This window comes from Corallococcus sp. BB11-1, assembly GCF_026626625.1.
Taxonomy (GTDB): Bacteria; Myxococcota; Myxococcia; order Myxococcales; family Myxococcaceae; genus Corallococcus; species Corallococcus soli.
The window spans coordinates 344,468-393,303 of the sequence record NZ_JAPNJY010000044.1 but is presented as its reverse complement, the minus strand read 5'-3'; the positions used below and the strand labels follow the sequence as shown (position 1 = coordinate 393,303).

Below are 48,836 nucleotides of genomic sequence, written 5' to 3'. Positions count from 1 at the left end.
CCGGTTGTCGGCCGTGGAGCACGTGCTCCTGTTGTCGGTGCACCACATCGTCTCCGACGGTTGGTCGCGTGGGGTGCTGGTGCGGGAGGTGGCGGCCCTCTACGGCGCGTACAGCACCGGGCAGCCCTCGCCGTTGCCGGAGCTGGCGGTGCAGTACGCGGACTACGCGGCCTGGCAGCGCGACTGGTTGCAGGGCGACGTGCTGGAGGCGCAGCTCGCCTACTGGAGGCGGCAGCTGGGCGGCGCACCGCACGCGCTGGAGCTGCCGACGGATCGGCCGCGTCCGGCGGTGCAGACGTTCCGGGGCAGCAGCTGCTCCGTGACGATGCCCCTGTCGCTGCGCGATACCCTGTGGGCGTTGAGCCGCGAGGAGGGCGCGACGCCCTTCATGACGTTGCTCGCCGCATGGCAGGTGCTGCTCTCCCGCTACAGCGGGCAGGACGACATCAGCGTGGGTACGCCCATCGCGGGCCGCAACCGCACGGAGCTGGAAGGCCTCATCGGCTTCTTCATCAACACGCTGGTCCTGCGCACTCAGGTCGCGGGGGATGCCACCTTCCGTCAGGTGCTGCGGCAGGTGCGGGAGGTGGCGCTGGGCGCCTACGCGCACCAGGAGGTGCCGTTCGAGAAGCTGGTGGAGGAGCTGAAGCCCGAGCGCGACATGAGCCGCTCGTCGCTCTTCCAGGTGATGTTCTCGCTCCAGAACGCGCCCCTGCCCACGGCGCAGCTCCCGACCGGACTGCGCTTGCAGCCGGTGGATGCCGAAGGCGACACCGCCAAGTTCGAGCTGTCGCTGGACATGGGAGACCGGGGCCAGGGCCTGTCGGCGTCGCTCGAATACAACACCGACCTCTTCGACGCGGCGACGGCCCAGCGACTGCTGGCGCACTTCAGCGTGCTGCTGGAGGGCATCGCGTCGAGCCCGGATGCGCGGGTGCTGGACCTGCCGATGCTGGGCGAGGCGGAGCGGCGCAAGGTGCTCGTCGAGTGGAACGACACCGACGTGGCGCTGCCTGAGGGGCAGGGGATTCCGGAGCGCTTCGCGGAGCAGGCGAAGCGGACGCCGGGAGCGCAGGCGGTGGTGGCGCCAGGAGAAGCGGCGCTGACGTACGGGGAGCTGGAGGCGCAGGCGAACCAGTTGGCGCACCACCTGCGAAGCCTCGGGGTGGGCCCCGAGGTGCTGGTGGGCGTGTGCCTGGAGCGCACGCCGAGGCTGCTGGTGGCGCTGCTGGGCATCCTCAAGGCAGGGGGCGCGTACGTGCCGTTGGACCCGTCGTACCCGGCGGACCGACTGGCGCTGATGGTGTCCGAGTCGAGGATGTCGCTGCTGCTGACGCAGCAGTCGCTGGAGGGCACGGTGGAGGCGCCGGGCCTGCCGCGCTACCTGCTGGAGGTGGAGGCCGCCGCCCGCGCGGGCCTGCCCACAGACGCGCCCGTACGCACGGCTTCGTCGGAGAACCTGGCGTACGTCGTCTTCACGTCGGGGAGCACGGGAACGCCGAAGGGCGTGATGGTGTCGCACCGCAGCTGGGCGAACGCGTACCTGGGGTGGGAGCGAAGCTACGGGCTGAAGGAGACGTGCCGCAGCCACCTGCAGATGGCGAGCTTCTCCTTCGACGTCTTCGGCGGGGACTTGTCCCGAGCGCTGTGCTCGGGAGGCAAGCTGGTGCTGAGCCCGCGCGAGTGGCTGCTGGAGCCTGGGAAGCTGCACGGGTTGATGGAGGCGGAGGGCGTCGACTGCGCGGAGTTCGTGCCAGCGGTGCTGCGAGGGCTGTTGCAGCACCTGGAGGAGACGGGGCAGCGGCTGGAGGCGATGAAGGTGCTCATCGCGGGCTCGGACGCCTGGTACGTGAATGAGTACCGGCGCATCCGAGGGGTGATTGGAGCCAGCACGCGCCTCATCAACTCGTACGGCATCAGCGAGACGACGATTGACAGCACGTGGTTCGAGAGCGACGCGCTGGCAGCGGGAGACAACCGGCTGGTGCCGATTGGGAAGCCCTTCGCGAACGTGCGGATGTACGTGCTGGACGGTGCGCTGAAGCCGGTGCCGTCAGGGGTGGCGAGCGAGCTGTACATTGGCGGAGAGGGCGTGACGCGCGGGTACTGCCACCGTCCGGAGCTGACGGCGGAGCGCTTCGTGCCCAACCCGTACGGGGCACCGGGCTCACGGCTGTACCGCTCCGGGGACAGGGCGCGGCACCTGTCGGACGGGAACATCGAGTTCCTGGGCCGGGCGGACACGCAGGTGAAGCTGCGTGGCTTCCGGGTGGAGCTGGGCGAAATCGAGTCGGTGCTGGGCAAGCACCCGGCGGTGCGCACGGCGGTGGTGCTGCTGCGGGAGGAGCCGCGTCGGCTCATCGCGTACGTGGTGGCGCCGGAGGGGACGGAGGCCGTGGGGCTGCGCGACTTCCTGCGCGAGCGGCTGCCGGAGTACATGGTGCCGGCGGCGTTCGTGGTGCTGGAGGCGCTGCCGCTGACGCCGAACGGGAAGGTGGACCGCAAGGCGCTGCCGACGCCGGACGGTGCGCAGGAGGCGGGGCAGCACGTGGCGCCGCGCACGCCGACGGAGGAGTTGCTGGCGCAGGTGTGGGCGCAGGTGCTGGGCGTGGCGAGGGTGGGGGCGGAGGACAACTTCTTCGACTTGGGCGGGCACTCGCTGCTGGCGACGCAGGCGATGTCGCGGGTGCGCAGCGCCTTCGGCGTGGAGCTGCCGCTCCGGGCCCTCTTCGAGGCGTCCACCGTCGCCAAGCTCGCGCTGCGGGTGGAGGCCGCGCAACGGGCCGGGCAGGAAGCCCAGGTCCCGAAGCTCGTGGCGGTGGACCGCGCCGCCAGCGACCTGCCGCTGTCGTTCGCGCAGCAGCGCTTGTGGTTCCTGGATCAGCTCCAGCCCGGCAGTGCCTCCTACAACATGGCCACCGCGGTGAAGCTGTCGGGGCGCCTGGATGTGCCGGCCCTGCAGCGCACGTTCGCGGAGCTGGTGCGTCGGCACGAGGCCTTGCGGACGACCTTCGAGACCCGGGACAGCCAGCCGGTCCAGGTCATCGCTCCTCACGTCGTATCCGCGCTTGAGGTGATCTCGCTCGCGGGAAGGACTGCCTCCGAGCAGGCCGCCGAAGTGAACCGGTTCGCGAGGGAGGAGACCACCCGTCCGTTCGATCTGAGCCGGGGGCCGCTCTTCCGCGTGAAGCTGGCGCGGCTGTCGGACACGGAACACGTCCTGGTGCTGGTGATGCACCACATCGTGTCCGACGGCTGGTCCATGGATGTGCTGGTGCGCGAAGTGGGCGCGCTCTACAGCGCCTATGCCGCGGGTCGCGCGTCGCCGCTGCCGGAGCTGGAAGTGCAGTACGCGGACTACGCGGCCTGGCAGCGCGGCTGGTTGCGAGGAGACGTCCTGCAGGGACAGCTCGGTTGGTGGCGCCAGCAGTTGGAGGGAGCCCCGCACGCGCTGGAGCTGCCGACGGATCGGCCGCGCCCCGCGACGCAGAGCTTCCGGGGCGCGAGGACCGGGATCCAGTTGCCGCGAGCCATCGAGGAGGGAGTGGCGGCCCTGGCCCGTCAGGAGGGCGCGACGTCCTTCATGGTGCTGCTGACCGCATGGCAGGTGTTGCTCGCCCGGTACAGCGGGCAGCAGGACATCAGCGTGGGAACGCCCATCGCGGGCCGCAACCGCACGGAGCTGGAGGGCCTCATCGGCTTCTTCGTGAACACGCTGGTGTTGCGCACGAAGCTGGAGGACGGCGCGAGCTTCCGTCAGGCACTCCGACAGGTTCGCGAGACGACGCTGGGCGCGTACGCGCACCAGGAAGTGCCCTTCGAGAAGCTGGTGGAGGAGCTGAAGCCGGAGCGCGACCTGAGCCGCTCGCCGCTCTTCCAGGTGATGTTCACGCTCCAGAATACGCCGGGCGGCGCAGGGGAAGCGTTGCCGGGTGGGCTCGTGCTGAGCCCGGTGGAGACGGAAGGAACGACCGCGAAGTTCGACCTGTCCCTGGGAATGGCGGAGACGGGTCGAGGCCTCGCTGCATCGCTCGAATACAACACGGACCTGTACGACGCGGAGACGGCCCAGCGGCTGCTGGGGCATCTCGGGACGTTGCTGGGCGCGATCACGAAGAACGCGGATGCGAGCGTCTGGGCGCTGCCGCTGCTGGAGGCGGAAGAGCGCCAGCAGGTGCTGAAGGGCTTCGCGGGTACGCCGGCCCGGAAGCATGAGGGGCCGGAAACCCTCCATGCTCTCTTCGCGGCCCAGGCTGCGAAGACGCCGGGTGCGGTGGCGGTGGTGCACGAGGGTGCGGCGCTGAGCTACGCGCAGGTGGAGGCGCGAGCGAATCAGTTGGCGCGTCACCTGCGGACGCTGGGGGTGGGAGAAGAGAGCCGGGTGGGCGTGTGCGTGGAGCGCTCGGCGGAGATGGTGGTGGCGCTGCTGGGCGTGCTGAAGGCGGGAGCGGCCTACGTCCCGCTGGACGCGACGTACCCGAAGGACCGACTGGCCTACATGCTGGAGGGCACGAGCGCTTCGGTGGTGGTGACGCAGGCGGGCCTGGAAGACGTGCTGCCGGAGTTCACGGGTCAGCGCGTGCGTCTGGACGCGGACGCGAGCGTGCTGGCCGCGTACTCGGAAGCGACGGTGGCGCTCACGAGCGCTGCGGAGCAGTTGGCGTATGTGCTGTACACGTCGGGAAGCACGGGTCGTCCGAAGGGCGTGGCGGTGACGCACGCGAGCGCGGTGGCGTTCCTGAAGTGGGCGACGGGGACGTTCAAGGCTGAGCAGTTGAAGGGCGTGCTTGCGGCGACGTCGCTGAACTTCGACCTGTCGGTGTTTGAAGTCTTCGCGCCGCTGGTGAGTGGCGGCACGGTGGTGGTGGCGGAGAACGCGCTGGCGCTGGCGGGGCTGAAGGAAGCCGGGCGTGTCACGTTGCTGAACACGGTGCCGTCGGCGGTGGCGGAGCTGGTGCGAAGCGGAGGCATTCCGGCCACGGTGCAGACGGTGAACCTGGCGGGCGAAGCGCTGCCGAACCGGCTGGTGCAGGCGCTGTACGGGCTGGGGCAGGTGAAGGAGGTCAACAACCTCTACGGCCCGACGGAGGACACGACGTACTCGACGCACGCGCGAGTGGAGCGCGGGGCGAAGACGGAGCCGCGGATTGGGCGTCCGCTGGAAGGTACGCAGGCGTACGTGCTGGACGCGAAGGGTCAGCCGGTGCCGGTGGGCGTGCCGGGCGAGCTGTACCTGGGCGGAGAAGGCCTTGCGCGCGGCTACCTGGGCCAGCCCGGGCTGACGGCGGAGCGCTTCGTGCCGGACGGCTTCAGCGAGGAGCCGGGAGCGCGGCTGTATCGCACGGGAGACAAGGTGCGGTGGGGCCGGGACGGGGCGCTGGAGTACCTGGGCCGGATGGACTTCCAGGTGAAGGTGCGAGGCTTCCGCATCGAGCTGGGAGAAGTCGAGGCGGCGTTGGGCGAGCAGGCGCAGGTGCGGGACGTGGTGGTGGTGGTGCGGGAGGACGCACCGGGCGACAAGCGACTGGTGGCGTACGTGGTGGCGCAGGCGGGCCAGACGGCGGACGCGGCGACGCTGCGCGGTGCGCTGAAGGGGCGGCTGCCGGAGTACATGGTGCCGTCGGCCTTCGTGGTGCTGGAGGCGCTGCCGCTCAACGCCAACGGCAAGGTGGACCGCAAGGCCCTGCCGAAGCCGGAGGCAGGCGCGGAGCGCACGCAGAAGTACGTGGCCCCGCGCACGAAGACCGAGGAGGTGCTGACGAACCTCTGGGCCCAGGTGCTGGGCGTGAAGCAGGTGGGCATCCAGGACAGCTTCTTCGAACTGGGAGGCCATTCGCTGCTGGCGACGCAAGCGGTGTCGCGCATCCGCACGGCCTTCAACGTCGAACTGCCGTTGCGAGCCCTCTTCGAAGCCCCCACGGTCGAGGAGCTGACCCTCAAGGTGGAGACGGCCCGAAGCGCGGGGCTCGCACTGACGGCCCCGCAGCTGGAGGCCCAGCCGAGGACGGGCCGTGAGCCGCTGTCCTTCGCTCAGCAGCGCCTGTGGTTGCTCGATCAACTCCAGCCGGGAGGCGCGTCGTACAACCTCCCCCTGGCGGTGCGGCTGACCGGCACCGTGGACGTGGAAGCCCTGCGTCGGACCTTCCAGGAACTGGTGCGGCGTCACGAGTCCCTGCGCACGACGTTCCAGGTGCATGACGGCCAGCCCTTCCAGGTCGTCGCTCCGTCGCAGGAAGTGGCCTGGGCCTTCAAGGCGCTGGAGGGCCTGCCCGAAGCACAGCGTGAGCTGGAGTTGCGGAAGCAGGTGAGCACGGACGCGCTGCGTCCGTTCGATCTGAGCCAAGGGCCGCTCTTCCGCGCGACGTTGGTGCGGTTGACGGAGACGGATCACGCACTGGTGCTGGTGATGCACCACATCGTGTCAGACGGCTGGTCGATGGACGTGCTGGTGCGCGAAGTGTCGGCGCTCTACGGCGCGTATGCAGCGGGCCGCCCGTCGCCGCTGCCGGAGCTGGCGGTGCAGTACGCGGACTACGCAGCCTGGCAGCGCGGCTGGCTGAAGGACGAGGTGCTGGAGGCGCAGCTCGGTTGGTGGCGTCAGCAGTTGGCCGGAGCCCCGCATGCGCTGGAGGTGCCGACGGACCGGTCGCGTCCGGCGGTGCAGCGCTTCCATGGCGCCAATGCCTCGGTGCTCCTGCCGAAGTCATTGAATGAGTCGCTGAAGACGTTGGCCCGCCAGGAGGGCGCAACGTCCTTCATGGTGCTGCTGGCGGCGTGGCAGGTGCTGCTGGCGCGCTACAGCGGGCAGCAGGACATCAGCGTGGGAACGCCCATCGCGGGCCGCAACCGCACGGAGCTGGAAGGGCTCATCGGCTTCTTCGTCAACACGCTGGTGCTGCGCACGAAGCTGGAGGAGCGCGCGAGCTTCCGTCAGGTGCTGCGTCAGGTGAAGGAGACGACGCTGGGTGCGTACGCGCACCAGGAAGTGCCGTTCGAGAAGCTGGTGGAGGAGCTGCGTCCGGAGCGCGACCTGAGCCGCACGCCGCTGTTCCAGGTGATGTTCACGTTGCAGACGGTGTCGCCAAACACGGGAGAGGTGCGTCCGAGCGAAGGGCTCACGCTGCGCTCGCTGGACACCGAAGGGGCAACGGCGAAGTTCGACCTGACGCTGGGGATGGCGGAGACGGAGCAGGGCCTCGCGGCGTCGCTCGAATACAACACGGACCTGTACGACGCGGAGACGGTCCAGCGGATGCTGGGCCACCTCGGGACGTTGCTGGGCGGCATCGCGAGGGACTCGGATGCGGGTGTCTGGGACTTGCCGTTGCTGGAGGCGGAGGAGCGCCAGCAGGTGCTGAAGGGTTTCGCGGGCGTATCCAACCGCGAACATGAACCAATGGCGGAGGGTGTTCAGACGATCCACGGCCTCTTCGCGGCGCAGTCTGCGAAGACGCCGGCTGCGGTGGCGGTGGTGCACGAGGGTGCACGGCTGACGTACGCGCAGGTGGAAGCGCGAGCGAATCAGTTGGCGCGCCACCTGCGGACGCTGGGCGTGGGAGAAGAGAGCCGGGTGGGCGTGTGCGTGGAGCGCACGACCGAGATGGTGGTGGCGCTGCTGGGAGTGCTGAAGGCGGGCGCGGCCTACGTGCCGTTGGACGCGACGTACCCGAAGGAGCGACTGGCCTACATGCTGGAGGGCACGGGCGCGCCGGTGGTGGTGACGCAGGCGGGCCTGGAGGACGTGCTGCCGGAGTACACGGGCCAGCGCGTGCGTCTGGACGCGGATGCGAAGGTGCTGGACGGCTACGCCTCCTCGGCCCTGAGCGAGAGCAGCGTCCCGAGCCAGTTGGCGTACGTGCTGTACACGTCGGGAAGCACGGGTCGTCCGAAGGGCGTGGCGGTGACGCACGCGAGCGCGGCGGCGTTCCTGAAGTGGGCGACGGGGACCTTCAAGGCTGAGCAGTTGAAGGGCGTGCTGGCGGCGACGTCGTTGAACTTCGACCTGTCGGTGTTCGAAGTCTTCGCGCCGCTGGTGAGCGGCGGCACGGTGGTGGTGGCGGAGAATGCGCTGGCGCTGGCGGGGCTGAAGGAAGCCGGACGCGTCACGTTGCTGAACACGGTGCCGTCGGCGGTGGCGGAGCTGGTGCGAAGCGGAGGCATCCCGGCCACGGTGCAGACGGTGAACCTGGCGGGCGAAGCGCTGCCGAACCGGCTGGTGCAGGCGCTGTACGGGCTTGGGCAGGTGAAGGAGGTCAACAACCTCTACGGCCCGACGGAGGACACGACGTACTCGACGCACGCGCGAGTGGAGCGCGGAGCGAAGACGGAGCCGCGGATTGGACGCCCGCTGGAAGGCACGCAGGCGTACGTGCTGGACGCGAAGGGGCAGCCGGTGCCGGTGGGAGTGCCGGGCGAACTGTACCTGGGCGGCGAAGGGCTGGCGCGCGGCTACCTGGGCCAGCCTGGGCTGACGGCGGAGCGCTTCGTGCCGGACGGCTTCAGCGAGAGGCCGGGAGCGCGGCTGTACCGCACGGGAGACAAGGTGCGGTGGGGCCGGGATGGGGCACTGGAATACCTGGGCCGGATGGACTTCCAGGTGAAGGTGCGAGGCTTCCGCATCGAACTGGGAGAGGTGGAGTCCGCGCTGGGCGAGCAGCCGCAGGTGCGAGACGTGGTGGTGGTGGTGCGGGAGGACGCACCGGGAGACAAGCGGCTGGTGGCGTACGTGGTGGCGCAGGCGGGCCAGACGGCGGACGCGGCGACGCTGCGGAGCGCGCTGAAGGGCCGGCTGCCGGAGTACATGGTGCCGTCGGCCTTCGTGGTGCTGGAGGCGCTTCCGCTCAACGCCAACGGCAAGGTGGACCGCAAGGCCCTGCCGAAGCCGGAAGCAGGCGCGGAGCGCACCCACGTCTACGTCGCACCGAATACCCAGACGGAAAGCGTTCTCGCTTCGGTGTGGGAGGCGGTCCTGGGCGCGAAGCAGGTAGGCGTCCACGACAACTTCTTTGAAATGGGAGGCCACTCGCTGCTGGCGACGCAGGCGGTGTCGCGCATCCGCACGGCCTTCAACGTCGAACTGCCGTTGCGAGCCCTCTTCGAGGCCCCCACGGTCGCGGAGTTGGCCCTCAAGGTGGAGGCGGCCCGAAGCACGGGGCTCGCACTGACGGCCCCGCGGCTGGAGGCCCAGCCGAGGACGGGTCGGGAGCCGCTGTCCTTCGCTCAGCAGCGCCTGTGGTTGCTCGAACAGCTCCAGCCGGGAGGCGCGTCGTACAACCTCCCCATGGCGGTGCGGTTGACGGGGGCGCTGGACGTCGACTCCTTGCAGCGCACCTTCAATGAGCTGGTGCGGCGTCACGAGTCCCTGCGCACGACGTTCCAGGTGCATGACGGTCAGCCCTTCCAGGTGATCGCCTCGTCCCAGGACATGGCTTGGGGCCTCACGGCACTGGACGGCCTGCCTGATTCGCAACGTGAAGTGGAGCTGCGGAAGCAGGTGAGGGCGGAAGCGCTGCGCCCGTTCGATCTGAGCCAGGGTCCGCTCTTCCGCGCGAAGTTGCTGCGGTTGAGCTCCACCGAACATGTGTTGGTGCTGGTGATGCACCACATCGTGTCTGACGGCTGGTCGATGGACGTGCTGGTGCGCGAAGTGTCGGCGCTCTACGGCGCGTATGCAGCGGGCCGCCCGTCGCCGCTGCCGGAGCTGGCGGTGCAGTACGCGGACTACGCGGCGTGGCAGCGCGGCTGGCTGAAGGACGAGGTGCTGGAGGCGCAGCTCGGTTGGTGGCGTCAGAAGTTGGCCGGAGCCCCGCACGCGCTGGAGTTGCCGACGGACCGGTCGCGTCCGGCGGTGCAGCGCTTCCACGGCGCCAATGCTTCGGTGCTCCTGCCCAAGTCGTTGAATGAGTCGCTGAAGACGTTGGCCCGCCAGGAGGGCGCGACGTCCTTCATGGTGCTGCTGGCGGCGTGGCAGGTGCTGCTGGCGCGCTACAGCGGGCAGCAGGACATCAGCGTGGGCACGCCCATCGCGGGCCGCAACCGCACGGAGCTGGAAGGGCTCATCGGCTTCTTCGTCAACACGCTGGTGCTGCGCACGAAGCTGGAGGACGGCGCGTCCTTCCGTCAGGTGCTGCGCCAGGTGAAGGAGACGACGCTGGGTGCGTACGCGCACCAGGAAGTGCCGTTCGAGAAGCTGGTGGAGGAGCTGCGTCCGGAGCGCGACCTGAGCCGTACGCCGCTGTTCCAGGTGATGTTCACGTTGCAGACGGTCTCGCCAAACACGGGAGAGGTGCGTCCGAGCGAAGGGCTCACGCTGCGCTCGCTGGACACCGAAGGGGCAACGGCGAAGTTCGACCTGACGCTGGGGATGGCGGAGACGGAGCAGGGCCTCGCGGCGTCGCTCGAATACAACACGGACCTGTACGACGCGGAGACGGTCCAGCGGATGCTGGGGCACCTCGGGACGTTGCTGACGGCGATCGCGCAGGATGCCGACGTCAATGTCTGGGCCCATTCGCTGCTGAAGACGGAGGAGCGTCAGCAGGTGCTGAAGCACTTCGCGGGCACCCTCGCCCATGAGCGTGCGGTCACGGGGACGATCCACGGCCGCTTCGCGGTGCAGGCTGCGAAGACGCCGGAAGCGATGGCGGTGGAGCACGAAGGAGAAGGGCTGACGTACGCACAGGTGGAGGCGCGAGCGAACCAACTGGCGCGGCACCTGCGGACGTTGGGTGTGGGCGAAGAGAGCCGGGTGGGCGTGTGCGTGGAGCGCTCGGCGCAGATGATGGTGGCGCTGCTGGGGGTGCTGAAGGCGGGGGCGGCGTACGTGCCGCTGGACGCGATGTACCCGAAGGAGCGACTGGCCTACATGCTGGAGGGCACGGGCGCTTCGGTGGTGGTGACGCAGGCGGGCCTGGAGGACGTGCTGCCGGAGTCCACGGGCCAGCGCGTGAGGCTGGACGCGGATGCGGCGGTGCTGGCCGCGTACGCGGAGGAGAGCCTGGGAGAAACCAGCTCGGCGGAGCAGCTGGCGTACGTGCTGTACACGTCGGGAAGCACGGGCCGTCCGAAGGGCGTGATGGTGCGCCACGGAGCGGTGCTGAACCTGCACGAGGGGCTGAAGCGGACGGTGTACCAGGGGTTGGGTGCGGGCTCGCGGGTGAGCCTCAACGCGCCGCTGGTATTCGACGCGTCGGTGCAGCAGTGGGTGCAGCTGCTGGACGGGCACTGCCTGTGTGTCGTGCCGGAGGCCACGCGCAAGGACGCGGAGGCGCTGGTGGCGTGGCAGCGGCGCAACCGGGTGGTGGCGCTGGACTGCACGCCGTCGCTGCTGAGGCTGCTGCTGGCGGAGGGGCTGCTGGAAGGAGAGGGCGCGCCGCAGTGGGTGGTGTCAGGCGGTGAAGCCATCGACGAGGCGACGTGGGCGGAGCTGGGTGAGTCGGAGCGCACGCGCAGCTTCAACGTGTACGGCCCGACGGAGTGCACGGTGGACGCGACGTCCATCGCGGTGAAGGCGGGGACGCGGCCGAGTCTGGGCGGCCCGCTGCACAACGTGCGGACGTACGTGCTGGACGCGAAGGGGCAGCCGGTGCCGGTGGGCGTGCCGGGCGAGCTGTACCTGGGCGGCGAGGGCCTGGCGCGCGGCTACCTGGGCCAGCCCGGGCTGACGGCGGAGCGCTTCGTGCCGGACGGCTTCAGCGAGGAGCCGGGGGCACGGCTGTACCGCACGGGGGACAAGGTGCGGTGGGGCCGGGACGGGACGCTGGAGTACCTGGGCCGGATGGACTTCCAGGTGAAGGTGCGAGGCTTCCGCATCGAGCTGGGAGAAGTCGAAGCGGTGCTGAGCGCGCAGCCGCAGGTGCGCGACGCGGTGGTGGTGGTGCGAGAGGACGCGCCCGGAGACAAGCGGCTGGTGGCGTACGTGGTAGCGACGGCGGACGCGGCGACGCTGCGGAGCGCGCTGAGAGAGCGGCTGCCGGAGTACATGGTGCCGTCGGCCTTCGTGGTGCTGGACGCGCTGCCGCTCAACGCGAGCGGCAAGGTGGACCGCAATGCCCTGCCCAGGCCGGAGGCAGGCGCGGAACGTACGCAGGACCACGTCGCTCCCCGAAACCAGACGGAGCAGGTGCTCGCCTCGATCTGGGAGGCGGTGCTGGGCGCGAAGCAGGTCGGCATCCACGACAACTTCTTCGAATTGGGCGGCCACTCGCTGCTGGCGACGCAGGCGATGTCGCGCATCCGCACGGCCTTCAACGTCGAACTGCCGTTGCGAGCCCTCTTCGAGGCGCCGACGGTGGCGGGGCTGGCCCTCAAGGTCGAGGCGGTGTTGGCCGCGAGCCCGGGCCTGTCCGTGCCGAAGCTGGTGGTGTCCGCGCGCACGGGCGCGGAGCCGCTGTCCTTCGCGCAGCAGCGCCTCTGGCTGCTGGATCAGCTCCAGCCTGGGAGTGCTTCGTACAACCTGCCCGCGACGGTGCGCCTGACGGGTGCGCTGGACATCGAAGCCTTGCGGCGTACGTTCCAGGAACTGGTGCGCCGTCATGAAGCCCTGCGCACGACGTTCCAGGTGCGAGACGGGCAGCCCATCCAACACATCGACTCCACGCGCGACCTGGCGTGGGACGTGGTGGCGCTCGATGCAGTGGAGGCCTCGCGGCGCGAAGGCGAAATGCGGCGCCGGGTGGAGCTGGAAGCGCGGCGTCCGTTCGACCTGAGCCGGGACTCCCTGCTCCGCGTCACGCTGCTGCGCCTGTCCGAGCAGGATCACGTCCTGGTGCTGGTGATGCACCACATCGTGTCGGACGGCTGGTCCACGGGCGTCCTCGTGCGCGAAGTGGGCGCGCTCTACTCGGCCTTCTCCCAGGGGCGTCCGTCTCCCTTGCCGGAGCTCCCGGTGCAGTACGCGGACTACGCGGCGTGGCAGCGCGGCTGGCTGCGGGGCGAGGTCCTGGAGTCGCAGTTGTCCTGGTGGCGGACCCAGCTCGAGGGCGCACCGCATGCGCTGGAGCTGCCCACGGACCGGCCGCGCTCCGCGGTGCAGACGTTCCGGGGCGCCCACCGCTCGGCGCAATGGTCGAAGGGGCTCGGAGAGCAGCTCACGGCCCTGGCGCGCCAGGAGGGCGCGACGCCCTTCATGGTGCTGCTGGCGGCGTGGCAGGTGCTGCTGGCTCGGTACAGCGGACAGCAGGACATCAGCGTGGGGACGCCCATCGCGGGCCGCAACCGCACGGAGCTGGAAGGGCTCATCGGCTTCTTCGTCAACACGCTGGTCATTCGCTCGCGGCTGGAAGGCAGTCCGTCCTTCCGGCAGGTGCTGCGCCAGGTGAAGGAGACGACGCTGGGGGCGTACGCGCACCAGGAGGTGCCGTTCGAGAAGCTGGTGGAGGAGCTGAAGCCGGAGCGCGACCTGAGCCGCTCGCCGCTGTTCCAGGTGATGTTCACCCTGCAGAACGCGGAGTCGGCAGCGCCGCAGGCACCCTCCTCGGAAGGCGCGCTGTCGCTGCGCTCGCTCGAAACGCTCGGGGACACGGCGAAGTTCGACCTGACGCTGTCCATGATGGAGGACCCCGCGGGACTCTTCGCGTCGCTCGAATTCAATACGGACCTCTTCGACGCCGCGACGGCGGAGCGGATGCTGAAGCACCTGGGGATGCTGCTGGAGGGCCTGGCGAAGGACGCGGATGCGGACGTGTGGGACGTCTCGCTGCTGGATGCGGCCGAGCGTCAGCAGGTCCTGCTGCGCTGGAATGACACCCGGGTCGCGTTCCCCGACCAGGGGGCCGTGCACGAGCGCTTCGCGGCCCAGGCCGCGCGGACGCCCGAGGCGCTGGCGGTGGAGTCGGCCGCGGGCGTGCGGCTGACGTACGGAGCGCTGGAGGCCCGGTCCAACCGGCTCGCCCGGCACCTGCGCGCGTTGGGCGTGGGGCCGGAGGTCCGCGTGGGCCTGTGCGTGGAGCGCTCGCCGGAGATGGTGGTGGGCATGCTGGCCGTGCTCAAGGCGGGCGGCGCGTACGTCCCCCTGGATCCAGCCCATCCTCGCGAGCGACTGGCGTACCTGCTGGAAGACGCACGGATGCCGGTGGTGCTCACGCAGCGCTCGCTGCGGGAAGCGTTGCCGGAGGGCGCGGCGAACGTGCTGTGCCTGGACTCGAACTGGGAGACCCTCGTGGCCCCGGAGGCCGGAACGCCGGCTCCGGCGGCGGCGGGACAGCTCGCCTACGTCATCTACACGTCGGGCTCCACCGGACGGCCGAAGGGCGTGGAGGTTGAACACGCGAGCCTGGGCAACCTGGTGACGTGGCATCAGCGCGCGTACGGGGTCACGGAGGAGGACCGCACGACGCAGCTCGCGGGTCTGGCCTTCGACGCGTCCGTCTGGGAGATCTGGCCCACGCTCACCGCGGGCGCGAGCCTGCACCTGCCGCCGGAGGAGGTGCGCACCGCGCCCGCGGAGCTGGTGCACTGGCTGACCGAGCAGCGCATCACCGTCGCGTTCCTGCCCACGGTGCTCGCGGAGGCGGTGGTTGCCCGCGAGTGGCCCGAAGCGACCACGCTCCGCACGCTGCTGACGGGCGGAGACCGGCTGCACCGCGTGGACGTCGACGGCCTGCCGTTCCAGGTCGTCAATCACTACGGCCCCACGGAAGGCACGGTGGTCTCCACCTCGGCGGTGGTGCGTGCGTCGACGCAGGCGCCGCCCATCGGCCAGCCCATCACCAACATGCGGGCCTACGTGCTGGATGCCCGTCTGCGGCCGGTCCCCGTCGGGGTCGGCGGCGAGCTGTACGTGGCGGGCGCGGGCGTGTCGCGTGGCTACCTGCGGCGGCCGGAGCTGACGGCGGAGCGCTTCCTGCCGGATCCGTTCGCCACCGAGCCTGGAGCCCGGCTGTACCGGACGGGCGACCGGGTGCGCTGGCTGTCCGAAGGGACGCTGGAGTTCCTGGGCCGCGCCGATGATCAGGTCAAGGTCCGTGGCTTCCGCATCGAGCCCGGAGAAATCGAACAGGCGCTGTCCCTGCATCCGGCGGTGCGCGAGCGCGTCGTCGTCGTGCAGGACGACGCCCGGGGTGGCAAGCGGCTGGTGGCCTACGTCGTGGGCGAAGGCGGAGCGACCCTGGAGACGGGCGCGCTCCACGCCTTCCTGCGCGACCGGCTGCCGGAGTACATGGTGCCGTCGGCCTTCGTGGTGCTGGACGCGCTGCCGCTCAACACCAGCGGCAAGGTGGACCGGCGCGCGCTGCCGGCCCCCGAAACGGGCCTGTCCCGGACGGGGCCGCGGGTGGCTCCGAGCACCCCCACGGAGGTGCTGCTGGCGAGCCTCTGGGCCCAGGTCCTGGGCGTGCCCCAGGTCGGCGCGGAGGACAGCTTCTTCGAATTGGGTGGGCATTCGTTGCTGGCGACGCAGGCGATGTCGCGCATCCGTTCGGCGTTCGGCGTGGAGCTGCCGTTGCGTGCGCTCTTCGAGGCACCCACGGTGTCCCGTCTGGCGCTGAAGGTGGACGAAGCGGTGCGTGCGACGCACGGCACCTCACGGTCCGAAATCCCGGCCCTGGTGCCGGTGGCGAGGACGGGCGCGGAGCCGCTCTCGTTCGCGCAGCAGCGCTTGTGGTTCCTGGATCAGCTCCAGCCGGGCAGTGCCCAGTACAACCTGCCCGCCGCCATCCGGCTGTCGGGACGGCTGGACGTGCCGGCCCTGGAGCGCACGTTCGCGGAGCTGGTGCGCCGGCATGAGGCCCTGCGGACCACGTTCCAGGTTCGCGATGGCGAACCGGTCCAGGTCATCACGCCGAAGGAGTCGGGGACGCTGGTCATCGTCGACCTCTCCGCGCGAGCAGCCGATGCGCGGGAGGCCGAGGTCCGGCGCTTCGTGGAGGCGGAGACGGCGCGTCCGTTCGACCTGGGCCAGGGCCCGCTCTTCCGCTCGACGCTGCTTACGGTGTCGGAGCAGGAGCACGTGCTGGTGCTGGTCATGCACCACGCGGTGTCGGACGGCTGGTCGATGCGGGTGCTGGTGCGCGAAGTGGTCGCGCTCTACACCGCGTTCTCGGAGGGCCGGGTGTCGCCGCTTCCGGAGCTGTCCGTGCAGTACGCGGACTACGCGGCCTGGCAGCGCGGCTGGCTGAAGGGCGACGTCCTGGACGCGCAGTTGTCCTGGTGGCGTCAGCAGTTGTCCGGCGCCCCGAGGGCCATCGAGCTGCCGACGGATCGCCCAAGGCCCGCGATCCAGACGGTGCGGGGGGCGCTCGAATCGGTGCGGCTGCCGAAGTCGCTGGAAGCAGCGGTGTCGACGTTGGCCCGCCAGGAGGGCGCGACGTCCTTCATGGTGCTGCTGGCGGCGTGGCAGGTGCTGCTGGCGCGCTACAGCGGTCAGCAGGACGTCAGCGTGGGAACGCCCATCGCGGGCCGCAACCGCACGGAGCTGGAAGGGCTCATCGGCTTCTTCGTCAACACGCTGGTGCTGCGCACGAAGCTGGAGGACGGCGCGTCCTTCCGTCAGGTGCTGCGCCAGGTGAAGGAGACGACGCTGGGTGCGTACGCGCACCAGGAAGTGCCGTTCGAGAAGCTGGTGGAGGAGCTGAAGCCGGAGCGCGACCTGAGCCGCTCACCGCTCTTCCAGGTGATGTTCACCCTGCAGAACAGCGCGAATGGTGCGGACGAGAGCCTGCCCGAAGGGGCCGGTCTGTCGTTGCGTCCGGTGGAGTCGGCTGGCGCGACGGCGAAGTTCGACCTGACGCTGGCGATGTCGGAGACGGGCCAGGGGTTCGCTGCGTCGCTCGAATACAACACGGACCTGTACGACGCGGAGACGGCCCAGCGGCTGCTGGGGCACTTCGGGACGTTGTTGGACGGGCTTACCCGGAACGCGGATGCGAGTGTCTGGGAGCTGTCGTTGCTGGAGACGGACGAGCGCCAGCGGGTGCTGAAGCACTTCGCGGGCACGGTGTCCGTCGAGGCTCGTGACGTCCTGGCCGACGGTGCCGGGACGATCCACGGCCGCTTCGCGGTGCAGGCGGCGAAGACGCCGGGCGCGATGGCGGTGGAGTACGAAGGGGAGGGGCTGACGTACGCACAGGTGGAGGCGCGAGCGAACCAACTGGCGCGGCACCTGCGGACGTTGGGTGTGGGCGAAGAGAGCCGGGTGGGCGTGTGCGTGGAGCGCTCGGCGCAGATGATGGTGGCGCTGCTGGGGGTGCTGAAGGCGGGGGCGGCGTACGTGCCGCTGGACGCGATGTACCCGAAGGAGCGACTGGCCTACATGCTGGAGGGCACGGGCGCTTCGGTGGTGGTGACGCAGGCGGGCCTGGAGGACGTGCTGCCGGAGTCCACGGGCCAGCGCGTGAGGCTGGACGCGGATGCGGCGGTGCTGGCCGCGTACGCGGAGGAGAGCCTGGGAGAAACCAGCTCGGCGGAGCAGCTGGCGTACGTGCTGTACACGTCGGGAAGCACGGGCCGTCCGAAGGGCGTGATGGTGCGCCACGGAGCGGTGCTGAACCTGCACGAGGGGCTGAAGCGGACGGTGTACCAGGGGCTGGGTGCGGGCTCACGGGTGAGCCTCAACGCGCCGCTGGTATTCGACGCGTCGGTGCAGCAGTGGGTGCAGCTGCTGGACGGGCACTGCCTGTGCGTCGTGCCGGAGGCCACGCGCAAGGACGCGGAGGCGCTGGTGGCGTGGCAGCGGCGCAACCGGGTGGTGGCGCTGGACTGCACGCCGTCGCTGCTGAGGCTGCTGCTGGCGGAGGGGCTGCTGGAAGGAGAGGGCGCGCCGCAGTGGGTGGTGTCAGGCGGTGAAGCCATCGACGAGGGAATGTGGGCGGAGCTGGGTGAGTCGGAGCGCACGCGCAGCTTCAACGTGTACGGCCCGACGGAGTGCACGGTGGACGCGACGTCCATCGCGGTGAAGGCGGGGACGCGGCCGAGTCTGGGCGGCCCGCTGCACAACGTGCGGACGTACGTGCTGGACGCGAAGGGTCAGCCGGTGCCGGTGGGCGTGCCGGGCGAGCTGTACCTGGGCGGAGAGGGCCTGGCGCGCGGCTACCTGGGCCAGCCTGGGCTGACGGCGGAGCGCTTCGTGCCGGACGGCTTCAGCGAGGAGCCGGGGGCACGGCTGTACCGCACGGGGGACAAGGTGCGGTGGGGCCGGGACGGGACGCTGGAGTACCTGGGCCGAATGGACTTCCAGGTGAAGGTGCGAGGCTTCCGCATCGAGCTGGGAGAAGTCGAAGCGGTGCTGAGCGCGCAATCGCAGGTGCGCGACGCGGTGGTGGTGGTGCGGGAGGACGCACCCGGAGACAAGCGGCTGGTGGCGTACGTGGTGGCGACGGCGGACGCGGCGACGCTGCGAAGCGCGCTGAAGGAGCGGCTGCCGGAGTACATGGTGCCGTCGGCCTTCATGGTGCTGGACGCGCTGCCGCTCAACGCGAGCGGCAAGGTGGACCGCAATGCCCTGCCCAGGCCGGAGGCAGGCGCGGAGCGCAGTCACGAGTACGTAGCGCCGCGCACGGAGACGGAGGAAGTGCTCACCCGACTGTGGGCGCCGTTGCTGGGCGTGAAGCAGGTGGGCATCCAGGACAGCTTCTTTGAACTCGGAGGTCACTCGCTGCTGGCGACGCAGGCGATGTCGCGCATCCGCACGGCCTTCAACGTCGAACTGCCACTGCGAGCCCTCTTCGAGGCGCCGACGGTGGCAGGGCTGGCCCTCAAGGTCGACGCGGCCCGAAGCGCGGGACATGCGTTGTCGGTGCCGAAGCTGGAAGCCGTGGCGCGGACTGGCCGTGAGCCGTTGTCCTTCGCGCAGCAGCGGCTGTGGCTGCTGGATCAGCTCCAGCCCGGAAGCACATCCTACAACCTGCCCATGGTGGTGCGTCTTTCCGGCGCACTGGACGTGGAGGCGCTGCGTCGCACCTTCCAGGAACTCGTGCGCCGCCACGAGTCCCTGCGCACGACGTTCCAGGTGCATGACGGTCAGCCCTTCCAGGTGATCGCTCCGTCGCAGGAATTGGCCTGGAGCCTCACGTCGCTGGACGGCGTGCTGGAGTCCCAGCGTGAGACTGAGCTCCGGAAGCAGGTGGGCGTCGAGGTCCTCCGTCCATTCGACCTGAGCCAGGGCCCGCTCTTCCGCGTGACGCTGGTGCGTCTGACCGGGGCCGAGCATGTCCTCGTGCTGGCGATGCACCACATCGTGTCAGATGGCTGGTCGATGGACGTGCTGGTACGCGAGGTGGGCGCGCTCTACAGCGCATTCACCGAGGGGCGTCCCTCGCCGCTGCCGGAGCTGGCGGTGCAGTACGCGGACTACGCCGCATGGCAGCGTGGGTGGCTGAAGGACGACGTCCTGGAGGCGCAGCTCTCCTGGTGGCGTCAGCAAATGGAAGGCGCACCGCACGCGCTGGACTTGCCGACGGACCGGGCGAGGCCCGCAGTGCAGACCTTCCACGGCGCCACTGCGTCCCAGGTCTTCCCGAAGACGCTGGAGGACACCGTCAAGTCACTGGCCCGTCAGGAGGGCGCGACGCCCTTCATGGTGCTGCTGGCGGCGTGGCAGGTGCTGCTGGCCCGGTACAGCGGACAGCAGGACGTCAGCGTGGGGACGCCCATCGCGGGCCGCAACCGCACGGAGCTGGAAGGGCTCATCGGCTTCTTCGTCAACACGCTGGTGCTGCGCGCGAAGCTGGATGAGCGCGCGAGCTTCCGGCAGGTGCTGCGTCAGGTGAAGGAGACGACGCTGGGGGCGTACGCGCACCAGGAGGTGCCGTTCGAGAAGCTGGTGGAGGAGCTGAAGCCGGAGCGCGACCTGAGCCGCTCGCCGCTGTTCCAGGTGATGTTCACCCTTCAGAACGTGTCGACAGGATCCGCGGAAGCGCTTCCGTCCGGCCTCGTGTTGAGCCCGGTGGACACGGACGGAACAACCGCGAAGTTCGACCTGAACCTGGGGATGACGGAGACGGGCCGAGGGCTGTCGGCCTCGCTCGAATACAACACGGACCTGTACGACGCGGAGACGGCCCAGCGGCTGCTGGGACATCTCGGGACGCTGCTCTCCGGAATCGCGCGGGACGCGGACACCAATATCTGGGAACTGCCGCTGTTGCAGGAGGAGGAGCGTCAGCAGGTGCTGAAGCACTTCGCCGGTACGCCGGCGCGGAAGCATGAGGGGCCGGAAACCCTCCATGCTCTCTTCGCGGCCCAGGCTGCGAAGACGCCGGGTGCGGTGGCGGTGGTGCACGAGGGTGCGGTGCTGACGTACGCGCAGGTGGAGGCGCGAGCGAATCAGTTGGCGCGTCACCTGCGGACGCTGGGCGTGGGAGAAGAGAGCCGGGTGGGCGTGTGCGTGGAGCGCACGGCCGAGATGGTGGTGGCGCTGCTGGGCGTACTGAAGGCAGGCGCGGCCTACGTGCCGCTGGACGCGACGTACCCGAAGGAGCGACTGGCCTACATGCTGGAGGGCACGGGCGCGCCGGTGGTGGTGACGCAGTCGAGCCTGGAAGGCGTGCTGCCGGAGTACACGGGCCAGCGCGTGCGTCTGGACGCGGATGCGAAGGTGCTGGACGGCTACGCCTCCTCGGCCCTGAGCGAGAGCAGCGTCCCGAGCCAGTTGGCGTACGTGCTGTACACGTCAGGAAGCACGGGTCGTCCGAAGGGCGTGGCGGTGACGCACGCGAGCGCGGTGGCGTTCCTGAAGTGGGCGACGGGGACCTTCAAGGCTGAGCAGTTGAAGGGCGTGCTTGCGGCGACGTCGCTGAACTTCGACCTGTCGGTATTCGAAGTCTTCGCGCCGCTGGTGAGCGGCGGCACGGTGGTGGTGGCGGAGAACGCGCTGGCGCTGGCGGGACTGAAGGAAGCCGGGCGCGTAACGCTGCTGAACACGGTGCCGTCGGCGGTGGCGGAGCTGGTGCGAAGCGGAGGCATCCCCTCCAGCGTGCAGACGGTGAACCTGGCCGGAGAGGCGCTGCCGAACCGGCTGGTGCAGGCGCTGTACGGGCTTGGGCAGGTGAAGGAGGTCAACAACCTCTACGGCCCGACGGAGGACACGACGTACTCGACGCACGCGCGAGTGGAGCGCGGAGCGAAGACGGAGCCGCGGATTGGGCGTCCGCTGGAAGGCACGCAGGCGTACGTGCTGGACGGGAAGGGTCAGCCGGTGCCGGTGGGAGTGCCGGGCGAACTGTACCTGGGCGGCGAAGGGCTGGCGCGCGGCTACCTGGGCCAGCCTGGGCTGACGGCGGAGCGCTTCGTACCGGACGGCTTCAGCGAGGAGCCAGGGGCACGGCTGTACCGCACGGGAGACAAGGTGCGGTGGGGCCGGGACGGGGCGCTGGAGTACCTGGGCCGGATGGACTTCCAGGTGAAGGTGCGAGGCTTCCGCATCGAGCTGGGAGAGGTGGAGTCCGCGCTGGGCGAGCAGCCGCAGGTGCGAGACGTGGTGGTGGTGGTGCGGGAGGACGCACCGGGAGACAAGCGGCTGGTGGCGTACGTGGTGGCGCAGGTGGGCCAGACGGCGGACGCGGCGACGCTGCGGAGCGCGCTGAAGGGCCGGCTGCCGGAGTACATGGTGCCGTCGGCCTTCGTGGTGCTGGAGGCGCTGCCGCTCAACGCCAACGGCAAGGTGGACCGCAAGGCCCTGCCGAAGCCGGAGGCTGGCGCGGAGCGCACGCAGAAGTACGTGGCCCCGCGCACGAAGACCGAGGAGGTGCTGGCGAACCTCTGGGCCCAGGTATTGGGTGTGAAGCAGGTGGGCATCCAGGACAGCTTCTTCGAGCTGGGAGGCCACTCGCTGCTGGCGACGCAAGCCGTGTCGCGCATCCGCACTGCCTTCAACGTCGAGCTGCCGTTGCGAGCCCTCTTCGAGGCCCCCACGGTCGAGGAGCTGGCCCTCAAGGTGGAGTCAGTCCAGAAGGCTGGCCACGGCGCGACGATGCCCGCGCTCGTGAAGCAGGTGCGCTCGGGTGAGGAGCCGCTGTCCTTCGCGCAGCAGCGTCTGTGGTTCCTGGATCAGCTCCAGCCGGGCAGTGCCTTCTACAACCTGCCCGCGGCCGTCCGGTTGTCGGGTCCGTTGGACGTGGAAGCCCTGCGCCGCACCTTCGACGAGCTGGTCCGGCGTCACGAGTCCCTGCGCACGACGTTCCAGGTCCGTGATGGTCAGCCGGCGCAGGTGGTCGCACCGTCGGCGAGGACGGTGCTGGAGTCGGTGGACCTCGAAGCGCTGCCCATCGACGAGCGTGAGACGGAAGCCCAGCGCCGTGCGCAGTGGGAATCCCAGCGCCCGTTCGACCTGAGCCAGGGTCCCTTGTTCCGGGCGAAGCTGCTGCGGCTGAGCGTCAGCGAGCACGTCCTGGTGCTGGTGATGCACCACATCGTGTCGGACGGCTGGTCCATGGGCGTGCTGGTGAAGGAGGTCGGTGCCCTCTACGCGGCCTTCACGCAGGGACGCGGGTCCCCCTTGTCCGAGCTGCCGGTGCAGTACGCCGACTACGCGGCGTGGCAGCGGAGCTGGCTGAAGGGCGACGTGCTGGAAGCGCAGCTCGGCTGGTGGCGTCGTCAACTGGAGGGCGCGCCGCCCGCGCTGGAGCTGCCGACGGACAAGCCGCGTCCGGCGGTGCAGCGCTTCCGGGGCGCGAGCCACTCGGTGGCCCTGCCTCGCGCGTTGGAGGAGCAGGTGAAGGCGCTGGCGCAGCGGGAGGGCGTGACGTCCTTCATGCTGCTGCTGGCGGCGTGGCAGGTGGTGCTGGCGCGCTACAGCGGACAGCAGGACGTCAGCGTGGGAACGCCCATCGCGGGCCGCAACCAGACGGAGCTGGAAGGGCTCATCGGCTTCTTCGTGAACACGCTGGTGCTGCGCACGAAGGTGGAGGGGCATCGGTCCTTCCGGCAGGTGCTGGCCCAGGTGCGCGAGATGACGCTGGGCGCATACGCGCACCAGGAGGTCCCGTTCGAGAAGCTGGTGGAGGAGCTGAAGCCGGAGCGCGACCTGAGCCGCACGCCGCTGTTCCAGGTGTCCTTCACGCTGAACACCGCGGCGGTGGGCGAAGGCCAGTCCCTGCCGGGCGGGCTGGTGCTGCGCGCGGTGGAGACAGAAGGCGCGACGGCGAAGTTCGACATGACGCTGGCCATGTCGGAGACGGGCCAGGGGCTGGCTGCGACGCTGACGTACAACACGGACCTCTTCGAGGAGGGGACCGCGAAGCGGCTGCTCAAGCACCTGGGCGCGCTCCTGGAAGAAGTGACGGCCCGTCCCGACATCCGCATCGCGGAGGTGGCCCTGCTGCGGGGCGCTGACGCGCAGCGGGTGCTGGTGGAGTGGAACCAGACGGCGGCGGAGTTCCCACGAGAGGCCACGCTGCACGGCCTGTTCGAGGCGCAGGTCCGGAAGACTCCGGAGGCGGTGGCGATCGTCAGCGACGAGGGGACGTTCAGCTACCGGCAGGTGAACGAGGCCGCCGAGGCGCTGGCGGACTCGCTGCGCGCCTGGGGCGTGGGCCCGGAGGTGAAGGTGGGTCTGGCGCTGGAGCGTTCCGCCGCGCTGGTGATGGCGCAGGTGGCGACGCTGAAGGCGGGCGGTGCCTGGGTGCCGCTGGACGTGGAGTATCCGGCGGAGCGGCTGGGCTTCATGGTGGAGGACAGCGGCGTGGCGCTGGTGCTGGCACACGCGGCGCGTGCGCACGAACTGCCCGCCACCTCCGCGCGCATGGTGCACGTGGAGGATGCAATCCTGACCGCGGTTCGCTCGGACTCCGTCACCCGTGACGAGGTCCAGGCGTCACCGGATGCGGACACCCTGGCGTACGTCATCTACACGTCGGGCAGCACCGGGAAGCCGAAGGGCGTGGGCGTGGGACACCGCGCCGTCGTCAACCACCTGCACTGGCGGCAGGAGCGCTTCCCGATGAGCGGGAGCGACGCGTTCCTGGCGAAGGCCTCCAGCAGCTTCGACATCTCGGTGTGGGAGGTCTGGGCGCCGCTGGTGAGCGGAGCGCGGCTGGTGTTGGCGAAGCCGGGAGGCCAGCGCGACACGGAGTACCTGGTGAAGACGGTGGCCGAGCACGGGGTGACGCACGTGCACTTCGGACCCGCGCCGCTGGGGACCTTCCTGGAGACCCCTGGGGTGGAGGGCTGTGAAGGCCTGCGGTACGTCTTCTGCGGCGGCGAAGCCCTGGCGGCGGGCCTGCACCGGCGCTTCGTGAAGAAGCTGGGCGCGAAGCTGGTGCACCAGTACGGCCCGACGGAGGCGTGCATCGACTGCGTGGCGTGGGAGACGCCGCGCGAGGCGGTGGAGGTGGTGCCGCTCGGCCGGCCCATCGCGAACACGGACGTGTACGTGGTGGACGAAGCAGGCCGCGCGGTGCCGGTGGGCGTGGCGGGCGAGCTGCTGGTGGGCGGCGAAGGCCTGGCGCGTGGCTACCTGGGCCGCTCGGACCTGACGGCGGAGCGCTTCATCCCGGACGGGCTGAGTGGACGGGCTGGCGCGAGGCTGTACCGCACGGGCGACAAGGCGCGCTGGCGGGAGGACGGAACGCTGGAGTACCTGGGCCGGTTGGACTTCCAGGTCAAGGTGCGTGGCTACCGCATCGAGCTGGGCGAGGTCGAAGCGGCGCTGGTGGCGCAGCCCGGAGTCCGCGAGGCCGTGGCGGTGGTGCGCGAGGACACCACGGCCGGCAAGCGGCTGGTGGCGTACGTGGTGGCGAAGCCGGGCGAAGCGGTGGAGGCGCAGGCCCTGCGCTCGGCACTGAAGCAGCGGCTGCCGGAGTACCTGGTGCCGTCGGCGCTGGTGGTGCTGGAGGCGCTGCCGCTCAACGCCAACGGCAAGGTGGACCGCAAGGCCCTGCCGGCGCCGGAGGCTGGCTTGTCGCAGGCGGGCCGCTACGAGGCGCCCCGCACGGCGACGGAGGAGGTGCTGGCGGCCCTCTGGGCGCAGGTGCTGGGCGTGCGGCAGGTGGGTGCCCGGGACGACTTCTTCGAGCTGGGCGGACACTCGCTCCTGGCGACGCAGGTGGTGTCGCGCATCCGGACGGCCTTCGGCGTGGAGGTGCCGCTGCGGGCCCTGTTCGAGTCGCCCGTGCTGCATGCACTGGCGGAGCGGATCGACGCGGAGGTGGCCCAGGGGGTGGGAACGAAGCAGCCGCCGCTGGTGGCAAGGCCGCGCACGGGACACGAGCCGCTGTCCTTCGCGCAGCAGCGCCTGTGGTTCCTGGATCAGCTCCAGCCGGGCAGTGGCCTCTACAACCTGCCGTCCGCCGTGAGGCTCACGGGGCGGCTGGACGTGGCGGCGCTGGAGCGCACGTTCACGGAGCTGGTGCGTCGGCATGAAGCCCTGCGGACCACGTTCCAGGGGCTCGACGGAGAACCGATCCAGGTCATCGCGCCCACGGCGGCGAAGACCCTGAGGCTCATCGACCTCACGGGGCAGGGGACCGAGGAGCGCCGGACGGAGGCACGGCGTTTCGCGGAGGCGGAGGCGGCGCGTCCGTTCGACCTGGGTCAGGGCCCGCTCTTCCGTGCGGCCCTGCTGTCGGTGTCGGAAGAGGAGCACGTCCTGGTGCTGGTGATGCACCACATCGTGTCGGACGGCTGGTCGATGCGGGTGCTGGTGCGTGAAGTGGCCGCGCTCTACGCCGCGTATGCGGAGGGGCGTCCTTCACCGCTCCCGGAACTGGACGTGCAGTACGCGGACTACGCGGCCTGGCAGCGGGGCTGGCTGAAGGGCGACGTCCTGGAGGCGCAGATCGCCTGGTGGCGTCAGCAACTGGAGGGCGCACCGAGGGCCATCGAGCTGCCGACGGATCATCCGAGGCCCGCCGTGCAGACCTTCCAGGGCGCGAACACGTCGGTGATGTTGCCGAAGGCGTTGGAAGAGGCGGTGTCGGCGCTGGCGCGCGAGGAGGGCGCCACGTCCTTCATGGTGCTGCTGGCGGCGTGGCAGGTGGTGCTGGCGCGCTACAGCGGTCAGCAGGACGTCAGCGTGGGAACGCCCATCGCGGGCCGCAATCGCACGGAGCTGGAAGGCCTCATCGGCTTCTTCGTGAACACGCTGGTGCTGCGCACGAAGCTGGAGGACGGCGCGTCCTTCCGTCAGGTGCTGCGTCAGGTGAAGGAGACGACGCTGGGCGCGTACGCGTACCAGGAGGTGCCGTTCGAGAAGCTGGTGGAGGAGCTGAAGCCGGAGCGCGACCTGAGCCGCTCGCCGCTGTTCCAGGTGATGTTCACCCTGCAGAACAGCGCGAAGGGGCCGGACGGAAGCCCGACCGGTGGCGAAGGGCTGGCGCTGCGCGAGGTCGATACCGGTAGTGGAGCCGCGAAGTTCGAGCTGTCGCTGGCCATGGCGGAGACCGGCAGGGGGCTCGCGACGTCGCTCGAATACAACACGGACCTGTACGACGCGGAGACGGCCCAGCGGATGTTGGGGCACCTGACCGTGTTGCTGGAGGGCATCGCGAAGGACGCGGACACCAGCGTCTGGGAGCTGCCGCTGTTGCAGGAGGAGGAGCGTCAGCAGGTGCTGAAGCACTTCGCGGGTGCGCAAGCCCAGGAGCGTGCAGGCACGGAGACCGTCCACAGCCTCTTCGCGGCCCAAGCTGCGAAGACGCCGGATGCGGCGGCGGTGGTGCATGAAGGGGTGGCCCTGACGTACGCGCAGGTGGAGGCGCGAGCGAATCAGTTGGCGCGTCACCTGCGGACGCTGGGCGTGGGAGAGGAGAGCCGGGTGGGCGTGTGCGTGGAGCGCACGGCCGAGATGGTGGTGGCGCTGCTGGGAGTGCTGAAGGCGGGCGCGGCCTACGTGCCGTTGGACGCGACGTACCCGAAGGAGCGACTGGCCTACATGCTGGAGGGCACGGGCGCTTCGGTGGTGGTGACGCAGGCGGGCCTGGAAGGCGTGCTGCCGGAGTACACGGGGCAGAGGGTGCGCCTGGACGCGGACGCGAGCGTGCTGGCCGCGTACTCGGAAGCGACGGTGGTGCTCACGAGCGCTGAGCAGCAGTTGGCGTATGTGCTCTACACGTCGGGAAGCACGGGCCGTCCGAAGGGCGTGGCGGTGACGCACGCGAGCGCGGTGGCGTTCCTGAAGTGGGCGACGGGGACGTTCAAGGCTGAGCAGTTGAAGGGCGTGCTGGCGGCGACGTCGCTGAACTTCGACCTGTCGGTGTTCGAAGTCTTCGCGCCGCTGGTGAGCGGCGGCACGGTGGTGGTGGCGGAGAATGCGCTGGCGCTGGCGGGGCTGAAGGAAGCCGGGCGCGTGACGCTGCTGAACACGGTGCCGTCGGCGGTGGCGGAGCTGGTGCGAAGCGGAGGCATCCCGGCCACGGTGCAGACGGTGAACCTGGCGGGCGAAGCGCTGCCGAACCGGCTGGTGCAGGCGCTGTACGGGTTGGGGCAGGTGAAGGAGGTCAACAACCTCTACGGCCCGACGGAGGACACGACGTACTCGACGCACGCGCGAGTGGAGCGCGGGGCGAAGACGGAGCCGCGGATTGGGCGTCCGCTGGAAGGCACGCAGGCGTACGTGCTGGACGCGAAGGGGCAGCCGGTGCCGGTGGGAGTGCCGGGCGAGCTGTACCTGGGCGGCGAGGGCCTTGCGCGCGGCTACCTGGGCCAGCCTGGGCTGACGGCGGAGCGCTTCGTGCCGGACGGCTTCAGCGAGGAGCCGGGAGCGCGGCTGTACCGCACGGGAGACAAGGTGCGGTGGGGCCGGGACGGGGCGCTGGAGTACCTGGGCCGAATGGACTTCCAGGTGAAGGTGCGAGGCTTCCGCATCGAGCTGGGAGAAGTCGAAGCGGCGTTGGGCGAGCAGCCGCAGGTGCGGGACGTGGTGGTGGTGGTGCGGGAGGACGCGCCCGGAGACAAGCGGCTGGTGGCGTACGTGGTGGCGCAGGCGGGCCAGACGGCGGACGCGGCGACGCTGCGGAGCGCGCTGAAGGGACGGCTGCCGGAGTACATGGTGCCGTCGGCCTTCGTGGTGCTGGAGGCGCTGCCGCTCAACGCCAACGGCAAGGTGGACCGCAAGGCCCTGCCGAAGCCGGCGGTGGGAACGAGCGCCGCGGGCAAGGTCATCGCGCCCCGTGACACGGTGGAGTTGCAGCTCGTGTCGATCTGGGAGGATCTGCTCGGGATGCAGCCGATCAGCGTCGACGCGGACTTCTTCGAGCTGGGAGGCCACTCGCTGCTCGCGGTGCGATTGATGACGGCGATCCGCAAGCGCCTGGGGAAGGGCCTGCCGTTGGCGGCGCTCTTCCTGAGCCCGACGGTGGAGCGGCTGGCGATGCTCCTGCGTCAGGACGCGGAACCGTCCATGTCTCCGCTGGTGACCATCCAGCCGGAGGGCAGCCGCCCACCGTTGTTCTGCGTCCACCCGGCCGGAGGCAACGTCCTCAGCTACGTGGAGCTGTCGCGGCAACTGGGTCCGGATCAGCCGTTCTACGGCCTGCGCTCGCTGGGCATCGAAGGCGAGCAGGAGCCGTTGGACTCCATCGAGGCGATGGCGACCACCTACGTCGAAGCCGTGCGCACGGTGCGGCCGGAAGGGCCCTACCTGCTCGCGGGCTGGTCCATGGGCGGAGCGGTGGCCTACGAGATGGCCCGTCAGCTGCGCGCGGCGGGGCAGACCGTGGCGCTGTTGGCGCTCCTCGACCCGGGCTCCGTGAGCCAGACGGGAGGCACGGGCACGGAAGGCGAGCAGATCAACCAGGAGCTGGCCGCCCTCTTCGAGGAGGAACCCGCGAGCAACGGCCCGGAGAAGTCACCGGAGGCCGGAGCGCCGCCCTCCCGCGATGAACTCCTGGCGCGACTGCTCGACGAGGCGAAGAAGGCCGGAGCGGTGACGCCGGACGTGGAGCTGAAGGACTTCCGCATCCTGATGCGCGTCTTCGAGCTCAACCGCAAGGCGACCCGCCAGTACGTCCCCGTCCCGCACGACGGCGACATCACCGTGTTCCGCGCCAGCCGGAGCGAGGATCCCGCGCCGCTCGGCCGGGATCGCGGTTGGAGCGCCCTGGGCCTGGGAGGCGTGAAGCTGCTCGAACTGGAGGGTGACCACTACTCCATCCTCCGGGCGCCCCGGGTCTCGGTCCTGGCCGAGGAGCTCCGGAAGCGGATCGCGGAGGCCCTGGAGGAAGCGGCGTCGAAGTAGCAGGGGCCGGGCTCGCCAGCGACACGGCGGGCCCGGTGCCGGACGTCTCGGACGCTCAGGCGGAGCTGCCCCGCCTGCGCTCTTCGAACCGGGGGGTGTTCCGGCCGGTGAGCGTGGCCAGCACGCTCACCAGCTCCGCGGGATCGATGGGCTTGGGGACGTGCATCTGGAAGCCGGCGAGCAGCGCCCGGGTGCGATCCTCCATCCGGGCGAAGGCCGTGAGCGCGATGGCCGGCGTCTGTCCGCCCTGGTCGACGGGCAGCGAGCGCAGCCTGCGGATCAGCGAATAGCCATCCTCGCCCGGCATCCCGATGTCGGAGAGGAGCGCGTGGGGCCGGAAGAGCCGCAGCTTCTCCAATCCCTCGCGGGCGCTGGCCGCGGTGACGACCACGGCCCCCCGGCCCTCCAACACCACGGAGAGCAGCTCCCGGGCATCGGGTTCATCGTCCACCACCAGCACGTGGAGCCCCTGGAGGACGGTCATCGGCAGGGGCGGAACGTCCAGGCGCGCCGTGGCCGGGAGGTGCGGCTCCAGCTTTCCCTCCTCGGCCTTGGCCAGGGGCAGCGTCAGGGTGAAGCGCGTGCCTTGACCCTCGCCCTCGCTGAAGGCCTCGACGGCGCCTCCGTGCAGGTCGGTCAGGTGCCGCACGATGGCCAGCCCCAGCCCCAGCCCACCGTGCTTGCGGGTGGAGCTCCCGTCGACCTGCCAGAAGCGCTCGAAGATCTGCGACAGGTAGGCCTGGGGGATGCCCTGGCCGGTGTCCTCCACGTCGATGCGGACGGTCCCTTCCATCCGCCGAAGGCGCACGGTGACCTGTCCGCCCCTGGGCGTGAACTTGATGGCGTTGGACAGCAGGTTCCAGACCATCTGCTGGATGCGGTCGGCGTCCCCGTGCAGGGAGCCGATGTCCGGGGGCCGGTCGAACTGGAGCGTGACGCCCTTGGCCTCGGCCGCGTGGCGCACCGAATCCAGCGCGGCGTCGATGTACTCGCCGGGGTTCACCGCGCGGACCTCCAGCCGCAGCTTGCCGGTGATGATCCGCGACACGTCGAGGAGGTCCTCGATGAGCTGCGTCTGCACCTGCGTGTTGCGCTCCACCGCTTCCAGGGCCCGCGCGTGCTTCTCCGGCGCCAGCTGCCCCGAGCGCAGCATCCGCGTCCACCCCAGCATGGCCATCAGCGGCGTGCGCAGCTCATGGGAGACGGCGGCGAGGAACTCGTCCTTGGCGCGGTTGGCCTGCTCGGCGACCAGGTGCTCGGCCTTGGCCATCTCGAACAGCCGCGCGTTGTCGAAGGCGATCTCCGCCCGCCGTGCCAGCTCCTGCACCAGCTCCAGGTCGTGCGCCGTATAGCGGCGACCCGGGCGCAGCGCGCAGACCTGGACCACGCCGAAGACGCGCCGCTGGGCCCACAGCGGGACCAGGATCCACGAACCCGGCCGGAGCCGCGCGTCGCTCTTCAGGCCCTCCACGGGGCCCTGGGCTTCTTCGAGCAGGGCGTCGGTGAGGTCGTGCACCCACTCGGCCTCACCCGTGCGCAGTACCCGGGAGATGCCCCGGTCGGCGCTGGCGGAGGGTGGGGAGGCGCGGTGCAGCTCGCGCAGGATGGGCACCTGCGAGGCGTCCGTGTGGGCCACCATGGCCTGGCGCACGGGCCCCTCATCCTCCTGGAGGTAGACGGCGCACCAGTCTCCCAGCCGGGGGAGGATCAGCGCGGCGAGCCGCTCCAGGGTGACGGACATCTCCAGCGAGGCGGTGAGCATGGTGCTCGCCTCCGCCATGAAGCTCAGCGTCTCCGCCGCGCGCTTCTGATCGTCGATGTCCGTGCACGTGCCCAGCCACTGGATGAGGCGACCGTGCGCATTGCGCAGCGGCAAGGCCTGGATGAGGTGCCAGCGGTAGGCGCCGTCCGCATGGCGGCGGATGCGGCCCTCGCATTCGAAGGCGGCCCCTGACTGGCGACTCTCACTCCACTGGCCGAGGCAGCGGGGGATGTCCTCCAGGTGGAGGACTTCGCGGGCCACGTGGCGCTCCTTCGACGTCTCCTCCCGGGAGCGCCTGGGGCGCAGGCCGGTGTATTCGTACCAGCGCTGGTTGAAGTAGTCGGGGCGGCCATCGGGTCCGGCTGTCCAGACGATCTGCGGCAGCGCCTCCGCGAGCGCCCGGTGCTGCTGCTCCGCCAGGTGCAGCCGCATGGCCTGACGCAGGCTCTGCGCCAGGTGTTCGGCGGTCAGCTTCGTCTTCGACAGGTAGTCGCAGGCGCCGGCCTTCATCAGGTCGACGGCGGTCTGTTCGTTCCCCTGGCCCGTAAGCACGATGATGGGGGAGCGCGGCCCCCGCCTTCCCAGCTCCCGCAGGATCTGGAGCCCGTCCTCCCCGGGCAGCAGGAAGTCGAGCAGGACGACGTCGAAGGACCGGGCCTTCAGGTGTTCGAACGCTTCGGTGCCGCTGGTGGCCTCCACCACCTCCGCGGCGATGCCGCCCTTGTGCAGCAGCCGCCGGACCGTCATCCGGTCCACCTCGTCGTCGTCGACGAGCAGCAGCGTGAGCAGGTCGCTGGGATCTGGAGCGTCCAGGGGGCGCGAGGGCGCCGGGGCATCACTCACGAGCGCTCCACTTCATGCCGGGGCCAGGTGAAGTGGAAGGTTGCGCCCCCGGAGGACTCGACCCACACGCGGCCTCCCTGGCCTTCGACCAGCTTCTTCACCACGCACAGGCCCATGCCGGAGCCTTCGACCTTGTCGCGCGCGACGAGCGTCTGGAAGGGGGCGAAGATCTTCTCGTGGTAGGCGGGCGCGATGCCCGGACCGTTGTCCGCCACCGAGAAGTGGTGGAAGTCCTGTGCGGCTTTCGCTTCGACCCGCACCCGCAGCGGGTGCTCGCCGCGCGCGTGCTTCAAGGCATTGGAGAGAAGGTTCATGAAGACCTGTTGAAGCGGAAGGTGCTCGGTGAGGAGGGTGGGCATGCCGGGACCGACTTCGAGCCGCGCGGTGTCACCCTCCGGAAGCCGCGCCATCACTGTGTGGATCAGCGCGCCCACGTCCACCGGCTCCGGGGCGTGCGTGGCGCGACCCGCGCGGCTGTAGTCGAGCAGCCCGTCGAGCATGGCCTCCATCCGGTGCACCCGCCCGCGCAGCAACTCCAGCTGCCGGCGCGACTCCTCCCCCAGCCGGGGGCCCAAATCCTCCTCGAGCCAATGGGACAGGTTCGCGATTCCCCGCAGGGGCGCCTTGAGGTCGTGGCTGGCCACATAGGCGAACTGCTCCAACTCCGCGTTGTTCCTCCGCAGCGCTTCGCGGAGCGCAAGCACCTCCGCGAGGAGCGCTTCCTTCGGCTTCTGGGTGTCGTCCATGAAGAAGAATCCGGCGCGGGCCGGCCGCGCTCCCGCCGCCTGAAGACGTCGCGGAAGGAACCGCGAGTAGAGGCAGAGCCGGGGTCGGTGCTGGGCGCTTGTTTCACGGGTGGGGTTGTTTGCCGAACAGAGCCCGGCCCTGCCTGCTTGCTGTACAGCCGACCAGCACCCCGTCGGTTGTCGGGAAGGGAACAGCAGGGGTCCGCACGTTTCCAGGGGCAGGAACGTGGACGCTAGAAGGACGCAGGTCTGGCTCCACGGATGACGTGAGCCTCGCAGGTGCAAGGGACCCGGATGACCGCTCCCATGGTTGGCGACAAGAGCGACAAGAGCATGAGCATCCTGCTCATCGAGGACGATGAGGTGGACGTGATGAACGTCCGCCGAGCCTTCAGCAAGAACCACATCGCCAACCCGCTCTACGTGGCCTCCAATGGCCTGGAGGGGCTGGAGGCGCTGCGCGACGGGACGGTGCCCGAGGGGCGCCGGCTGGTGCTGCTGGACCTCAACCTGCCGAAAATGAATGGCATCGAGTTCCTGCGCGCCCTGCGAGCGGATCCGCAGCTGAGGACGACGTCGGTGGTGGTGCTCACCACGTCCGCGAACGAGCGCGACAAGATCGACGCTTACGATTTCAACGTCGCCGGCTACCTGCTCAAGCCGGTGACGTTCCTCAGCTTCGTGGAGGTGATGGCCACGCTCAACAAGTACTGGACCCTGGTGGAGATGCCTTGAGCGGTGTGAAGCCATGCAGCGTCCCTGTTGACGAAATCTCCCTGCAAGACGCCCCCTTCCTCGCCGGTGACGGGGAGATGGCGCGGCGCATGCGCGAGTTCGACTGGGCCCACTGCCCGGTGGGCCCGGTGGCGCAGTGGCCCCAGAGCCTGCGCACGGCGGTCAGCATCTGCCTGGCGTCCCGGCACCCCATCGAGATCTGGTGGGGACCGCAGTTCGCGCGCCTCTACAACGACGCGTACCGGCCCATCCTCGGCGCGCACAAGCACCCCCAGTTCCTGGGCCGCCCTGGCTGGGAGTGCTGGGGGGAGATCTGGGACGTCATCGGCCCGATGCTCGAAAGCGTCCGTGCCACGGGCAAGGCGACGTGGTCGGAGGACTTCCCGTTGATGATGTGGCGCAACGGGTACCTGGAGGAGACCTACTTCACGTTCTCCTACGCGCCGCTCTGGAACGAGGACGGCACGGTGGGCGGCATCTTCTGCGCCTGCGCGGAGACGACGCCGCGACTGCTGAGCGAGAGGCGGCTGCGGCTCCTGCGCGACCTGGGCGCGCAGACGGCCATGTCGGCCACGGCCACGGTGAAGGAGGCGTGCGAGCACGCGATGCGGACGCTCTCCGGCGGGATCGCCGACGTGTCGTTCGCGCTGCTGTACCAGCTTTCCCCCGACGACGCGGAGGCCCGGCTGGTGGCCTCCATGGGCTTCGCGGCGGGAGGGCCCGAGCGGGTCGCGATGGGGGAGGGCGGCGACTGGCCCTTCGCGGAGGTCGTCCGCACGCAGCGTCCCGTGCGGGTGGACCTGCTGGAGGCGGAGGCTCCCTGGCCCGGAGGCGCGTGGCCCGAGCCGTCCCGCGAGGCGCTCGTGCTCCCGCTGTTCCGCTCTGGGGAGAGCGCGCTCCAGGGCTTCATCGTGATGGGGGTGAACCCCCGTCGCTCGCTTGACGATGCGTACCGGGACTTCTTCGAGCTGTCGGCCGGCCACGTGGCGACGACGCTCTCCAGCGCGCGGGTGTACGAGGAGCGGGCGCGGCTGTTGCTGCGCGAGCAGGCGGCGCTCGCGGAGGCGGAGCGGCAGCGCTCACGGCTGGAGTCGCTTTTCCTCCAGGCCCCTGCCGGCATCTGCGTGTTGCGAGGGACGGACCATGTCTACGACTTCGCGAACCCGCGCTACGTCGAGCTCGTCGGGGGGCGGGACGTCGTGGGCAAGCCCCTGCGCGAAGCGCTGCCGGAGCTGAAGGAGATCATCGTCCCCTTGTTGGATCGGGTGTACGCCACGGGCGAGCCCTTCTTCGGCGACGAGCTCCGGGTCCCGTTGCTTCGCGCGGGCCAGGTCCAGGACTACTTCTTCAACCTCATCTACCAGCCCATCTATGACCCGTCGGGGACGATTGAGGGCATCTCCGTCATCGCCTTCGAGGTGACGGAGCAGGTGCACGCGCGGCAGCAGGCCGAGCGGCTCACGCAGGAATTGAAGGTGACGAACCAGGACCTGGATCAGTTCGCCTATGTCGCGTCCCACGACCTCAAGGCCCCGCTGCGAGGCATCGCGAGCCTCTCCGAGTGGATTGAAGAGGGGCTGGCGGACAAGATGAGCGACGAGACGCGCCATCAGATGGGCCTGCTCCGGGGCCGGGTGCACCGGCTGGAGGCGCTCATCAACGGCATCCTGAGCTATTCACGCGTCAGCCGGACCCGCGAGAAGCTGGAGACGGTGGACGTGGGGACGCTGCTCGCGGAGAGCCGGGACCTGCTGGCGCCGCGCCCCGAGGCGAGCATCGTCATTGGCGGGGGGATGCCCACGCTCCAGGTGGAGCGGGTGCCGTTGCAGCAGGTGTTCCTGAACCTGATGAGCAACGCGCTCAAGCACGCGGGCCGGGCGGACGCGCGCATCGAGATCGCCTGCGCGGACGCGGACGCCTTCTACGACTTCACGCTGAAGGACAACGGGCCGGGAATCGACCCCCGCTTCCACGACCGCATCTGGGGCATCTTCCAGACGCTGGAGGCGCGCGACAAGGTGGAGGGGACGGGGATCGGGCTCTCGGTGGTGAAGAAGATCGTGGAGACGCGGGGAGGGCGGGTGGCCATCGAGTCGGAGCTGGGGGCCGGCGCGACGTTCCACGTCTACTGGCCCAAGCGGCCGGGGGTGCAGGCGTAGCCGCGGGCGACCCCCATGGGCCGTCAGGAACGCGCACTCGTTGCGCGTCTCACATCGCCTGCTATAAAGCGCCCGGAGGGGCCCAGGAACGGTGGCAGGGCCTCACCCGGAAGCACATGTTGTTCCGCAGCAAGCGTCGTTGGACCCCGTAGCTCAGTTGGATAGAGCGACGGTTTCCTAAACCGTAGGCCACAGGTTCGATTCCTGTCGGGGTCGCTCTCCAAACCCCCGGCCCGACTGAGGAAATCAGCGGGCCGGGGCGGGCGGGCTCCCGGGCTTACCCAATCCGTGGCGCTGTCGTGGCGTTGCGGCACTGCCTCCAGCACTAAACTAGGCGAGGTCCGCGCCTTCGCGAGGTCCGTGCCGCCCGTTCCCGGGTGCGTTTCCTGCGGCCTGGCATGCTGGCCGGGCTCTCCCTCCCAGGCCTGTACGCGTCACATCCTGGAGGCAGGGTACTGGGCGCCTGGAGTGCTGGCGGGTGGCTCGCTCCGCCCTGGCGTGGATGCGGCGGTGGCGGATGCCCACGGTGCGGTGCTGCGCGGGCAGCGAGCCTTCGGGCAGATGGGACTCACCACGCTGGCCTTCCTCCTGGTGGTGGGCGGTCGCGCATTGCTGGCGCACGTGGGCGACTCGCGCGTGTACCGGCTGCGCGCCGGGCACCTGGAGCAGCTCACCCAGGACCACAGCGACAGCCGCCACGTCCTCAACCGGTGCCTGGGCAGCCCGCGCGCCGGCTCCGACGCCACGCCAGATGTGCTGGAGACCGACCTCCAGCCCGGAGACGTCTACCTCCTCTCGTGGACGAGCAAGCCAGTCGTCTCGGACGCCGATGTCGAGACGCGGGCGAAGGTGCTCCGGCGTCCCCCTTCCTTGAAGCGCCGAGGCCCGCGAGGTAGAGAACGACGCCTCATCTCCGCAGGGGGCGGGGATTCAGGGCAGGGACGCCTTCATGAATCCACGTGGCGCCGAGAAGGAGTACCTCCAAGATGGCCTGCGCAGCGGCCTCAAGCTCGACGCGCGCTTCGACGCCCTGACGCCCCACCTCCACGTGGCGTGGATCTCCTGGGACAGCGGCTTCCGCGGTTCGGGACTGCGCGTGGGCGACCGGATCATCGCCATCGACGGTCAGCCCGTCGTCAAGCCACCCGACCTGGCCACCACGCAGCGCACCGTGCCCTTCATGCTCGGCCAGTACGCCGAGAACCAGACCTGGGACAAACAGGGGCGAAAAGAGGGTGACAAGGTCCAGGTGCGAATCGTTCGCCGGCGTGAGCCCGGCGAGGGCTGGGAGGAGCACGAGTTCAGCGGCGCCCTGCTCCATGAACGCACCTGGAGCATCGCCGATACGACGCGGCAGATCATCGGACCGGGAGGACCCGAGCGCATGGGTCGCGACGGCTTCGACGGGGCCTGGATGTCATGGCTCGAGAAGCGCGTCTTCGATTGGGAGCGCCTGCTCGACAGCACCTTCGGCGCCTGGCGCACCTCGCGAGGGACGCGCGCGGAGCTCGCGAATCACCTCGGACACAAGGCCCGCGTCGACTTCCTCGTCGAGCATCATCCCGGCCCCTTCGCGACGGCAATGCGCGAGGACTGGGAGACGGTGCGTGTCTGTCTCGAAGGAGACCTCGTCACGCTCCCGGCGGATGCCCTTGAGTTCCGCACCCGGGGCGAGGAGCAGGTGAAGGCCATTGGCCTCCAAGCTGCGGTGGCGTGGAAGGTCCTGCTGGAGGCGCGTGCAGGGGAGACGCTCGGCGCCTTCCCCGTCGTCGACCCCTTCCGGGGTGACCGCTCCGCGGTGACCGGCAAGCTGGTCTCACTGCCGACGCTGACGCAACGGGAGTGGCTGGTCGACATGGGCAAGGGCTACCTGGCCTGGAACCAATCCGGCGCCTGGGTCTTCTGCCCCGCCAACACCCCGGCCATGAACAAGGTCTTCTCCGCCATGCAGCGCTACCAGAAGCGCGTTGCCCCGTCGGTGAGGCTCGACATCGCCGTGCTCGGCCGCATCCTTCCGGATCCCCGCCTGCTCGCGGGCTCGGGCCGCACCGCCGCCGGCCTGGAGGTGGAGCCCGTCGCCGCCCTGGTCGGCGGCGTGGTCTGCGTCGATGTCAGCGACCCGAGCGAGGGCGGACCGCGCTTCGCCGGAGAGGAGACGCTCAGCCAGGAGAGCTTCGGCGCTCCGGCCGACGACGCGAGCCCGCGAGAGGTCCTCACGGCGATGATTTCGGCCGTGAAGCGTGGTGACCAGGAGACCTGGAACGGCCTCTTCGCGGACTGGCGCGCCGTGCCAGACGCCGACCGGCCCATCTACTACCCGGTCTGGACCTGGAACGGCCGCGACAGCGACTGGGTGCGCGCGCGGCGCCTCATCCTCGACAAGGTGCTCGACGCGCGGGTGCGCTGGATTGGCGAGGCGCGGGTCGTCATCCGGGGCGACGAGGCCCCGGGCCTGCCGCGCGTCGAGGAGGTCGAGTTGGAGCTGGACCACGTCGGCCTCTTCGAGGGCCAGACCCGCACCTTCAACTCAGTCGACGTGCGTCGGCGCTGGACGGTCCAACGCCGCAACGGTGGCCCCTGGCGCATCACCAGCGAGCAGAGCCTGTAAGGAGCACTCCATGGGCTGGTACTCAAGCCGCGTCTCTGAACTCAACGAACGGTTGAACAGCGCCTCGGAGGGCGCCCCCGACACGGTGAAGCGCGCTTTGAGCGACGCCATCGTGAAGGTTGGAAACGCGGCCGATCAAGCCCTCTCGGCCATGCTCGACGCCAGCGAGCGCACCAGCGCCGGCAATCTGGGGACGCAGCGCAAGTGGCAGGAGCGCTGCGCCACGGCCACGGCCGACATCAGCCGCGCCTTTGGTGATGCCGCCAAGGACAACATGCTCTCGCCCGCCCTCCAGCTCTTCTGGTACCAGGCGCTGGAGCACGAGATGGCCTTCTTCGACTCCCTGGCCAAGGTGCAGACGCCCCAGCTCCACGACGACCTGCTCGTCCATCAGGACCTGCTCAACAAGATGCTGGGCGAGCTGTGGGACAAGTGGACCTTCCTGCTGTCCAAGGACGTCATCTTCGAGAACGACCAGCGTCAGGTGGTGCAGCAAGTCTCACGGATGGCGCAGTCCATCGTCGACGACCTCGCCCCGGGCGTGCTCAAGCGCACCAGCGAGGGCGTCTCGCGCGCCACCGCGAAGTCGCTCGACGTGGCCCTCAAGCTCGATGACAAGCTCCTGGGCGGCAAGGGCGTGGACCTGGCCAAGCTCGTCGCCTCGCTGTTCGATGTCGACATCCCCGACGAAATCGACCGCAACCTGCTGGACGCGGTGCAGGGGGGCTCCGAAGTCTACCAGGTGCAGACGGGCCACTACCGCAACCTGGTGTCGGCCTACCAAAGCCTGGTGCAGGCGGAGAAGGGCAGTGTCCTGCTGCTCTTCAACGCGACGCGGGCAGAGGTCGACACGTACCGTGACAAGAACGACCTGGGGAAGGCCAAGGTCATGCTCGACCAGGCCAAGGGCTACCTCTCCGACTGGGCCTCACGCGTGCCCAGCTCGGCCCAGCGAAGCGAGGCCTCCAGCTTCAAGGACAAGGTGTGCTCGGCCATCGACACCGACTGGAGGCTCACCGAGGAGCTCGACAACAAGTTCCGCGACAAGTTCAAGGGCATCTTCGTCCAGTCCCTGGGCAGCGAGACCCTTGAGCAGCTCGCGGAGTCCTACCTCTTCCGTCAGCACATCGAGGAAATCACTCGCAAGGACGCCGCCGGCAAGCTCAAGGCCCTGCCGGGCAACCTCCAGAGCGAGGTCGACAGCGCGCTCGAGCGGGGCCTGCGCCCCCTCGACGACCTAGTCAACCGCGTCCCGGAAGAGGTGCGCGAGCTGGCCCGCATGAAGAACCAGCGGTTCAAGGAGCACGTGCGCGCCAGGCTCAAGGACCGCATCCAGGCCCTGCTGCCGGCCATCGTCGAGCTGGCCGCCCTCTGGGACCCGAACAACCTCTCGAGGGACTTCAGCCGCGAGGAGTTGGAGAAGGCCCTCCGCTGAGATTGGACGGCGCGACTCAGGGCCGCGCGTAACCTTGGAGCATGCGGCTGGTGCGACGGAAGTGGCGGGCGTCGCGCACGCTTCGCGGCGCCTGCCCCAGCTTTCGCCTGTCCTCTGCGGTCAGTCCTGGTTCGGCGGGATCCTTGCCGGTCTCATGTTCCAGAAATTGCGCATGCGACCGGCAATTGCCTTGGAGATTCTGGCGACCTGCTCAGCAGGACTCTTCCTGGATGACCTGGCTGTACTGCGTGCGCGTTCCTGTCCGCTTAGGCGTACTCCCGCACCAGCAGTTTTCGGAGCCAACCTGGGTGGTGTAGGTCGCGTCGCTGTAGTACGCGACGGTGTATTGGGTAATGCACAGGAGTCGGTCCTCCCGGGACGCGAGGTTTGGCTGCCCAGACTCCAGTCCGTCCGCCTCGCCTCCGCCGCAACCTGCGAGGAGCCCAGCAACGAGTGCGCCTGCGGCAATGTATGCCTTCATGCTTCCTCCGAACGCGCGGTTGGTTTGCGCGTTTGTTGAGATTAACTGGAATGGCATGAGTTGGGAAGGCATGCCCTCGGGGAGTTCCTGGCCCACCTGCATGTGGCCGGTTTCATCGTTACCACGCGAGGGTCAGCGCTGGCGGTGGATGTGCAAGGCACCCGCTGGACGTCCAGGCGAACACGAAGGGGCATTCGTCGAATGCTCAGCTCTCCGGAGGTTCACTGCTCAGCCAGAAGGCCTGGTTGCCGCTGCGCAGCGCCTTCCCCAGGAACTCGCTAAAGGATGATGCAATGGGCACCAGTTCGGGAAACGTCTCGTGCCACGCGTCGAAGAGGGGATATCGGTCAACCTCCCCTCGTGCCACGTCCAGGACGATGTAGTCGGAGTCCTGCATGTCCACCAACGTGTAGAGGGAAGCCGCCCCGGCCTCGTCCCTGTCGTTGGCGCGGATGGCGACGCGAGCGCGTTGGATTTTCTCCAGCGGCAGCACGCGGAAGCGCGTGTCAGGTGAGGAGACGAAGAGGTCACACCCGTCGAAGCGCAGGTAGAAGGCGCGCAGGTCCTCATCAAGTGTCCACCCCACGCGTGCTTCAAAGGCGGCGACCTGTACGGGCGTGGCAGGAGGGCGAGGGAAGTGGATCCGGGAGACTTCGGCCAGGAGGCTGTCCATGGACATGGTGGCCCTCAATCCACGTAGGGGCGCGCGGGCCCTGGCGTCAGCCACTTCCCGCCCGGGGCGTAGCAGGCGGGGTACTCGTCGTTGAGAACCTGATGCACGCCCTGCGGCACCGGGAGCACGTTGTCGGGCGCCACCGGCGGGCCTCCATGTGCCAGGTCGAATATGTGGTGGCCCTGCCAATTCACCCCATTCGTTGACGGCCACGCTCCGAATTCGGAGCCCCACTGGCGGCGAAAACCCTCGCGGGCATTCTTCCACTTCTCCCGGAGTTGGCGGCCGTTCGCCACCTTCGGGTAGTCGCAGCAGCAGTGGGTGATGGCGAGCCGCCCGCCGGCCTCCGCGGGGAGCAGCATGAAGCGTCCCTTCCAGTCGCCCTTGATGTCGGCGAGCCACATGCAGCCCATGAGCGCATGGCCCTGGGCTGCGCACTTCGACTCGCAGCGGGCCATGAACGCGGCGCTGCACTGCCAGGGCCCGTAGTAGAGGGTCGTCTGCAGCTGTCCGCCGTCAGGGGTGGAGACGAACGGGCTCACCCACTTCGCGGACGCGGGGGGGCCGACGGCGCCGACGGTAGCGGAGCCGCAGCCCAGGAGGGCGAGGACGGAGGCGGCGCTCGCGGCGCGCAGGTGAGGGTGTATGGCTGTCACGGGCACCCATGACAGCACGGCCAAAGCTACAAGTTAAGCGCTGTCGATGGGGATGGATGACCTGTTCGCGGTCACGGGCCGCCAGCGTCAAGCCGTCGAACTCCTCGAAGATGGCATCCGGTGACCACCCTATGCCCCCCTCGAAGTTGCTGGATTGGGCCAATGAGAGGCAATGACAACACCTCACCCGGCCACCGCATGTGGGAGCGTGCGGGGCCGGGGGTGTAGCCATTCCGATCACGAAGGGGGCGCTCGCTGTGACGTGATCCGCCACGGGTCCGCGCGCTTCACTTCGGCCGGTCCTGCAACCTCACCGCGCCGTCAGCGACTCAAGGCAGCGGCGACAGTTCGATGTTGTCGAAGTTCGTGTCCCAGCCGTTCGACGTCGCCAGGGTGACGGACGAGCAGGTGCCCTGCCAGTTCGTCACGACGTGGGTCACCTGTCCTTGCGTCAGGGGGAAGGTGCGCGTGGGCTGGTTGAAGCAGCTCACGGTGAGCGTCGCGCCCGCGTCCCAGGTGAAGGCGTCGAGGCCGACGACGGTCCGCTGCCCGTAGATGCTGAGCTCCCCCTGGTTCACGCCCCCGCCGTTGAACGAGATGCTCTGCGTGGTGAACCCGCCCCAGGGCGACCCGAGGTACCACTTGTTGTGCACGAAGTAGAAGGGGCCGTGGATGCCGGTGATGGGCGCGTCCGCGCCGTCGAAGGCATCGAAGGTGACCACGTTCGTCGCCGCGCCCACGGGGATCGTCAGGGTGCTGGTGTTGTTGCCCGGAACGTTGTCCGTCTCGGAGGCCGTGACGGTCGCCTGGAACTGGAACGTCCCGGCCAGCGACGGCACCAGCGTCATGCGAACGACGGCGGACTGACCGGCGGGCAGGTCCGTGATGTCGCAGTGCATGTTGTCCTGCGTGAAGTAGCCGCACGAGCCCACCGACGCGGACGGGATGAAGGCGAGGGGCGCGAGTCCGGTGGGGACAGGGACGTCGAGCGTGAGGTTGGTGGCCGCCCTCGTGCCGTGGTTCGTCAGCGTGATGTCATAGTGGAGCGCCTGGCCCCGGACTCCCGACCCGGCGGGGAAGGAGTGCTGCACGGACACGTCGACCGGGGACGCATTGCCCGTGGCGGGCACGAAGGCGACGTCCACCCAGAAGTTGGCGTTGTAGAACGCGTCGGTGGGGAAGCCGCTGCCATTGAGGTGGCGCACCCCGTTGCCGCCCGCCGCGGCCGCGGACGGCGCGTGCAGGGGCGGCATGTCCACGCCCGCGTTGCTGAAGTAGGAGCTCGTGATGGCGTAGTAGCCCCCCGGCGCGAAGTACGACACGACGTAGGTCGTATTCGCGGCCAGGCTCACCGGCGTCGGGAACGCCAGCTCGCGCCAGCCGAAGCCGCTCTCCACGGGCGCCTGCGCGGTGGTGCCCAGCAGGGTGCCGGTGGCGCTCCACAGGTGGCCCACGACCGGAGGGGTGGCCATGCCACTCTTGTAGTAGCGGATCTTCGTCACGGTGCCCGCGACGTCCGTGTGGAACTTCAATCCCACCTCGGCCGGCGTGGAGTCCCCGTTGATGGCATGCGGGTCGCCCGTCACCACGTTCCAGAAGCTGCACGGGTTGCAGGTGCTGCTCGCGAGCGTGGTGGCGGTGACGGTGGCGGACGCGGGGCCCACGTTGCCGGCGGCGTCACGGCCGCGCACGGTGTACGAATACGCGGTGGCGGGCGTCAGGCCCGTGTCGCGGTAGCTCGTGGTGGTGCCGGGCAGCTCCGCGATGAGCTGGCTGCCCCGGTACACCAGGTGCGCGCGCGCGTTGCCCTGCATCTCGCCATTGCCGTCCACGGAGGCGTACCAGGTCAGGTCAATGGCGGTGGACGAGTTGGGCGTCGCCGTGACGTTGGTGGGCGCCGTCGGGGGCGTGGTGTCGTTGGGCTGGAAGGCCACGTCCACCCAGTAGTTGGTGGCCTGGAAGGTGTCGGTGGGGAAGCCGCTGGTGCCGTAGCGATAGAGGCCGTTGCCGGCCCCCGTCCCACTCGCGGGCGCGTGCAGGGGCGGCGCCGCCAGCGCGGAGGCGAAGCCGTTGCTCGTCGCCGCGTAGTGTCCCGCGGGCGCGTGGTACGACACGACGTAGTTCGTGTCCGCCGTGATGTTGACCGGCGTGGTGAAGCGGACCTCCTGCCAGCCAGAGGCCGTCTCACCCTGGAACGTCGCGGTGGCCAGCAGCGTCCCGGACGCCGACCACAGGCTGCCGGTGTGCGTGCCCGTGTTGCCCGCGCCCTTGTAGAAGCGCACGCCCTTGATCTGCCCGGGCGCGTCGCTGCGGAAGCGCATCCCCAGCTCCACCGCGGCGCTGTCATTCGCGGCCGCCACGTCCGGCACCGCGGAGGCGCTGAAGAGGGAGCGCTCACCCGGCAGCAGCGGCTGCGCGACCTGTTCGGTGCGCGGTGTTCCCGGAGCGGAAGGCTCCCCGGCGCCACAGCCCAGCTGCGCCCCCATGAAACCCAGTAGCAACGTTGTCATCCAGAATGATGAACGGCTCAGCACGTCGGACTCCCTTGTGATGAAGACAGGCGGTGGAATCTCACACCGCCGGTTTGGGAGTCGAGCATTTCAAGGAGGACGGACACTTCCAGCCTTGTGCCGTGGAGGATTCTCCTGGGCTGGAATGCGCGGCGTTCGTCGCTGCGGTGGGGCTACGGGCACGCCGCGAGGTAGCCGCGCAGTTGCACCTGGGCTCGGAGCGTGCGGGCCTCCGGGCCGGGCACCGTGGTGAGCGCGGCGATGAGGCTTGTGCAGCCCGGCAACTTCACGTCCACGGCCACCGCGGGGTGCAGGCGCTCGTCGGTGCCGTCAAAGGCAAGCTCGGCGCGGAAGTCCGCGATGGTTGTCTTTCGTTGCACGCCCGCTCCGAAGCGCAGGGCCCGCTCGGAGCTCCACACGTCCAGCCCCTGCACCGTCGCGAGCACGTCGAAGCGCGGGCCGAGCGCGGACTGGCCGCTCACCCAGAACGTGTGCCGGGTGTCCGTGAGGCCGTCCGCGGAGAGCACGTCGCCCTCCACGCGAGCGGAGACGCCCCAGCCGGCGGAGATGCGGATGTCGCCCCGGGCCCGCATCGTCCGCAGGGCCTCGGCGAAGAGCGCGGAGAGGTCCACGCCTCGCTCCAGGACGTCCTCCTCCGCGTCCCCCGGCGGGGCCACGCCGTGGCTCGCCAGCGCGCCCGCCACCCGTTCGGGCAGGGGCGAGTTGAGCACGGGGTCATGGGGATCGTGGAGCGTCGTCCGGAGGCCGAAGCCCACGCGCCAGGAGTCCGGGTTCCTTGCGTCGGGGACCACCGCGACCGACAGCGTCGTCTTGGTCAGCACCCGCATGAGGCGACCGGCCACCGAGTTCGAGCGATACCCGGAGAGGCTCCGGATGCCACCTCCGAAGAGGAAGTAGGGCGCGACGTCCAGGGCGAGGCCGGGGCGGAGCAGCTCCGGGGTCCGCGACGCCAGCAGCGTGACCATGACGGGCTTGGGCGCCGCGCCGAGCAGCACGAGCGTGGGCGTCTCATCCAGGGCCACGAGGCCCGCGGACTCCGGGACGTCCACGTCGAGCACGAAGCGGTAGAGGTTGACGTTGTCCTGCGCGAGCCCCGCCCCCGGGCCGAGCAACATCCCCACGCCGGTGAGCAGCGCGAGCCCCCGCCGGAGGCCCCCCGTGCTCACGCGAGGCCCAGGGTGCGGAGGTAGTCATTGGTGAAGGCCGCGCGCAGCTCGGGGCTGGTGAGCAGGGCCGCTCGCGCCTTGCGCCAGGACTCGACGCGCTCCGGGCCATACATGCTCCGCACGCGGGCTCCGTCGAGGTCGTTGAGCTTCCCCCAGTGCAGGGTGTAGGGCACCTGCCGCTCGGTGAGCTGCTGCCAGACCTTCTGGCAGAACGTCTTCGTGCGCGCGGACCCGGCCCCGTCGATGTCGAGCACGCACGTCATGGGCGCGTGGTGGGTGAACGCCAGCGTGGCCTTGGAGGGCAGGGTGTAGCGCAGCGCCAGCAGCCCGGGGAAGGCATACTCCCGGTTGATGGCCATGGCGGTCTCCACGGCCCTGCGCACCTGGCCGAGCGGGATTCCCAGCGCGCTGCCCAGGGCCTTTCCCCGGGTGGTGGTGTCCGTGAACAGCTCGCCCGGCGTCCCCGCGACGTTCGAGAACTCGCCGTAGAAGCGCTCCAGGAGCTTCGACATGACGGGGATGGTCAGGTCCGAGACCATGTCGGTCAGGACTCCGACGATCTCCAGGGCGCTGTCGCCTTGCGTCAGCTTGCTGCCAGGGCTGGGCGGCTTGGAGCCCGGAGGGGGCTGGGCGTGTTTGTACATCACCGTGACGTAGGCGCCGCCCTCCAGGTCGTTGGGATTGATGACCACCTGGAAGTGATAGGGCCTCTGCCCGGCGGGGCCCGGGAGCTGCACACCGGAGAAGTCGAGCTGGTCCATCGCGCGCCAGAGCCCCTCGGTCAAAGGCATCCGGTGGCGGTACGCCTGGAGGTAGTAGAGGTCCTCGGCGACCAGGAGGACGCCATGCACGATGCCGAAGCTGCCCAGGCTCACGAGCGCGGCGTTGAACAGGGCGTCATCCCGGATGAGCTCCGCGCCCAGCTTCTGGGGGACGTCATCGCTGATGGTGGGATTGCTGGCGCGCTCCAGCCAGATGTGCCGCTCCGGTGAGACGACGAGGTGCAGGCCGGCCACGAAGTCCTGCATGGCGCCGAAGTCCAGGGTGGACCCATGCGTGCCCGTCGCGATGGCGCCAGCGATGGTCTGCCCGTTGCTGGCCCCCGAGGTCGGCAGGGCCTTGCCCATCTTCGCCTTCAGGAAATGGTTCAGCTCCGCGACGGAGTTGCCGCATTGGACGAAGAGGAGGTCCTCCCGCGAGCCCGCGTAGGATGGGTGGGTGCGAGGGGCAGGGAAGACGTAGTTCAGCGGCTTGGTGTTGACGAGGATTCCGCTGGTCGCGGGCGCGCGGGAGAAGGACCAGCCGGCCCCCAGCGCGCGGAGCTCCTGGCCCTCCCAGAGGGCCTTGGCGATCAGCTCCTGCAGGCCCCGGGTGGTGTCGGCATAGCCCTCCGTCGTGGACTGGGAGGCATTGGCGTTCCACACATCCACCAGCAGCTCCAGCTTCTGGCTGTAGGTCTCATGCCAGTTCTGCCATTGCTTCTGATCGCTCGGATGGATGATGGGGGGCATGGCTAGTTCACCTCGCCCGGGGTGGCGCCGAGGGCCCCCAGCTCACCCGGAGACGGTTGGGCCTTGGCGCAGCGCCACTCCACCCGCTGCGGCATCGCGATGCCCAGCGTCACGACGCTGATGAGCGCGAAGCCCAGGTTGGTGCTCTGGTTGACCTCCGCGAGCGGCTGACCCTGGCAGTTGTCGACGCGGGGCTGCTCCTGGACGAGCCCCCAGGCCAGCGACCAGAGGACCTCGCCCTCGGGCTCGGTCGCCGGGGCACCCGCATGGCCGGGCGCCTGGACGCGGTAGTGGGCACAGGCCGACGCCAATGTCAGACACAGCACCGTGGCCATCCGCCACGAACCGAGCATGGATTGCATGACCCCCCACTTTCAGGCTGGAGGGTAGACCACCTCCCGCGGGCCTCAATCGCTCGCGCGGGAGGTGGGAGTGATGGGAGTTGGATGGGAGGGGATGGCGGAGCGGGTGCTGCGCCCTCGGCTCACGGGCAATAGGGGCACGACACCGTCGCCTCGAGCGAGTCGTAGACGAGGCAGTTCTGATCCGCGGCGCTGTGGTTCTTCATCTGGCAGCGGTAGTTCCACACGGAGGCGCACTGCGTGTAGACCTGCGCATCGCCGGTGGGCCCCTGGTACGTGGGCGTGCAGGAGCCGCCGCCCGAGCTCCCCCCCGGGACGGTGCAGCTGTTGGGGTCGGTGCCGCTGGAGCAGGAGAGGCCGGAGCAGGTGGTGCCGCTGCCCATCCACTTGCCCGAACAACTGGAGGCCCCCGAGCGCTGATCGCAGAGCACGCGGTTCAGGTTCGGATCGTAGTAGGCGCACGCGCCGGAGCCGTTGCCGCCGGAGCCGTTGCCGCCGCCGCCGCCCGGCCCCGAGCCGCCCGAAGGCGTTCCCCAGCTCCACTCGGGCGTCCTCGGCTCTGAATAGGCATCCAGGGAGACCGTGCCCTCCGGAAAGCCGACGTCCTCGCACGAGTCGCCCTCGAAGTAGCCGCAGTAGTCCCAGTCCTCGCACCAGAAGTCGCGGCACTCGTCCGCGGTGTCATCGTTGCAGAAGTACAGGGCGGAGCCGTGGACGCAGGCGCCCTGATCGAAGACACCGCATCCCGACAGGAGCGCGATGCCGATGACCGCGAGGGGGAGGACGAGGGCGGATGCGATGCCGGGACGAAGGTGGGGTGATGGGCTCATGCGGCGGGATGGTAGCCCCGCCATGGCCCGCAGAGGATCTTCGAGTTCACTCGCGGTGCCGGACTGACTCCGCCTGACGCGGCGTCACCTGGCGGTAGGACGTCGCGCGGAGAGTGTGGGGACTCCTGCGGTGCGCCCCCACCCGTGGGTGACAGCCCGGAAGTCAGGGACCTCTGGACTTCGCGGGAGGTGCTGGCGCAGCGTCGGGGCGCCGCATCCCGCGGCGGTTTCGCCTTTCCCTGGAGTCGGACATGCGTCGTTTCTTCGTGATGATGTCGCTGGTGGCCCTGAGCGCGTGTGGGGGGCAGCCCACCGAAGCGGAGGTGCCCATGGAGCAGGCCCCCGTGGCTGGAGAGATGGGGCCGGAGGCCCAGAGCCAGACGCCCGCGTGCACCCCGGGCAACACCTGGGAGTGTTACTGCGCCCAGTTCAGGTCCTTTGAGACGTGCCGGCAGGCGCCGCTCCGCCAGTGCGTGTGGGCCTACAACCGCTGCAGCCCGACCTACGAGTAGAGGTCCACGCTCCGGGCGAACCCGGGCTTGCGCCGCGCGTGCGAGGCCTGCTCGTAGGCGTAGGCGAGCTTGAGCAGCACGGGTTCGCTCCAGGCGCGGCCGATGAAGGACACCCCCACCGGCAGCCCGCGCACGTATCCCGCGGGCACCGTGAGGGTCGGGTAGCCGGACACGGCGGCGGGCGTGGAGCTGCTGCCCAGCCAGTGGTCGCCCAGCACCAGGTCGATGAGGCCGGGCGGCGCCTGGGTCGGGGCCACGAGCGCGTCCAGCTTGTGCTTGTTCATCACCGCGTCCAGGCCCTCCCCGCGCGAGAACCGGCGGCACGTCGCGAGCGCCTTGCGGTAGGTGGCGTCGGTGAGCGGGCCCTTCTTCTGTGCCTGGAGCAGGATCTCCTGGCCGAAGTGGGGCAGTTCGCGCTCGCGGTGCTGCTCGTTGAAGGCGATGAGGTCCGCGATCGTGCGCGCCGGGGCGCCCTCACCCAGCTGCGCGAGGTAGGCCTCGAGGCCGGCCTTGAACTCGTAGAGCATCACCTCCAGCTCGGGCCCGTCGAGCTTGTCGATGTTGGGCAGGGATACGGGGTCCACCAGCACCGCGCCCTGCGCCTTCATCACTTCGAGCGCGCGCTCCACCAGCGCGTCGGTGGCCGGGTGGTAGCCGAAGAAGCGCTCGCGCGGCACCCCGATGCGCGCGCCCGCGAGCCCCTTGGGGTCGAGGAACTT

At 69.8% G+C, this 48,836-nt stretch carries 16 protein-coding genes and 1 tRNA gene (1 of these 17 cut by a window edge); 7 read left to right on the top strand and 10 right to left on the bottom strand.

Annotated features, from left to right (window positions below; genetic code table 11):
* Positions 1-13: 13 nt before the first annotated feature.
* On the top strand, positions 14-29,107 hold the full coding sequence (locus OV207_RS37610; protein WP_267559865.1) for a non-ribosomal peptide synthase/polyketide synthase: 29,094 nt from the start codon (positions 14-16) through the stop codon (positions 29,105-29,107).
* A 55-nt stretch (positions 29,108-29,162) separates the two neighbouring features.
* Here OV207_RS37610 and OV207_RS37605 read toward each other — a convergent pair whose 3' ends face one another.
* Positions 29,163-31,712: a response regulator gene (locus OV207_RS37605; RefSeq protein WP_267559864.1), complete on the bottom strand. Its 2,550-nt coding sequence runs from the start codon at positions 31,710-31,712 to the stop codon at positions 29,163-29,165.
* Positions 31,709-32,458, bottom strand: coding sequence for a sensor histidine kinase (locus OV207_RS37600; protein WP_267559863.1), 750 nt, complete (start codon positions 32,456-32,458; stop codon positions 31,709-31,711). Before OV207_RS37600 ends, OV207_RS37605 begins: the two co-directional genes overlap by 4 nt.
* A 306-nt stretch (positions 32,459-32,764) precedes the next feature.
* On the opposite strand from OV207_RS37600, the gene OV207_RS37595 reads away from it, so the two are divergent.
* The 5 genes from OV207_RS37595 to OV207_RS37575 all read left to right on the top strand — a co-directional run bounded on the left by OV207_RS37595 (position 32,765) and on the right by OV207_RS37575 (position 39,395).
* Entirely contained in the window at positions 32,765-33,193 is a 429-nt protein-coding gene (locus OV207_RS37595) for a response regulator (RefSeq protein ID WP_267559862.1), read from the top strand.
* Positions 33,194-33,198: 5 nt separating this feature from the next.
* On the top strand, positions 33,199-35,352 hold the full coding sequence (locus OV207_RS37590) for a sensor histidine kinase (protein WP_267559874.1): 2,154 nt from the start codon (positions 33,199-33,201) through the stop codon (positions 35,350-35,352).
* A 142-nt stretch (positions 35,353-35,494) separates the two neighbouring features.
* Positions 35,495-35,568 (top strand) — tRNA-Arg (locus OV207_RS37585).
* Between the two features lie 733 nt (positions 35,569-36,301).
* Complete coding sequence (locus tag OV207_RS37580) at positions 36,302-37,960, top strand: hypothetical protein (protein WP_267559860.1); 1,659 nt, start codon at positions 36,302-36,304, stop codon at positions 37,958-37,960.
* Positions 37,961-37,970: 10 nt separating this feature from the next.
* Complete coding sequence (locus tag OV207_RS37575) at positions 37,971-39,395, top strand: hypothetical protein (RefSeq protein ID WP_267559858.1); 1,425 nt, start codon at positions 37,971-37,973, stop codon at positions 39,393-39,395.
* A 686-nt stretch (positions 39,396-40,081) separates the two neighbouring features.
* Here OV207_RS37575 and OV207_RS37570 read toward each other — a convergent pair.
* The 7 genes from OV207_RS37570 to OV207_RS37540 form a co-directional block, all read right to left on the bottom strand.
* Complete coding sequence (locus tag OV207_RS37570) at positions 40,082-40,555, bottom strand: SMI1/KNR4 family protein (RefSeq protein WP_267559856.1); 474 nt, start codon at positions 40,553-40,555, stop codon at positions 40,082-40,084.
* An 8-nt stretch (positions 40,556-40,563) separates the two neighbouring features.
* Complete coding sequence (locus OV207_RS37565) at positions 40,564-41,205, bottom strand: hypothetical protein (protein ID WP_267559855.1); 642 nt, start codon at positions 41,203-41,205, stop codon at positions 40,564-40,566.
* 329 nt (positions 41,206-41,534) lie between these two features.
* On the bottom strand, positions 41,535-43,715 hold the full coding sequence (locus OV207_RS37560) for a DUF4082 domain-containing protein (RefSeq protein ID WP_267559854.1): 2,181 nt from the start codon (positions 43,713-43,715) through the stop codon (positions 41,535-41,537).
* 173 nt (positions 43,716-43,888) lie between these two features.
* Positions 43,889-44,902 carry a hypothetical protein gene (locus OV207_RS37555; RefSeq protein ID WP_267559853.1) on the bottom strand — a complete coding sequence of 338 codons (1,014 nt, stop codon included), beginning with the start codon at positions 44,900-44,902 and terminating at the stop codon, positions 43,889-43,891.
* The gene (locus OV207_RS37550) at positions 44,899-46,413 is read right to left on the bottom strand and encodes an FAD-binding protein (RefSeq protein ID WP_267559852.1); all 1,515 of its coding nucleotides are present in this window, start codon (positions 46,411-46,413) and stop codon (positions 44,899-44,901) included. The genes OV207_RS37555 and OV207_RS37550 overlap by 4 nt, the downstream gene beginning before the upstream one ends.
* 2 nt (positions 46,414-46,415) lie before the next feature.
* On the bottom strand, positions 46,416-46,775 hold the full coding sequence (locus OV207_RS37545; RefSeq protein WP_193430207.1) for a hypothetical protein: 360 nt from the start codon (positions 46,773-46,775) through the stop codon (positions 46,416-46,418).
* A 122-nt stretch (positions 46,776-46,897) separates the two neighbouring features.
* Positions 46,898-47,605 carry a hypothetical protein gene (locus OV207_RS37540; RefSeq protein WP_267559851.1) on the bottom strand — a complete coding sequence of 236 codons (708 nt, stop codon included), beginning with the start codon at positions 47,603-47,605 and terminating at the stop codon, positions 46,898-46,900.
* A 251-nt stretch (positions 47,606-47,856) separates the two neighbouring features.
* Here OV207_RS37540 and OV207_RS37535 point away from each other — a divergent pair, with 251 nt between their 5' ends.
* The gene (locus OV207_RS37535) at positions 47,857-48,117 is read left to right on the top strand and encodes a hypothetical protein (RefSeq protein ID WP_193430205.1); all 261 of its coding nucleotides are present in this window, start codon (positions 47,857-47,859) and stop codon (positions 48,115-48,117) included.
* Here OV207_RS37535 and OV207_RS37530 read toward each other — a convergent pair.
* On the bottom strand, positions 48,108-48,836 hold the 3' portion of the coding sequence (locus OV207_RS37530) for an amidase (RefSeq protein WP_267559849.1). 942 nt of this gene lie beyond the right edge of the window; the window shows 729 of its 1,671 coding nt (coding positions 943-1,671); the start codon falls outside the window, past its right edge — the gene reads right to left on this strand; its stop codon occupies positions 48,108-48,110. The two genes, OV207_RS37535 and OV207_RS37530, sit on opposite strands and share 10 nt — an antisense overlap.

What these genes read in the sequence shown, in the direction of transcription:
- OV207_RS37600 (WP_267559863.1), bottom strand. Translation starts at nt 32,458, where the DNA reads ATGGACGACACCCAGAAGCCGAAGGAAGCGCTCCTCGCGGAGGTGCTT.
- OV207_RS37595 (WP_267559862.1), top strand. Translation starts at nt 32,765, where the DNA reads ATGGTTGGCGACAAGAGCGACAAGAGCATGAGCATCCTGCTCATCGAG.
- OV207_RS37580 (WP_267559860.1), top strand. Translation starts at nt 36,302, where the DNA reads ATGAATCCACGTGGCGCCGAGAAGGAGTACCTCCAAGATGGCCTGCGC.
- OV207_RS37575 (WP_267559858.1), top strand. Translation starts at nt 37,971, where the DNA reads ATGGGCTGGTACTCAAGCCGCGTCTCTGAACTCAACGAACGGTTGAAC.
- OV207_RS37570 (WP_267559856.1), bottom strand. Translation starts at nt 40,555, where the DNA reads ATGTCCATGGACAGCCTCCTGGCCGAAGTCTCCCGGATCCACTTCCCT.
- OV207_RS37560 (WP_267559854.1), bottom strand. Translation starts at nt 43,715, where the DNA reads ATGACAACGTTGCTACTGGGTTTCATGGGGGCGCAGCTGGGCTGTGGC.
- OV207_RS37550 (WP_267559852.1), bottom strand. Translation starts at nt 46,413, where the DNA reads ATGCCCCCCATCATCCATCCGAGCGATCAGAAGCAATGGCAGAACTGG.
- OV207_RS37545 (WP_193430207.1), bottom strand. Translation starts at nt 46,775, where the DNA reads ATGCAATCCATGCTCGGTTCGTGGCGGATGGCCACGGTGCTGTGTCTG.
- OV207_RS37540 (WP_267559851.1), bottom strand. Translation starts at nt 47,605, where the DNA reads ATGAGCCCATCACCCCACCTTCGTCCCGGCATCGCATCCGCCCTCGTC.
- OV207_RS37535 (WP_193430205.1), top strand. Translation starts at nt 47,857, where the DNA reads ATGCGTCGTTTCTTCGTGATGATGTCGCTGGTGGCCCTGAGCGCGTGT.